The sequence below is a fragment of the Limnothrix sp. FACHB-1083 genome (assembly GCF_014696485.1).
Classification (GTDB): domain Bacteria; phylum Cyanobacteriota; class Cyanobacteriia; order CACIAM-69d; family CACIAM-69d; genus CACIAM-69d.
In genome coordinates this window covers 1-57,671 of sequence record NZ_JACJQD010000005.1, presented here as the reverse complement: position 1 = coordinate 57,671, position 57,671 = coordinate 1, and the positions used below count along the sequence as shown (strand labels likewise).

General features: G+C 55.7%; 47 protein-coding genes (1 of these 47 running past the window's edge). 26 read left to right on the top strand and 21 right to left on the bottom strand.

Annotated elements, in window-relative coordinates:
- The 3 genes from H6F46_RS08065 to H6F46_RS08055 form a co-directional block, all read right to left on the bottom strand.
- Nucleotides 1-864, bottom strand: partial view of a diflavin flavoprotein gene (locus H6F46_RS08065; RefSeq protein ID WP_099533097.1) — the 5' portion only. 855 nt of this gene lie to the left of the window's left edge; the window shows 864 of its 1,719 coding nt (coding positions 1-864); the start codon lies at nt 862-864; the stop codon falls past the left edge of the window.
- A gap of 251 nt (nt 865-1,115) precedes the next feature.
- Nucleotides 1,116-2,564: a M23 family metallopeptidase gene (locus H6F46_RS19700; protein ID WP_305068602.1), complete on the bottom strand. Its 1,449-nt coding sequence runs from the start codon at nt 2,562-2,564 to the stop codon at nt 1,116-1,118.
- A 185-nt stretch (nt 2,565-2,749) separates the two neighbouring features.
- Nucleotides 2,750-3,898: a biotin--[acetyl-CoA-carboxylase] ligase gene (locus tag H6F46_RS08055; protein WP_370567106.1), complete on the bottom strand. Its 1,149-nt coding sequence runs from the start codon at nt 3,896-3,898 to the stop codon at nt 2,750-2,752.
- A gap of 208 nt (nt 3,899-4,106) precedes the next feature.
- Here H6F46_RS08055 and H6F46_RS08050 point away from each other — a divergent pair, with 208 nt between their 5' ends.
- Nucleotides 4,107-4,904 carry a Uma2 family endonuclease gene (locus H6F46_RS08050; protein ID WP_242027850.1) on the top strand — a complete coding sequence of 266 codons (798 nt, stop codon included), beginning with the start codon at nt 4,107-4,109 and terminating at the stop codon, nt 4,902-4,904.
- Between the two features lie 152 nt (nt 4,905-5,056).
- A complete protein-coding gene (gene pgeF / locus H6F46_RS08045) occupies nt 5,057-5,845 on the top strand; it encodes a peptidoglycan editing factor PgeF (RefSeq protein WP_190354495.1) in 789 nt (262 codons plus the stop codon).
- Between the two features lie 14 nt (nt 5,846-5,859).
- On the opposite strand, the gene H6F46_RS08040 is transcribed toward pgeF, so the two are convergent.
- Both H6F46_RS08040 and H6F46_RS08035 read right to left on the bottom strand, forming a co-directional pair.
- Nucleotides 5,860-8,511: a glycosyltransferase 61 family protein gene (locus tag H6F46_RS08040; RefSeq protein ID WP_190354496.1), complete on the bottom strand. Its 2,652-nt coding sequence runs from the start codon at nt 8,509-8,511 to the stop codon at nt 5,860-5,862.
- A gap of 167 nt (nt 8,512-8,678) precedes the next feature.
- Nucleotides 8,679-9,593 carry a DMT family transporter gene (locus H6F46_RS08035; RefSeq protein ID WP_199291456.1) on the bottom strand — a complete coding sequence of 305 codons (915 nt, stop codon included), beginning with the start codon at nt 9,591-9,593 and terminating at the stop codon, nt 8,679-8,681.
- A gap of 178 nt (nt 9,594-9,771) precedes the next feature.
- Here H6F46_RS08035 and H6F46_RS08030 point away from each other — a divergent pair, with 178 nt between their 5' ends.
- Nucleotides 9,772-10,056, top strand: a complete 285-nt coding sequence (locus H6F46_RS08030) for a cupin domain-containing protein (protein WP_190354497.1) — start codon at nt 9,772-9,774, stop codon at nt 10,054-10,056.
- A 296-nt stretch (nt 10,057-10,352) separates the two neighbouring features.
- Here the strand turns inward: H6F46_RS08030 and H6F46_RS08025 are convergent, their stop codons facing one another.
- Nucleotides 10,353-11,222, bottom strand: a complete 870-nt coding sequence (locus H6F46_RS08025; RefSeq protein ID WP_190354498.1) for a DUF4114 domain-containing protein — start codon at nt 11,220-11,222, stop codon at nt 10,353-10,355.
- A gap of 371 nt (nt 11,223-11,593) precedes the next feature.
- Here H6F46_RS08025 and H6F46_RS08020 point away from each other — a divergent pair, with 371 nt between their 5' ends.
- From H6F46_RS08020 to H6F46_RS08010, 3 genes are all read left to right on the top strand, one after another.
- Entirely contained in the window at nt 11,594-12,043 is a 450-nt protein-coding gene (locus H6F46_RS08020; protein WP_099533527.1) for a YlqD family protein, read from the top strand.
- 420 nt (nt 12,044-12,463) lie between these two features.
- On the top strand, nt 12,464-13,879 hold the full coding sequence (locus H6F46_RS08015) for an ATP-binding protein (protein WP_190354499.1): 1,416 nt from the start codon (nt 12,464-12,466) through the stop codon (nt 13,877-13,879).
- 594 nt (nt 13,880-14,473) lie between these two features.
- Complete coding sequence (locus tag H6F46_RS08010) at nt 14,474-17,398, top strand: ATP-binding protein (protein WP_242027849.1); 2,925 nt, start codon at nt 14,474-14,476, stop codon at nt 17,396-17,398.
- A gap of 150 nt (nt 17,399-17,548) precedes the next feature.
- Here H6F46_RS08010 and H6F46_RS08005 read toward each other — a convergent pair whose 3' ends face one another.
- Complete coding sequence (locus H6F46_RS08005; RefSeq protein ID WP_190354500.1) at nt 17,549-18,148, bottom strand: DUF3177 family protein; 600 nt, start codon at nt 18,146-18,148, stop codon at nt 17,549-17,551.
- Nucleotides 18,149-18,189: 41 nt separating this feature from the next.
- Here H6F46_RS08005 and H6F46_RS08000 point away from each other — a divergent pair, with 41 nt between their 5' ends.
- The 4 genes from H6F46_RS08000 (at nt 18,190) to H6F46_RS07985 (ending at nt 21,026) form a co-directional block, all read left to right on the top strand.
- Complete coding sequence (locus H6F46_RS08000) at nt 18,190-18,333, top strand: hypothetical protein (RefSeq protein WP_190354501.1); 144 nt, start codon at nt 18,190-18,192, stop codon at nt 18,331-18,333.
- Between the two features lie 52 nt (nt 18,334-18,385).
- Nucleotides 18,386-18,988 carry a cytochrome b gene (locus H6F46_RS07995; protein ID WP_190354502.1) on the top strand — a complete coding sequence of 201 codons (603 nt, stop codon included), beginning with the start codon at nt 18,386-18,388 and terminating at the stop codon, nt 18,986-18,988.
- Between the two features lie 252 nt (nt 18,989-19,240).
- Nucleotides 19,241-20,443 carry a GNAT family N-acetyltransferase gene (locus H6F46_RS07990; protein WP_190354503.1) on the top strand — a complete coding sequence of 401 codons (1,203 nt, stop codon included), beginning with the start codon at nt 19,241-19,243 and terminating at the stop codon, nt 20,441-20,443.
- Between the two features lie 331 nt (nt 20,444-20,774).
- Nucleotides 20,775-21,026: a hypothetical protein gene (locus tag H6F46_RS07985; RefSeq protein ID WP_099533502.1), complete on the top strand. Its 252-nt coding sequence runs from the start codon at nt 20,775-20,777 to the stop codon at nt 21,024-21,026.
- A 40-nt stretch (nt 21,027-21,066) separates the two neighbouring features.
- Here H6F46_RS07985 and prmA read toward each other — a convergent pair whose 3' ends face one another.
- Nucleotides 21,067-21,960 (bottom strand): 50S ribosomal protein L11 methyltransferase, encoded by an 894-nt coding sequence (gene prmA / locus H6F46_RS07980; RefSeq protein WP_099533503.1) that lies wholly within the window; start codon nt 21,958-21,960, stop codon nt 21,067-21,069.
- A 181-nt stretch (nt 21,961-22,141) separates the two neighbouring features.
- Here prmA and H6F46_RS07975 point away from each other — a divergent pair, with 181 nt between their 5' ends.
- On the top strand, nt 22,142-22,303 hold the full coding sequence (locus H6F46_RS07975; RefSeq protein ID WP_190354504.1) for a hypothetical protein: 162 nt from the start codon (nt 22,142-22,144) through the stop codon (nt 22,301-22,303).
- 149 nt (nt 22,304-22,452) lie between these two features.
- Complete coding sequence (locus H6F46_RS07970) at nt 22,453-23,637, top strand: NAD(P)H-quinone oxidoreductase subunit H (RefSeq protein ID WP_099533504.1); 1,185 nt, start codon at nt 22,453-22,455, stop codon at nt 23,635-23,637.
- 119 nt (nt 23,638-23,756) lie between these two features.
- On the opposite strand, the gene H6F46_RS07965 is transcribed toward H6F46_RS07970, so the two are convergent.
- Both H6F46_RS07965 and H6F46_RS07960 read right to left on the bottom strand, forming a co-directional pair.
- On the bottom strand, nt 23,757-24,383 hold the full coding sequence (locus H6F46_RS07965) for a hypothetical protein (protein WP_190354505.1): 627 nt from the start codon (nt 24,381-24,383) through the stop codon (nt 23,757-23,759).
- A 116-nt stretch (nt 24,384-24,499) separates the two neighbouring features.
- Nucleotides 24,500-26,488, bottom strand: a complete 1,989-nt coding sequence (locus H6F46_RS07960) for a long-chain fatty acid--CoA ligase (protein WP_190354506.1) — start codon at nt 26,486-26,488, stop codon at nt 24,500-24,502.
- 263 nt (nt 26,489-26,751) lie between these two features.
- Between H6F46_RS07960 and H6F46_RS07955 the strand changes: the two genes are divergently transcribed.
- The 4 genes from H6F46_RS07955 (at nt 26,752) to hpsE (ending at nt 31,749) form a co-directional block, all read left to right on the top strand.
- Nucleotides 26,752-27,789: a methyltransferase domain-containing protein gene (locus H6F46_RS07955; protein ID WP_190354507.1), complete on the top strand. Its 1,038-nt coding sequence runs from the start codon at nt 26,752-26,754 to the stop codon at nt 27,787-27,789.
- A gap of 165 nt (nt 27,790-27,954) precedes the next feature.
- Nucleotides 27,955-28,854 carry a phytanoyl-CoA dioxygenase family protein gene (locus H6F46_RS07950; RefSeq protein ID WP_190354508.1) on the top strand — a complete coding sequence of 300 codons (900 nt, stop codon included), beginning with the start codon at nt 27,955-27,957 and terminating at the stop codon, nt 28,852-28,854.
- Nucleotides 28,855-28,947: 93 nt separating this feature from the next.
- Nucleotides 28,948-29,637, top strand: a complete 690-nt coding sequence (locus H6F46_RS07945) for a hypothetical protein (protein WP_143473030.1) — start codon at nt 28,948-28,950, stop codon at nt 29,635-29,637.
- Nucleotides 29,638-29,766: 129 nt separating this feature from the next.
- On the top strand, nt 29,767-31,749 hold the full coding sequence (gene hpsE, locus H6F46_RS07940; RefSeq protein WP_190354509.1) for a hormogonium polysaccharide biosynthesis glycosyltransferase HpsE: 1,983 nt from the start codon (nt 29,767-29,769) through the stop codon (nt 31,747-31,749).
- Between the two features lie 24 nt (nt 31,750-31,773).
- Here hpsE and H6F46_RS07935 read toward each other — a convergent pair whose 3' ends face one another.
- Nucleotides 31,774-32,907 carry a D-alanyl-D-alanine carboxypeptidase family protein gene (locus tag H6F46_RS07935; protein ID WP_242027848.1) on the bottom strand — a complete coding sequence of 378 codons (1,134 nt, stop codon included), beginning with the start codon at nt 32,905-32,907 and terminating at the stop codon, nt 31,774-31,776.
- A gap of 724 nt (nt 32,908-33,631) precedes the next feature.
- On the opposite strand from H6F46_RS07935, the gene H6F46_RS07930 reads away from it, so the two are divergent.
- On the top strand, nt 33,632-34,258 hold the full coding sequence (locus tag H6F46_RS07930) for a ribonuclease D (RefSeq protein WP_190354510.1): 627 nt from the start codon (nt 33,632-33,634) through the stop codon (nt 34,256-34,258).
- Nucleotides 34,259-34,300: 42 nt separating this feature from the next.
- Here H6F46_RS07930 and lpxB read toward each other — a convergent pair whose 3' ends face one another.
- The 7 genes from lpxB to H6F46_RS07895 form a co-directional block, all read right to left on the bottom strand.
- Nucleotides 34,301-35,479, bottom strand: a complete 1,179-nt coding sequence (gene lpxB, locus H6F46_RS07925) for a lipid-A-disaccharide synthase (protein ID WP_190354511.1) — start codon at nt 35,477-35,479, stop codon at nt 34,301-34,303.
- Nucleotides 35,472-36,296, bottom strand: a complete 825-nt coding sequence (gene lpxA, locus H6F46_RS07920; protein ID WP_190354547.1) for an acyl-ACP--UDP-N-acetylglucosamine O-acyltransferase — start codon at nt 36,294-36,296, stop codon at nt 35,472-35,474. The genes lpxB and lpxA overlap by 8 nt, the downstream gene beginning before the upstream one ends.
- 79 nt (nt 36,297-36,375) lie before the next feature.
- Nucleotides 36,376-36,900: a 3-hydroxyacyl-ACP dehydratase FabZ gene (fabZ, locus tag H6F46_RS07915; protein ID WP_099533514.1), complete on the bottom strand. Its 525-nt coding sequence runs from the start codon at nt 36,898-36,900 to the stop codon at nt 36,376-36,378.
- A gap of 220 nt (nt 36,901-37,120) precedes the next feature.
- The gene (gene lpxC / locus H6F46_RS07910; RefSeq protein ID WP_190354548.1) at nt 37,121-38,068 is read right to left on the bottom strand and encodes a UDP-3-O-acyl-N-acetylglucosamine deacetylase; all 948 of its coding nucleotides are present in this window, start codon (nt 38,066-38,068) and stop codon (nt 37,121-37,123) included.
- 95 nt (nt 38,069-38,163) lie between these two features.
- On the bottom strand, nt 38,164-40,380 hold the full coding sequence (locus H6F46_RS07905) for a BamA/TamA family outer membrane protein (RefSeq protein WP_199291455.1): 2,217 nt from the start codon (nt 40,378-40,380) through the stop codon (nt 38,164-38,166).
- 277 nt (nt 40,381-40,657) lie between these two features.
- Nucleotides 40,658-41,380 carry a phosphoribosylaminoimidazolesuccinocarboxamide synthase gene (purC, locus tag H6F46_RS07900; RefSeq protein ID WP_099533515.1) on the bottom strand — a complete coding sequence of 241 codons (723 nt, stop codon included), beginning with the start codon at nt 41,378-41,380 and terminating at the stop codon, nt 40,658-40,660.
- A 181-nt stretch (nt 41,381-41,561) separates the two neighbouring features.
- A complete protein-coding gene (locus H6F46_RS07895; protein WP_099533516.1) occupies nt 41,562-42,014 on the bottom strand; it encodes a DUF4870 domain-containing protein in 453 nt (150 codons plus the stop codon).
- A gap of 515 nt (nt 42,015-42,529) precedes the next feature.
- Between H6F46_RS07895 and hemB the strand changes: the two genes are divergently transcribed.
- The 9 genes from hemB (at nt 42,530) to H6F46_RS07850 (ending at nt 53,268) form a co-directional block, all read left to right on the top strand.
- Nucleotides 42,530-43,513: a porphobilinogen synthase gene (hemB, locus tag H6F46_RS07890; RefSeq protein WP_190354512.1), complete on the top strand. Its 984-nt coding sequence runs from the start codon at nt 42,530-42,532 to the stop codon at nt 43,511-43,513.
- A gap of 319 nt (nt 43,514-43,832) precedes the next feature.
- Complete coding sequence (locus H6F46_RS07885; protein WP_190354513.1) at nt 43,833-46,076, top strand: choice-of-anchor Q domain-containing protein; 2,244 nt, start codon at nt 43,833-43,835, stop codon at nt 46,074-46,076.
- 86 nt (nt 46,077-46,162) lie between these two features.
- Nucleotides 46,163-46,921 carry a Uma2 family endonuclease gene (locus tag H6F46_RS07880; RefSeq protein ID WP_099533519.1) on the top strand — a complete coding sequence of 253 codons (759 nt, stop codon included), beginning with the start codon at nt 46,163-46,165 and terminating at the stop codon, nt 46,919-46,921.
- Between the two features lie 25 nt (nt 46,922-46,946).
- Nucleotides 46,947-48,182 carry a lipopolysaccharide assembly protein LapB gene (locus H6F46_RS07875; RefSeq protein WP_190354514.1) on the top strand — a complete coding sequence of 412 codons (1,236 nt, stop codon included), beginning with the start codon at nt 46,947-46,949 and terminating at the stop codon, nt 48,180-48,182.
- Between the two features lie 53 nt (nt 48,183-48,235).
- Nucleotides 48,236-48,619: a RidA family protein gene (locus H6F46_RS07870; RefSeq protein WP_190354515.1), complete on the top strand. Its 384-nt coding sequence runs from the start codon at nt 48,236-48,238 to the stop codon at nt 48,617-48,619.
- A 150-nt stretch (nt 48,620-48,769) separates the two neighbouring features.
- Nucleotides 48,770-49,777, top strand: coding sequence for a 2-hydroxyacid dehydrogenase (locus H6F46_RS07865; protein WP_190354516.1), 1,008 nt, complete (start codon nt 48,770-48,772; stop codon nt 49,775-49,777).
- Nucleotides 49,778-50,085: 308 nt separating this feature from the next.
- Entirely contained in the window at nt 50,086-50,988 is a 903-nt protein-coding gene (gene crtR, locus H6F46_RS07860) for a beta-carotene hydroxylase (protein ID WP_099533522.1), read from the top strand.
- Nucleotides 50,989-51,868: 880 nt separating this feature from the next.
- Nucleotides 51,869-52,066: an NblA/ycf18 family protein gene (locus H6F46_RS07855; protein ID WP_099533531.1), complete on the top strand. Its 198-nt coding sequence runs from the start codon at nt 51,869-51,871 to the stop codon at nt 52,064-52,066.
- A 515-nt stretch (nt 52,067-52,581) separates the two neighbouring features.
- A complete protein-coding gene (locus H6F46_RS07850; RefSeq protein WP_190354517.1) occupies nt 52,582-53,268 on the top strand; it encodes a lecithin retinol acyltransferase family protein in 687 nt (228 codons plus the stop codon).
- Nucleotides 53,269-53,322: 54 nt separating this feature from the next.
- On the opposite strand, the gene H6F46_RS07845 is transcribed toward H6F46_RS07850, so the two are convergent.
- From H6F46_RS07845 to glyQ, 3 genes are all read right to left on the bottom strand, one after another.
- Nucleotides 53,323-55,680 carry a ComEC/Rec2 family competence protein gene (locus tag H6F46_RS07845; protein ID WP_190354518.1) on the bottom strand — a complete coding sequence of 786 codons (2,358 nt, stop codon included), beginning with the start codon at nt 55,678-55,680 and terminating at the stop codon, nt 53,323-53,325.
- Nucleotides 55,681-55,869: 189 nt separating this feature from the next.
- Nucleotides 55,870-56,370, bottom strand: coding sequence for a DUF4079 domain-containing protein (locus H6F46_RS07840; RefSeq protein WP_099531918.1), 501 nt, complete (start codon nt 56,368-56,370; stop codon nt 55,870-55,872).
- A gap of 125 nt (nt 56,371-56,495) precedes the next feature.
- Nucleotides 56,496-57,389 carry a glycine--tRNA ligase subunit alpha gene (gene glyQ, locus H6F46_RS07835; RefSeq protein ID WP_190354519.1) on the bottom strand — a complete coding sequence of 298 codons (894 nt, stop codon included), beginning with the start codon at nt 57,387-57,389 and terminating at the stop codon, nt 56,496-56,498.
- Nucleotides 57,390-57,671 lie beyond the last annotated feature (282 nt).

The following is a 57,671-nucleotide window of genomic DNA, read 5'->3' as shown; positions in this document are numbered from 1 at the left end:
CCCCTTGGCGATCGACTGGGACAGCCGATCGCTGTAGCCATAGTCGGACACATAGAACACGGCGGCAGTGGTTTCCGCTTCGGCCTTGGTTTGGCTCCAGTGGCGATAGCGACCGGTGAGTTCAACCACGTTGTGGCGCAACAGGGGGCCGTGGCCGGTGGCGATCGTGTGGTAGCCGGGGAGGGCATCCATCCGCTTCATGGCTCCCAAGACCGATCGAGCATTGGGGGCCATCAGGCACTCGTAATAGAACCGAAAATCCGGCTCGATCGCCCCTAAATCCGCATCAAACAGGTCATCGCTGCAATAGTGCATCCCAAAGGCATCGCAGGTGTAGAGGGTCTGCGTCCCGTGGTCATAGGTAAAGATCGTGTCTGGCCAATGGAGATTGGGCGCATTCAAAAACTCCAGCACATGCCCTTGGCCCAAATCCAGGCTCTCGCCGCTTTTCACCAGCAGTTTGCTGAAGGGCTGGTGAATCAGATTTTCCAGAAACTGAATCGCCACCTTGGAAGCCACCACGGTGATATTAGGATTCAGGGCCAGCAGATCCGCCACCAAGCCGCTGTGATCCGGTTCCGTGTGGCTCACCACCAGGTAATCAATCTGGGCCGGGTCGATCGCGCCCTTCAGGGTATCCAGATAAAGTTGGCGAAATTTGGCGTGGGAGGTGTCCACCAGGGCCACTTTGTCCCCGCGAATCAGGAAGGAGTTATAGGTTGTGCCGTTTTGCAGGCCAAATTCAATATCAAAGCGATCGCGATCCCAGTCCAGCGATCGAATCGTCAGGGTTTGGGCGGCAATCTCGGCGGTTTGAATCGTCAACCGCTTCTCGGTTTGCGGACGTTCTGTGGCGACAACCATGCTCGCACCTCCTGGGCTTGACCGATCTGGATGGGGGATTTGTTAAGTTGTTTTACCTATCTTGACACAAGGGATACAGAAATACTGGGCGATCGGGCGGGGCGATCGTTTGCAGTCGTGATGCTGAAAATTGAAATGGCTTATCAGTAAACCTGAAGCGCTTCAAGTTTACTGATAGGTCACAGTGCTATGCGAGTTGTCTGGGTGGAGCTGGGCTGCTTGATCTGCCACTCGATCGCTCGATCGCCAGGCTATTGCACTTGAGCAGCGGCCTTGGTTTCGTCGATCACGGCGTATTGGACTTTATAGGAAGACTTCACCGCCTCGATCGTGGCGGCCATCAACGCTTCAAAGGGATCCTTGGGTTTGTCAGTAGCGGCGATCGGGCTGCTTGCGCCTGCCAGGAACTTTGCCGGATCCGTCACCACCCAACCTTGGGCCGTGAGCTGACGAACTTCAAAGTGCAAGTGCGGCCCCGTGGACATGCCCGTGCTGCCCACACGCCCAATCACTTCCCCTTGCTTAACCGTAGCTCCCGGTTTCACAAAAATTTCCGATAGGTGACCGTAAAGGGTCTTTTGCGTGTCGCCATGATCCAACACCACCGTTAGCCCATAGCCCCCCAAAAAGCCCCCGATCGAGACCTTGCCATCCAGCACTGCCACCACGGGTGTGCCCAAGGGAGCCGAAAGGTCAGTGCCTGCATGAAAGCGGCTGTAGCCCAAGATCGGATGCACCCGCCAACCAAAGGAGGAGGAAATTGGAGCCAGGCTGGTGAGCGGAAACAGCATTTTTAGGTTGCCATTGCCCAACAGGCCCTTGGGGCGACTGCTGCGGAAATAGTAGCTGTTGGCATCGAAGTTCACGCCGTTTAAGCCCACGGTTAGGGGGCCAATTTTGACGGAGATGGGCGATTGGGCCGGCAGGGCACTGCCCACGGAACCAAGGCGCATGGGGCTGCTCATTTGTAGGTGGGAACCCCGATCGCCCGTGGGAATGGCCACAATTCCGGGGTGGCCAGCTTGGCCGGGTTGCCCAGGCGATCGGGTCACGGTGCAACCGGCGCTGAGGCGGCCGCCCACACTGGCGCAACCGGTGGAGCGTTCTGTGAACTGAATTTCGCTGGGCGGGGCCTGGCGTTGGGTGGCTCCCAAGTTGAAATCATTGGACTGGTCGATCGGGCCGCGGCTGGTGGAGCGCTCTTCCGGGGAGGGGGCCAGGCGAGGAACGTTGGGCAGTTCCCGTTGGGGAGTCCGCTCCACGGCCGGTGCGGGCCGCTCAATTCGGGTTGGGCGATCGGGATTCGCGGCGGGCTTCGGTTCCGGCGGTGCAGCGGGTGCTTCCGGGGCCAAGTCTGCGGAACCGCCGCTGGGGGCCGCGTCGATCGCCCGGATTGGGGTTGCCAGTCCGCCGAGCAAGCTGGTCATTGCGCCAACCCACCCGAGACCTTGCAAAATGCGACGGCGACGGCGTTGGAGACGGGTGGGGAAGTTGGGGCGGTGGTTCATGGCGCGGTTGGGAGCGCAATGCATGGCGTAATGGGACGGGGACAGCAAAAACAGCGTGAAAGACCTGGTTCCAGAAGGAGCGCAGTGGGCTTCGGGCGGACGAGCCGCTGGGGAAGCGTCACCGAGCCTTAGACGGCGCGATCGCCCAAAATGTTCAGAAAATGTTGAGCCACGGTCTGAAATTACAGCCAAAAACGGCTGGCGCACCCTTTGACCGGGGCTTTGGAGCCAGGACAGTTGCCAAAGCCTGAGGACGTTACTGCTCTCTTCAGGAATGGCAATGACGGGTCAGGGGGTTCCGGCTCAGTCCTCAGTCATGATAGCAAGGGAAAAAGCAAAAGCGCTTAACACAACCTCGCGGAAATCGAAAAGACTATTCAAGGATTCTTTAAAAAATCCGTAACCTTTCCACCATCTGGGCCAGGGGGTTCAGGCGCTTGGGGCGATCGGGCATAGCCTAATCGCACCGCGCCGGGGGGGAGATGCAGTTCCGCAGCCAGTTGATCGGAAAACTTGACCCGGAGTTCTCCGCGCGGGGTAATGCCCACGGCGATTCCGGTGCGATCGCCCACTTGCACCGATCGCCCGCAGGTTTCCAGCAGTTCCAAATAATCTGCCAAAAAACTTTCGATGCCGCCCGTTTGGAGTTGTCGATCGCCCCGGTCTAAACCCGCGATCGCCAGGGCCGCCAACTCCGCCAGCGATCGAATCGGTGGCCCACCCTCCGCAGGGAAATCAGTCAGCGGCAACAGGGGCGGGGTGTTCAGTTGACTCGCCTGATTCGCCAATGCACTGGCCCCATGCAGCGAATTAGAGCCATCAGAGATCTTAGAGTCATCAGAGATCTTGGACGAGTTCGATGATCGATCGACCCAATGACCTGAAGGATCTAAGTGACTTGAAGGATCTAAAAGACCTGGGCGATCTACTAATTGACGATCTACTGATTGATCTGATGATTGATCATGCGATCGTTCTGGAGACCCTAATTCTGGAAACTCCAATTCTGAAAACAACTCTGTGGCATTGATCCCCGTCTCGGGAACCGGATTAGCCCAATTCAATCCCAACCCCGTAACCGCGCGGGCAATCTTGCCACCCACCAATCGGGTTTCCGTCAGCAGCCCACCCCACTTGCGCCCCCGAACTACCAAATCATTGGGCCACTTCAGCGCCACCGGCACACCCCGATCGCGCAGGGTTTGCCCCAGGCCCCAAGCGGCCGCCAAGGTCAGTTGGGCCCCATCCTCCGGCAGCAACTGGGGTGCAAAATAGCGCGAGAGATATAACCCGCCCAAGGGCGACGACCATTGACGGCCCCACTGCCCCCGCCCTGCCGACTGTTGCAGCGCAATCACGATCGTTCCTGGCTGGGCCCCCGCTTGGGCCAGCTCCCAGGCCACCTGATTGGTGGAGCCGGTCTCCGCTAGCACCTGCAACCTGGGCAACCGAACACCGAGCCGCGCCGTTTCGCGCAACACGGCGGCGCTGAATTCTGCGGGGTCGATCGGGGTGGGTTTCAACACCAATGGTTTTCTAATTGCTTGCTGATTTTTGAGGTCATGCTTGCGGCGATCGCCCCTTACCCTACCGCGATCGGGTCACCCAGCGGATCGCCCCCATTTCATTTCTCCAGCCCAGCCAGCCAAGGGGTTTAAACCCCTTGCCCCCAGCCAGCCAGCACCAGCCATTTTTGGGATCTCTAGAATTGGGATCTCTAGAATAGGGATTGAATTGACCCGCGATCGTCCGATCGCCCCGCCGATGTCGAGCTTGTCCACTGCCCAGGAGTCCACCCCTGACAGCGCGATCGCACCAGCGGCCTCCTCGGCCCAACTAACTGAGATCGTTTATCCCTCCGCCGACGGCAAGCGCATCGCCGAAACCTATCTCCATTTCAACGCGCTCATCACCATTTTGAAGGCACTGGAATGGTACTTGCGGGGTCAGCAAGCCACCGTGTTAGCAAATCAGTTTCTCTACTACAGCCAAGGCTATCCCCGGCTGCGAGTGGCTCCCGATGTGATGGTGATTTTTAATGTGGCTCCCGGTGGCCGAGACAACTACAAAATCTGGGAAGAGGGGGAAATTCCCAGCGTTATTTTTGAAGTCACCTCCCCCGGCACTCGCCAGGAAGACCAACACCATAAACATTGGCTCTATCAACAAATGGGGGTACAGGAATACTGGCTGTTTGACCCCAAAAATGAGTGGATTGAGGGCCAATTACGCGGCTATCAATTGGGGCCGAGTCGCACACCGGACGGTGACCCCTGCGAGGCATATTTACCCATCACAGACAACCAAAGTGCTGTGTTGGGATTGCGCTTAGAAGTTTGTGGGCCGCTCTTGCGATTTTTTAACGAGGCAACAGGGCAATGGCTACCGATGCCAGACGAGATCGGTGATGTGTTAGCTGAGCGCGATCGAGCGGCGACAGAACGCGATCAAGAACGCCAAGCCAAAGAAGCCGCCCTGGCAGAGTTAGCAGAATTACGGGAGCGCCTGCGACAACTGGAGACCGACGAATAAAGACGCATAAAAATGCATCAATTTTGTACGCATAGCGCCAATTTCGATCGCCTGAACCATCTCCCGACCCTTGAAACTTTCCAGCATTCAAGTTAGGAGAAATTGCACATTCCACCTATCATGCCAACTCAGAACCCTTGGGAGGCTCGATCGTGACTGGCTGGCATTGGCGCAACTGGCAAGGACTGCCCTATCTCACCTGCTCCCTGCTGGAGCCAATTCCCCACGGTTTTTTTACCCGGCACTTTGCCCCCCGCCCGCCGGCCGAGTTGGCCCCGGTGCTGGATGAAGCGGCCCAAACTTTCCGAGTCAAGCAGGTGCATGGCGATCGGGTGGTGGCTCCGGCGGAAATTGCAGAAATCACAGCAGGGGCCGTGCTCCAAGAGGCGACGGCCACCGCCAGCGAACAATCCACCTATCCCCAAGCCGATGGCCTGTTGAGCGATCGCCCGGGGCAGGTGATGTGGGTTTGCAGTGCCGATTGCACCCCGGCCTTGATTGCGGATTTAAAAACCGGTCAGGTGGCGGCGGTGCATTCCGGTTGGCGAGGAACGGCGGCGGCCATTGTGCCCAAGGCGATCGAGCGGATGCGCCAACAGGGCAGTCAACTGGCGGATTTGCGGGTGGCGCTGGGCCCGGCCATTTCCGGTTCGGTTTATCAAGTGACGGAAGCGGTGGCTGAAGAGGTGGTGGCCTCGCTGGCTGTGCCCCTGAAGGAGGCCCAAGGTTGGGAACAGCCGCCCGTGTTGCCGGATCCGGAGCCGGGAAAGGCGCGGTTGGATGTGCGCCAAACGATCGTCCAGCAGGTGTTGAATTTGGGCCTCGATCGGGAGCAGGTCACCATTGCGCCCCACTGCACCTATTGCGAGGGCGATCGGTTTTTTTCCTATCGCCGCGATGGCACGAAGACGGTGCAATGGTCAGGAATTGTTAGCACTTGATTGATGCAAGAGGTCTAATCAATTCCGGCCAACTTCAGCAGGGCCTTCAGGCGATCGAGGTTGATCGTAATGTTCTGTTGCACGGCCGTGGCCTGTTCCGCGCCGGGCGCTAGATCCGCCGTTAGGTGATAGTGCTCCAAGCCGCCCAAGTTGCTCAGGAGCCAGTAGGTGTTTTGGCGGTGACTGGGCTGGAAAATTTCAATTACCTTCGTGCCCGGCTCTGCAAACACCAGGTTCGTTAGCCCGGCCCCATGCACCGCCACAATCACCTTGGCCGCTGCAAAGGCCGCTGCCTGATCGACCAGCGGCAGGCGGGCCGGGTCGATCGCCCGAAAGCCGAACTGTTCCAAGGTTGCAGTCACCTCCCGATCGTTCAGCACTTGGCGGTAGGCGGCGCTGCGGCGGGTGATGTAGAGGCGATCGGGAAAGCGGGAAATGCGGGCCGGCTCCAAAAAGGTATCGCGCAAAAACTGATGGGCCCAGAGCGATCCCCGATAGATTCGCAACTCGGGAATCGCTGGAACCAACAGCCGATCGGCCGTTAAGTGGGGAATTCGCCCTTGAACCGGATCCACGGAACCAAACCATTCCGTATGGCAGCAGGCCACCACTTTTTCGAGGGGAATTTGCAACCGCTCAAAACTTTGGTGCTGAAAGGGCAATTCATATAGATTGACCACAAAGCGATCAATCGAGTCCCACGCAAAGCCCGATCGCCGCAACACCTCCAACCGAGGCAACAGATCAAACATCCAGTGAAAATAGGTGACCTTGCCCCAGCGCGTGGCCAAAAAAGCCACTGTTCCGGCGAAGTGTTGGGGCGGCGGCAGGTGGGGCGAACTGGCAACGATGGCGCTGTAACCCGTTGAACAGTCACGAATCACTTGATTTTGGGCATTGAACACCACGCTGCACAGGTTATCGCCCCAGGCTCGCCCTTGGGGAATCGCAACGGTGTAGGCGGCCGGCGCATCCAAGGTACGGTCGATCGCCTGTAATTCCGGCAGGGGATCGCCCAAGCCTTGGGAATCGCGGAGGGGATGGGTTTCCGGTTCAAAGGCGGGAAAACAGTCTGTCCCCGGCAGCTCGGCCGCCACGCCCTGCCAATTGGTGGCCAGGAGGCTGGTGGCTTCCGCCAGACCATCAGGCAGTTGGCAAAACAGGCTCGGGGAAGTGGGCGATGGATCGGCCGGCGGCAATCCGGCGGCCGCCAGTACGGCTTGAATGCCGTCGTAGGCGGGCCAAAATTCCGGCTGATAGCGTAGGGCGGCCATGAAATGGTCGATCGCCCGTTGCCATTGCCCCTGTGATTGGGCCCGACGAGCCAGGGCCGCTTGGCGCTCCGCTTGGAACCAAACGCTATCGGGGGCGAGCAGACTGGCTTGATCCCAAAACCAGCAAGCCAGCCGCCACCAACCCAATTGTTGCAACAGGGTTCCCCCTTGTCGAAAGGGAATATCCAAACGTCGGCCGGCGAGCAAAATGGCTCGACCGTAGGCGGCCAGCGCGGCGATCGGGTGGTTGGCCGCTTCCAGGGTTTGGCCATAGTTGTCATACACCCGGGGATCGGTGGGGTTATCTTGCATGGCTCGCCGCCACAGGGCCAGGCGATCGGGCAATGATGACCGGGGCTGGGATTCGGCATAGGCATAGTAGACCCCACCCTGATTGGCTCCGGCGGTTAAGGCTCGTTGCCAAGCCAGGCTGGCCAGGTGGTCTTGTCCCGATCGCGCGCAGAGATCCGCCAAGGCGCACCAATCACTGGGTGGGGCCTGCGGATCCAAAGTCAAGGCCCGATCGAGGGCGGCCATGGCCGCTGGCCAATCCCCCGCCTGACTGGCCAGTTGCGACCAGCGGCGATAATCGGCGGCCGTTTCAGGAAAGTCCAAGTCCGGCGCACTCTGCAACATTTGCCAAGCCCGTTGCCATTCTGGGCGATCGGCACATTCACTGACCTGGGGAAACCAACTCCAGGGATCCTTGGCTCCCACTTGCCAGGCCCGCCGCAAACAGCGGTTACCCGTGGGGCGATCGCCCCGTTCCCGGTGGGCTTGGGCCAACCGATGCCAAGTCACGGCCCGATCGCCCCCCAGGGCCAGGGCCGTTTCTCCGGCCTTGATCGCCCCGTCAAAGTCGCGATCGCTCAGGAGCACAAAGCAGAGTGCCTCGTGCCAATCGGGTCGATCGCTCGGTTCCCAGGCGATCGCCGTCCACCAAGCGCCCTTGGCCCGCGTCCAATCCTGACGACTGGCCCAAAAGCGGGCCGCCCGCTCCTCTAAATAGGTGGACTGATACTGATTTTGTTTGGCCTCGTCGTAGGCGCGCATGGCTTCCGACCACTCGCCCATCGCCCAATACAAGTCCCCCAAAGCGGCCCAGGCTCGCCCGGCCACCCGGGGCCGCACGGCCACCAACCGTTGCACCGGTCGCCAGGCCGCCCGCCGATAGCCCGCTTGACCGTAAGTGTCCAACAGTTGCCGCACCAATTTGAAGGAGCCAGGCCGCTGGATCACCGCCGTTTCCAGCGCGGCCAAAACCGCTTCCGGTTCGCCCGCTGCGGCCCAAGCCTGGGCCCAACGCCACCAGCGCCCCACAGGGATTCGCTCTTGGGCCCAGCGCGATCGGGCAAAGGTGCAAAATGCGGCCACAGACCAAAACTTCAGCACGATGAATCCTCAAATCCTTGCGGACAGTGCCTTTACCCCTAAGTGATTGCCCCCGTTGGTTTCCCTTTGGGCAACCCCTGAACTATCCCTTTCATCACTCACTCCATGGCCTTGGTGATCGGTACAGTTCGGCAGAGTTCAGCGCAGTTCAGCCAAATAGCTCAGGGTCACCCCTGGGCCGATCGCCCCCCAAGCACCACCAGCACCACCCCCAGCAACACAATCACGCCCCCCAACAGCACGCCAATTCCCGGTTGTTCCCCAAACACCACCCATCCCAAACTACTGGCCCCCACCGGCTCAAACAAAATAGCCAGGGTGACCCACAAGGGCGGCATTTGGGTCACCAGCCAATTAAAACTGGTGTGGCCAATCAGTTGCGGAACCAACGCCGACAGAGCGATCACCAGCACCGTCGTGGGGGTGATGGTTTGCCAACCGCCGCCCCACAGGGCCACCAATGGACTCAGCAACAGGGCCGCACTGCCATAGGCCAGAGCCGCGTAGGAACCAATGGTCAGTCCCCGTTCTTGGGCAACCCGCCCAAGGAGCAGATAGCCCGCTGCGGCCCAGGCTCCTGCCAAGGCTAACCCATTCCCCAACAGAGGATTGCTGCCGATCGTCGCGGCATCTTGGCTGAGGGCAATCACGGCGCTGCCCACCAAGGCGATCGCCAGGCCAGCCCAGGTAATCCAACCCGCAAATTTCTGCGTGATAACACTGGTAATGAGGGCCACCCAAACCGGCGTGGTGGTCACCAACACGGTGGAAGCGGCGATCGAGGTATAACCCAAAGAACTGAGCCAACAGACGAAGTGCAGCGCCAAGCAAGCCCCCGCCCCCACGGCCCAGGGCCAGGCCGATCGGGGCGATCGCCCGGTTTGGGGCCAAGCCGGAGCCACCGCCAGCGCCGCCAACGTCACCCGTCCCGCCGCCAACCACAGGCCAAATCCCCAGTCCGATCGCCCCGCCGACTGCATCGCCCAGCGAGCAAAAATCGCCCCCGTTGAAATGGCCGCCATTCCCGCCAACAGCACTCCCCACCGGAGCGATCGGGCCCGGTGTCCAGCATCGGAATTCACAGCGGCGTGAGTTGAGGGTTTCAAGTGCCGACCTTTTGAGTGCTGATTGTTTGAGTTTGCTCTTTGGGATGCGGATCTTTAGGGATGCCAATCTTTACAAATCCCGACCCTTGGCCAAGTGCAATCCATCCCGTCCTACAATCGCCATCAATTCTCTAGTGTTTTTCCATGTTTTGCCATGAGCACAACCACTACTATTCAGCTTGAATCGCACCCCACTCCCGATCGACTCGCGGCCTTGGACGTATACAACTGGCCCATTTGGACAAAACAAGTTTCAGAATTTCCATGGACCTATGATGAAGCGGAAACTTGCTACATCCTTGAAGGTGAAGTGACCGTCACCCCCGAGGGCGGCGAACCCGTCACCATTCGCAAAGGCGATTTGGTCACCTTCTCTGCCGGTTTGGCTTGCACATGGAACATCACCCAAACCATTCGCAAGCACTACAAATTTGGCTAGGGAATTTGGCTAGGAAATTTGGCTAGGAAATTTGGCTAGGAAATTTGGCTAGGAAATTTGGCTAGGAAATTTGGCTCAAGATTGGCCCAGACCAGAATCTGATTCAACGCCTCTGATCAGAAGCACCTGATCAATAACATTAGAAAAACCCCGGATTCCCATCATTGAGAATCCCGGGGTCTTTTGATCAACTTCGACTCAGTTCAATTTCTGCAAAATCCTGACTGTTCAGACTTCAGAACCCGGAGAGTTCAGCAACCCTAGCCCAACTCCTGCTATCCGCAGATGTTGAAGCCCTAGGATGCGGTATCAGACTTGCGCGAGCGACGCTTAGCCGACCCGGCCAGACCCAGACCCACCAGGCCCAGACCCATCATGATCGTCGGTTCCGGCGTGGCTACCCCTGCAATTTCACGGTTGTTCTTGCGGCCGAAGTCGATCACGAACACCGTGTCGTTGAAGTCTTGGTCACCACCGCCCCACAGATCTTCAAAAGCCAGCACCAGCAAATCTTCGTAGAAGTAGGACATGGCATGTTGCTTGCCATCGGGATTGTCCTTCGCATTGGCCCGGAACTGACCCGGAACCGTCTTGCCAGTGCGCACATCCTTGCCGGAAATGCCGCCGTTAATCCAGTTGGAAACCAGGCTGAAATCAAAGATCGTGCCAGCCTTGAACTTGCCCAGGTTCACCCAATCGCCCACGTTCAGGGGGCTGTCCTGAACCGATCGCCCTGCGACAGCAGCGTTCGGATTTTGGCAAAAGCCGCTGAAGTTCACCAAGGTCTTGCTTTGGCTGGGGCTGCAAGAGGTGTCCCCAAAAATCTTCGTCTGCGCTGTAACCGTTGTTCCGGTGGTGGCAAAGTCTAGACGGTTGCGATAGCCGCCAGCCGTTTCACCGAGGAAGTAAACCTTCACATCGTGGTCATGCTTCAGTTGCAGCAGCGATTCATCCAAGGTGCGGAAGTTAATTTCGTTGGGGTCTAACTTCCGAGCTTCCTTGCCGACAAAGGGAGCCATGGAGGGCAACACTTCTTGGAAGTAATCCGGCGCTGTGCTACGGGGATTGATGTCAAATGCCTGGGCCGATCCGGCTGCAACACTCAGGGTTGCTACGGAGGCGGTGACGGTTGCTTTGAGCAGGAAGGAAGGAATGTGGTTACGCATGAGTAGAGAAGACTTCAGAGAGTGGAACGGTTGCGAAGTTAGAGAGCGGTTTCGCCTGAATCGTTGCAAGTATAAAAAGTTACTTTGGCTTGCAATTGAAGCTTTGATCTGATGGCTAGAAACCGGAGACACACCCAAAAGGTTTAATACTTTCTCCCCTGATCGTAGGGGCAGTTCCTGAGTTTTTTGATGAATTTTTGGTCAAGCCAATGGCCGATTAACGGGCCAATATGAAGTGAAGGGGGCAAAGGGTTGATTGCCATGGCTCACAGTCCCGCGATACGATCGCGCCCGGGCCATGGTCTCTGGCCGATGCAAAAACACTGAGACCGATGATCAACACCCAGGACACCTCAAGCGTGCAAACTCCCATGGATACGACTTCAGCGGGCCTGTGGCTCAAGCGCCCTGTGATTGTGAAGGCCGTTGTTACGCCGCGCTGGAAGGAAGACGCGCAGGTTGAATTGCAGCGGCAAATTGACCAGCTCGATCGCCAGTTACAGCAACTGGAAACCCAAGGTCAGCGGGCGATCGCGGAAATTCAGCGTCAGAGCATTCAACCGCCCGGCCCGGAAGTGACTCGCCAAATTGAAAATATTCAGGCCCAGGTGAACGAACAGAAATCCCAAATGCTGGAGCAAAAAAACCAAGTTTTGCAACAGCTCAATCGGGTTCACTCCTTGGAGCTGGATAAGGAAGTGATTCAAACGCAAATGGAAAGCCTGTTTCAGGTGCAACAGGGTGATAATTTGATTGACAAGATGCAGGTTGAAATTCTGCTACGGGATGGCATTGTTGAAGAAATTCGTGGTGAGCTGTAACTAGGTTGCGTTTTTTGGGGGTGTGAAGTTTACACCCCACGATTTGCTCATTATTTGCTCATTATTTATGAGATGAAGTCAATCTAAATTCTTAAAATCAAACCGATCAATTCAATCAAGTTATCTGTGGGGTGGGCATTGTCCACCTAATAGTGGCTTCATAGTATCTGTGATATAACGTACCGATCGCTCTAGGTAAAGACTGTGATTTAAAAATAAATTGAATCAATCAGTTTAGTCAAAAAATTGAGTCAATTAATTTAATTAAGAAACTAATCAAGAAGTTGATCAAGAAGTTAATCAAAAATTACCCAGAAAATTAACTAACGAGCCAGCTCAAGTCAATTCAGAGGCTAAATCAAGCCGATCGAATGAATTACGATTGGGGAGAATGCAACTACTCATCATTCGAGGACGATCGTGTTTCAGACAACGCGGCGACGGCTGGCCCTTTGGTACGCGACCGTAACAGCAGTGTTGGTGCTGGTGGCGGCGATCGCCTTTTATGGTTACGCGAGGGCCACGCTGGTCGATCGGGTAGATGACACGATCGAACATGCGATCGAACTGGTGGCTCGATCGTTGGTGATTGAATCGGTGCAGGTGCGCGACCTGGCCGCCATCGATCCACAGCAGATGATTACTCGGGCCCGGGTGAACCTGGAAGCCAGCTTTCGGGACAACACGGGCACGGTTTGGAATGATGTGGAAGATGATCGAATTGATTTGGAGTGGTTTAGCCCCACGGGCCAGCAGCTTTGGACCAGCTTCGCGGAACCCTTGACCATTCCCCTGCATCCCACTCGCAAAAGTGAAACGGTGAAAGTGTTGCGCGACGGGCCCGGGAAGTCAGCCGAGGGGCGGGGGCCGGTGGAACCGCCGTTGGTGTTGCGGCAACGCACTCAAGCCATTGCGCTGGGTGGGCAACCCTTGGGCTATTTGCGAGTCAGTCACCCTTGGTTTGAGGTCACCAAGCCGGCCCAGCAGTTGGCGATCGACCTGAGCTTGGGGGTGGTGGCGTTGATTGGGGCCGTGGGGGCGATCGGGTGGTGGCTGTCGGGGTTGGCCATGGAACCGGTGCGCGAGTCTTACCAACGCTTGCGGCAATTCACGGCCGATGCGTCCCATGAACTGCGCAACCCGATCGCCACCATTCAAACCAATGTGCAGGTGGCGTTGGCGGAAACCAACCCCCAAATGGAGCGATCGCAGTTGGAAGCGATCGAACGGTTAACTCGCCGCCTGGGGAAATTGGTGGACGATCTGTTGTTTTTGGCCCGCCAAGATAGCGGCATTGTGCAACCCCAGTGGGGAATGGTGGATCTGTCGGAATTGCTGCTGGAGGCGATCGAGGAGCAAATGGCCCTGGCCACCCGCCAAGCATTGGAATTGATTCCCGAACTCAGCGAAATTCCCGATCAGCGGGCCTGGATGGTGCGGGGCGATCGGGATCAATTGGCGCGGCTGCTCACCAACTTGATTGGCAACGCGATTCAATACACGCCGTCGGGTGGGCGGGTTTGGGTGCGGCTCGATCGGGACTTGCGCAAACCCACCTTAAAACTCGAAGTCCAAGACACCGGCATTGGCATTGCACCGGAAGCTTTGCCCCATCTGTTCGATCGGTTCTACCGTGCCGATGTGGCCCGATCGCGCCATCGCACCGGTCAATCTGCCGGGTCGGGGTTGGGGCTGGCCATTGTCCAGGCGATCGTGCAAGTCCACCAGGGGCAAATCCGCCTTGATAGTCAGCTCGATCGGGGAACAACCGTCACCATCACCCTGCCCAGCTTGGTTGAACCCCCGCTGGAGGTCGGTAGCTATCAGAACAGTTAGGCAATTACGCACCATAGGGACGCGCCATTGGCATATTTGGCCTATCCCTAACTGACCTGAATTCGCAATTTTAATGAAGAGAAATTTATAAATCTTCAGCAAACTGTCTCAAGGAATACTAAAACCAAGGGACAACTCAGTTGAGCATGTTTAATCGCTGTGAATATGACCAACGTTGAGACAATCGAGCAACACTTTAGAAGCAGCCGAAGAACGATTGATATCATTGATATGATTAATAAATAATCAATAATTCTGCTGCCAAGAATCAGCCCGATCGTCAGTCCTTAGAGCGCGGTAGGGTAGAACCATGGGCTAGTTATGATGCAGCAGTCTCTTCGACCATTCATTCGATCGCTCACTCGGGCGTTGATGCCGAACGTTGATGTCGAACGCTGATGCGATCGCCCATCTAATTTGGTGTAACCCGGCTTTAGCCATAAATCCATGAAATTCATGGTTATTCATAATTGCTGCCCATTGCCGCGATCGCCCGTTTTCGGCAACCAACGCAATCGATTGGTTTCCCGCTCAAGGAAATTCAAATCGTCTCCGTATATGAATTGCTCCATTCTGTCATCTTTTTGACCTGCTATGACGACCCCGTATATGCCCCGCAAAAAGGTTGTGCAGAAGCGTCGAGAGTATAACGCTTGGGTCGCCACCGAGACGATCGAGGACTATTCCCTTCGCTATGCACCCCAGTCTTTTCGGAAGTGGTCGGAGTTTTTAGTTGCCAATACGGCCTTAGGAGGAATTTCCTTCCTGGCCCTGGAAGCGATCGGTGGATCTTTAGTGATTAGCTATGGATTCAGCAATTCTTTTTGGGCAATTTTGGTGGTAGGGCTGCTGATTGGCCTAGCTGGAATTCCCATTTCCTATTACGCCGCCAAATACAATGTCGATATTGATTTGCTCACCAGGGGCGCAGGCTTTGGTTACATTGGCTCAACCATTACCTCGCTGATTTACGCCTCTTTCACTTTCATTTTCTTTGCGCTGGAAGCGGCAATCCTGGCCCAAGCCTTAGAGCTTTATTGGCATCTTCCCCTGTGGTTGGGCTATATCCTTTGCTCTTTGGTGGTGCTGCCGATTGTGTTTTATGGCATCACGGCGATCGAGCGGTTGCAGTTTTGGACGCAACCAATTTGGCTGATTTTGATGGGGTTGCCCTTTGTGTTTGTGGGCCTCAAGGAGCCGGCCGCCCTCGATCGCTGGCTGCACTTTGCCGGAAACTCCCCCAGCGGAGCCGCCTTTGATCCCTTGCTGTTTGGCGCGGCGGCCACCGTTTCTTTTTCGCTCATTGCCCAGTTGGGCGAACAGGTAGACTATCTCCGCTTTTTGCCGGAATGTGGCCCCAACAATCGGATTCGCTGGTGGTTAGCGGTGTTGGCGGCGGGGCCCGGTTGGATTGTGCTGGGAGCAGCCAAGCAGTTGGGCGGGGCCTTTTTGGCCACTTTGGCGATCGAGCATGGGGCTTCCTTTGCTAAGGCCAAGGAGCCAATTCAAATGTATCTGGCCGGATTCGCCACCGTTTTTGACGATCCCCAAGTGGTGCTGACGGTGGGGGTGTTTTTCGTGATCATCTCCCAAATCAAAATCAACGTCACGAACGCCTACGCGGGATCCCTGGCCTGGTCAAATTTCTTTTCGCGGCTCACCCACTCCCACCCCGGGCGAGTGGTGTGGTTGGTGTTCAATGTGTCGATCGCCCTGCTGTTGATGGAGTTGGGGGTTTTTGAAACCCTAGAGGCCGTGTTGGGCCTCTATTCCAACGTGGCGATCGCTTGGATTGGGGCGATCGTGGCGGATTTGGTGATTAACAAACCCCTCAAGCTCAGCCCGTCCTACGTTGAGTTTAAACGCGCCTATCTTTACAACTTCAACCCCGTGGGATTTGGCTCGATGGTGGTGGCTTCGGTCATTGCCATGGTGGCTTTTGTGGGGCTTTTTGGGGAAACACTGCGGGCCTATGCGCCGTTTTTGGCCCTGGGGATTGCTTTCGGCCTGTCGCCGTTGATCGCCTGGGCAACCCAAGGCCGCTACTACATCGCGCGTCCCAATGAAGTGCGCTTGAATTTTCCGGCCGCCACCCTGGTCAGTTGCTGCGTTTGTGACAACGAGTATGAGCCATCGGATTTGGCCTTTTGTCCCGTTTACGATGGCCACATCTGCTCCCTCTGTTGCAGTCTGGATGCCCATTGTCATGATTCCTGCAAGCCCTCCGTGGGTGAGCAGGTGCGCTTGGCCGCAATTGTGGCCCAGGCCATTTTTGGCGATCGCCTGTCTTTGCGGTTGGGCAAGCGGATGGTGCGTTTTTTGGGGCTGTTTGCGGCCATGGCAGCCCTGCTGGGGGCAATTTTTGCGCTGGTTTATACTCTCGGGCCGATCGCGGAGTTGCCCCTCGCGCAACCCGATGCTGAATCAATGCCGCTGCTGGAAACCTTTGGGGTTTTGTACGCGATGTTGCTGGTTTTGTCGGGGATCGCGGTCTGGTGGTGGGTGCTGACCGATGAGAGCCGCGAACTGGCTGAGGAGGAGTTAGACAACCAAAACCTGCAACTTCAGCAGGAAGTGCGCGATCGCGAGGCCGCCGAAGCCGCCCTGCAAGACTTGGCCAAGGATTTGGAGCAGCGGGTGAAACAACGCACCGCCCAACTATCGGAAGCCCTGACGGTGCTGAAAAAAGCCCAAACACAACTGGTTCAAACGGAAAAAATGTCCAGTTTGGGGCAAATGGTGGCGGGGGTGGCCCACGAAATTAATAATCCGGTGAATTTCATTCACGGCAACCTCGAACATGCCTGCAACTATGTGCAAGATGTGTTGGCGTTGTTGGTTGCCTATCAATTGGCCTTTCCCAAGGCCACGCCGGAAATTTTGGAGCTGGCGGACGAAATTGATGTGACGTTTGTGCAGGAAGATTTGCCCAAACTGTTGAAATCAATGCGGGTGGGAACCGATCGCATTCGAGAAATTGTTCTGTCCTTGCGCACCTTTTCGCGGCTGGACGAAGCGGAGGTGAAAAGCGTAGACATTCACGCAGGTTTGGATAGCACGCTGATGATTTTGAGCAACCGACTGAAGGCCACGGATCAACGCCCAGCGATTCAGATTCAAAAACACTACGGCGAGTTATCCCCCATTGAGTGTTACGCGGGGCAAATGAACCAGGTGTTTATGAATTTGCTGACCAATGCGATCGACGCGATCGATGAGGACAAACGGGGCGATCGGGAACCGCCGCAAATTGCCATCACCACCACCTTGGCCGATCCCGAAACGGTGCAGATTGTGATTACGGACAATGGGCCCGGAATTGCCCCTGAGGTGCAACGAAATTTGTTTGATGCTTTTTTCACCACCAAAGATGTGGGCAAGGGAACCGGTTTGGGTCTGTCCATTGCCCAACAGATTGTGGTGGAAAGGCATGGCGGCCGGTTAACTTGTCGATCGGAGTTGAATCATTCAACTAGCTTTTTGATTGAAATTCCCATGCGGCAATTTGTGGAAGATTAGGCGATCGCCTCGCAGATCCCAATCCCAATCTCAATCCCAATCCAAGTCCCGATCGCCCCGGGCCAGAACGGTTAGTCCCTTGCCCTCAAGATTTGGCAACGGAAACATCAAGATCCTAGGGTTTCAATTACAGGGCTTCAATCACCAACCCTAAATCCCCGTTGCCGATCGCCCCTGTTTGCCCAACCGGAACACCACAAAATAGGCCAAATAAATGACATAAATCGCCAAGCCTAAAACCCCCAACACGCCCAGAAAACTGGGATTGGTGTTGTTGTGGAAATATTCCCGATAGAGCCAAGTGGGTTCCAACCAAACACGACAAGCCGCATCCTTCACCAGCACTTCGCTGGGTTTCAGGGCACAGGGCAAGGTCAACACCTGCGCCACCGTCCCGATCGCGCAGTAAATGGTCATGGCCCAGCGCCAAGCCTTAAACGCAAACTTCAGCCGCCCTTGGGGTTGGTCGTCAATTTCTTCATTTAAATCGACCCAGAACCACAGCCCCAGCGGAATCAACACCCGCGCCCCCAGCGCCGCCACAAAGCTCACGGGCAAAGAGCCAATCATCAAATACACCGTGATGGCCAGCAGGCTCGAAACCCGCCAATAGATCACCATCAGCTTTTGCAGCGCGTCGGCCTTGGCCACAAGCGCCCACAGCAACAGCCCTAGCGGTATCAAAACGGTAAACAAAACCGCCACGCGGTAGTCCGTCCAAACCAAGGATTCCAACCAGTTTTCAGCCATAGGAAGGGGCGATCGAGCCGACAGATTTTGAAGTTTTGGGTGTGCATTGTGTCGCACACTTTGGCGCACTCTATGCTACCGCGCTGTTTCCCCTTATGGGCCGCGCCGTGGATGGCGATCGCTCCGACGATGCCCAACCGGTTTGGCTGAATCCCCCCAAGTGGCTGCGAGTACCCACAATTTAATATGTACTCGTTATGATTATGGCTAATTAATGATGACCAACTCCCAAACGTCATGGCTGATTCTGCCCAGGTTGCTCCACCCAAACGCCGCCTCAACAATGCCTTCCAAAATTTGATGTCCTTGCATTGGTGGATGGCGCTGGCCTATCTCATTTTGTTTGTGGGAGGAACCTTCATGGCGCAACTGCCGCGCGAGGTTTCCTTTCGCCCCGGTTTCTATGATTTCCACAAGTCGATCGGGATTTTAACCATTGGTTTGTTGTTGGGACGGGTGCTGTTGTTGTTCCGAGTTTGGTGGCGAAAATATTCCCGTCGGCTGCCTAAACTGTCCACCCATTGGTGGCGCGTGTTTCTATTGCACAGCAGCCTCTATATCTTCATGATTGTGGTTCCAGTCACGGGCATTTTTCTGTCTAATTCCGTGAGGCCTAATAATGTCAAGTTTTTTGGCATTGTTGTGCCGGAGCTGTTTCCCCAAAATGCTGAAATGGTGGATTTGGGGCGTGGCTTACACTTTTGGTTTTCCTATAGCTTTTTGGTGTTTGTGATTGCCCATGCGATCGATCAATGGAAAGTTGTTCGTGCCCTGTGGCGGCGTTGGACAGGTTTTTGGAAGAAGTCATCATCCAACAATTCCAAAACGGCTCTCAAGTAATCTCAAGTCATTTCAAGCAATCGCCAGTCATCTTCAGTGACCTCTAATCATTTGAGGAAAGCCGATCGCCTCCGGTGAGAAAGCCCCGAAAGATGGATGCCGCTCCGCCTTCCGGGGTTTTGTCATTTGTCTCACTTGCCTTGAAAGCCTAGGGCGATCGCGCTAGGGTATCGAAAGCGCTGCCGTTGACCTATCAGCACCGATTGCGCATCATTTTGAACAGATCAGCCCCCCTCGATCGCCCTGTGAACCATGGCCCAAACCGCAACCACCGAACAAATTGCCTACGAACTTTCTTGGGTTAGTCGGATGGCGGATCTGAGTCCGCAGGAGTGGGATGCATTAGCCAAACCCCTAAAAACCCCCTTTTTGGAATGGGCTTGGTTGAATAATTTGGAAACATCGGGCAGCGCAATTCCGCAGGAAGGTTGGTTGCCATCCCACTTGGTTGTGCGCCGATCGGGAAAGTTGGTGGCCGCAGCTCCCCTCTATCTCAAGGGACACAGTTATGGCGAATTTGTGTTTGACCAGCAGTGGGCAGATTTATCCTATCGCCTAGGGGTTGATTACTATCCTAAGCTGTTAGGAATGACCCCTTTTACGCCAGCGGAAGGCTATCGATTTTTAATCGACTCTGCTGAAGATGAACGGGCAATCACTGAAATGATGCTGGGGGCGATCGATCATTTTTGTAGCCGACATCATGTGTCTGGCTGTCATTTTCTGTTCGTGGATCCCCAATGGCAACAACTCATGGAATCCTTGGGCGATTTCATTACCTGGAAACATCACAGCTACATTTGGACAAGTAATAACTATCAAACATTTGAAGATTATCTAGCGAGCTTCAACGCCAATCAGCGCCGCAATATTAAGCGCGAGCGAAAGTCCATGGTGAATAGTGGCTTGGAGTTCAAAACCTGGCAGGGTTCACAAATTCCCCACGGCTATTTTTCCAAGGTTTATGATTTTTACAGCAGCACTTGCGAGAAGTTTTGGGGCGGCAGCCAATATTTAACGCGCAAGTTTTTTGTGGATTTGGCCGATCAATTAGCCGATCGCGTGGTGTTGTTTACGGCCCATGCCCACGGTGACGATCGCCACCCGATCGCCCTCTCCTTTTGCATCACCAAGGGCGATCGACTCTACGGTCGCTATTGGGGTTGCACGCGAGAAATTGACCATCTGCACTTCAATGCCTGTTATTACGAGCCGATCGACTGGGCGATCGCTCACGGAATTCAACTTTTTGACCCCGGCGCAGGGGGGCAACACAAACGGCGGCGCGGATTCCCGGCAACCCCCAACCACAGCCTGCACCGGCTTTATCACCCCCGGCTCGATCGGATTTTGCGAACCTATATTGATGAAATTAACCAATACGAACAACAACAAATTGATACCATTAACGCTGAGTTGCCGTTCAGCCAAGCTCAGCCAGAACTAAAACTCTAAATCAAGATTTCAGCAAATTTTTGAATCAAGACTTGAATCAAGACTTGAATCAAGGCTTTAAGCAAGTCTTTAAGCCGTTTTGCAGCAGAACCTTCACGCAGTTGTTAAACTGGCCTTCTACCTGAAGCGATCGTCCCGTTGCAGGGCATATTCAACAGTAAGGCTGTAGCAGCGGTGTTGCAGGGATCGGGCTGTGGGGTCAGGCTGAGCGATCCTGCGATTCAACGCTGAGCGCCGCAACCCATGAACATCGCAGCACAATCACCCCGATCGGCTGGTGTTGTTGAGTGAATTCAATTTCTGGCTACGATCCGCTGGAGTGCCCGTTTTTATGAAGCGTCTGATTCAAATCGCGAGCATGGTTTTGTTGGGGTCGATCGCGGTGGCCACCGTTGAAGATGTGGCCTCCGCCAGATCTGGAAACCTGGCCGGGCGCTGGTTCAACCAAATGGCCAGCCATTGGCAAGCGGGCAAACAACAATTGAGCCAAGTGGGCCAGGGCGATCGCCTCAGTTGCAACTTGGTTTCCGTGGGTCCCAAGCGCCAAATTACCCGACTTTGCGCAGCCCAAAGCCACCTGTAATCTGCGATCAAATCTGCGATCAAATCCGCGATCAAATTCTTTACGATCGCCGCACATTAATACAGCACCATTCCTGACGCTTCCACAACGTGGCCACAATCCAACCACTTTGTTCCAACGTGTCAGAAATGGCCTTGGCTTGATCTAACAAAATGCCACTCAACACTCCCCAAGTCTTTTGATGGCTAATTTGTTCTAATTGCGGAATCAAATCCACAATTACCTCCGCCAAAATGTTGCAGAAAAAGCCATCCACTTTGCGATCGCCCAACATCTCTTGCAACTTCTCAAAAGATCCCTGCTCCAGATGAACCCGATCGGGCTGAATATGGTTCAGCGAAATATTTTCTTGGGTTGCCCGCAAACATAGGGGATCAATATCCACCGCGTAGGCAGTTTTGGCCCCCACCAACAACGCCCCGATCGCCAAAATTCCCGATCCACAACCAATGTCTGCAACGATCTGCTCCGTGGGCTGGCCGTCAAAGCGCATCTCCATCGATTCCATGCAGAGTTGCGTTGTGGGATGGGCCCCCGTGCCAAAGGCAACCCCCGGATCCAAACGCACCACTACCCGCTTACCCGCTTCCGGCACATCCAACCAAGCCGGACAAATCAAGAACTGATCGCCCACTTCTTGCGGCTGCCAATGTTCTTTCCAACTGCTCGACCAGTCCTCTTCATCAATCAAATTCCATTTGACCGTTGGTTCAGGCAAATTGGCCAAAATGGCATCTTGGCGCAACCAAAGCGCCAGGGCAGAAAGATCTAAGAGTTGCGCCTGCTCTTGGGGCAAATAGGCGGAAATCAAACAATTCTTGCCTTTATATTGGCTAGAGGTGCCTCGGCAACCAAAATCTTGAGTTCGCCAATAAACGGTGTCTTCGAGTAATGGGTGGCAGCGAATGTTGATTTCCCACCAACTATTAGCCATGGATCAAGTCCTGAAGGGGCGCTTTTGAATTTCTGTCGCTTCATTGTCCCATGGCCCTTGCGATTCCTCAGGCATCAGGCATCAAACATTAACCAGAATTCATTAACCAGAATTGAGCAGAATCAAGATCCAGCAGGATTAATCAGCATGAACCAGAATTAAGCAGGATTGATTAAGACCAATGACCGATGAGGAGTCCAAAGAGGAGTTCAAAGAGGAGTCCAGCGGGGTGATGATGGGCAACTCACCCATAACTGCCATCGTAATTGCCATCGTAATTGCCATGACCGGCAACCGCGATTATGGGCGATCAAACAAAAAACAATCGATCGCTCCCCACTGATCCGCCAGTCCGCCGCAATTTCGGTTGATAATGGCAAGCGGTGTTCCATCGCCATCCACCGGTCGTGCGCCCAGCCACCGACTTGTTTAACGCGGCGATCGCCCACACGCGATGCCCAGTGCAACCACCAACGGAGACCGATCGATCCTATGACCCGGATTGAAACCAAAACCGAACCGATGGTCGTGAACATGGGCCCCCATCACCCGTCCATGCACGGCGTGTTGCGGCTCATCGTCACCCTCGACGGCGAAAACGTCATCGACTGCGAACCCGTCATTGGCTATCTCCATCGCGGCATGGAGAAAATCGCCGAAAACCGCACCAACATCATGTTCGTGCCCTACGTCAGTCGGTGGGACTACGCCGCCGGGATGTTCAACGAAGCAATCACGGTTAACGCTCCCGAAAAGCTCGCCGGCATTGAAGTGCCCCGCCGCGCCAGCTACATCCGCATGATCATGCTGGAGCTGAACCGAATCGCCAACCACCTGCTGTGGCTTGGCCCCTTCCTGGCCGATGTGGGTGCGCAAACCCCCTTCTTCTACATCTTCCGCGAACGGGAGATGATCTATGACCTGTGGGAAGCCGCCACTGGCGCACGCCTGATTAACAACAACTATTTCCGCATGGGCGGCGTGGCCGCTGACTTGCCCTACGGTTGGATCGACAAGTGCCGCGACTTCTGCAACTACTTCGCGCCCAAAATCGACGAATACGAAAAACTGATCACCAATAACCCGATTTTCCGCCGCCGCGTGGAAGGCATTGGCACGATCAGCCGCGAAGAAGCAATCAACTGGGGTCTCTCGGGCCCCATGCTGCGTGGTTCGGGCGTGAAGTGGGACTTGCGGAAAGTTGACCACTACGAGTGTTACGACGAACTGGACTGGGATGTGCAGTGGGAAACCGGCGGCGACTGCTTCGCTCGCTACCTGGTGCGGGTGCGGGAAATGCGCGAGTCGAACAAGATGCTCTTGCAAGCGCTGGATCAGATCCCGGGCGGCCCCTACGAAAACCTGGAAGCCCAACGGATGCTGGGCGGGCCAAAGTCCGAATGGAACGGCTTTGATTATCAATTCATTGGCAAGAAGCTGGCTCCCACGTTCAAAATTCCCAAGGGCGAACATTATGTGCGCCTCGAAAGCGGCAAGGGCGAACTGGGTGTGTTCATCGTGGGTGATGACAATGTGTTCCCCTGGCGCTTCAAGATCAAGGCTCCGGACTTCACCAATTTGCAAATCCTGCCGCACTTGCTGAAGGGCGTGAAGGTGGCGGACATCATGGCGATTCTGGGCAGCATCGACGTGATTATGGGATCGGTCGATCGCTAAATTTGCCAACCAATTTGCATTCCAATTGAATTCCAATTAAATTCTGAGCGAGGTCGTCCTTTGAGATGATCTCGCTTTTTTAATGGCCTTTTTCAATGGCTTTAATAGCTTGATTGGTGCTACCACAGGCCGGGGATTGGCTCAGAAGAACCTCGACCCAGAACGGTGAGCGATCGAATTTCAAATTCGTATTGGGTGCGATCGGCTCCGGGGCCAGTGCTGCGCCGCAACGTCCCCACGGTACTGTAAGACCGATCGAGGCTCCAGGCTTGATCCTCAAGTCGGGCACTTTCCCAACGAATGGTGCGATCGACCTGACCGCCCGGGCGCAAGGTCAGTTGTTCAACGCCCGTACACCGCAAATTGCTAAGGGCTAGCCATTGAGACCCCGCTCGCAATCCGGCGGGCCCTTGGCAGCGATTGCAATCTCGCTGGTCACCGGGCTGGGCGCTGCTGGGAAAAGGACAGGCCATGCGGGTACAGCCGATCGCCCCTTGTGGATTCGGGCTGGGTTGCAAACGGCCCTGCACTTCAATGAGTCGATCGACCCACCGTTGCGGATTGGCTAACAGATCCGCGATCGGGACAAGCTCCACTCGCCGTTCCTTGACCTGAATCGGTTGTTTGGTTGAATCCGGCAGCACAGCCCGATCGCCCGCCAGGGCCACGCCGCCGGTACAGAGCAGCACGGAGAGCAAGGCGGCCCGCCCAAGGAAATGTTTGAACAAGGCTGGATCCTGGAACATCAATCTGGTTTCTAAGCAATCTGGTTTCTAAGCAATCTGGTTTCTGAATCCTGTTTCAAGGGCGATCTCAACCCAAGGAATCGGCCCTTGGCCGAGGCTGCGATCGCCCTAGGGGGCTAGCCGTCAAACATGGTGGCAATCAGGTCTGCAAACCGCTCAAACACCACATTTCGCCGCACTTTCATGGTTTGGGTCAACAGACCATTTTCGATCGACAGGGGTTCCGCCAAAAAACGAAAGGTGCTGATCCGTTCCTCGGCTTTGTAGCCGGGGCGATTTTTCACTTCCCGTGCCAACTCATCTCGAATCAAGGCCTGTACCCGATCGCTTTGGAGATCTACCGAATCAAGCCCCTGTTCTGCGGCCCAAGCGGCGATCGCCTCCTGGTTGGGCACAATCAAAGCCCCGAGCGTCTTTTGGTCTTGACCCACCAACACAACTTGGCTGATGTAGGGACTGCGAATGCAGGCATCCTCGATCGGCTGGGGTTCAATATTTTCCCCATTGGTCAGGACGATCGTGTCCTTAGCCCGCCCGGTGATGGTGATGTCCCCGATCGGCGACAGCCAACCCAAATCTCCCGTATCAAACCAGCCTTCCGAGTCGATCGCCTTCGCCGTTGCCTCCGGTTTGCCAAAGTAACCCGCCATAATCTGTGGGCCCCGGGCCACAATTAGGCCTTTGTCGCCCACCGGGAGCGGCTGGCGGGTTTCAAGATCAACCGCTCGCAGCTCCGTGGCCGGCAGCGGCAGCCCAGAAGTTCCCCGCAAATTTCGCCAGTTGCGCCGCACCGTCAGCACCGGGGAAGTCTCCGTCAGGCCATAGCCCACCAGCACATTCACCCCCACAATTTCAAAGAACATTTCCAGGTGGGTTGCCAAGGAACCGCCGCCACTGATGGCATATTGCAGCTCGCCCCCGGTGGCCTGCCGAATTTTTTGATACACCAGTCGATCGCCCAAGCGGTGCAGCGGCCAATGGGCGATCGCCCGTGCCCCCGCCAACAATTTTTCCAAACCCGCCGCCGGTTTCGATCGCAACTCCAGCCCTTGCCAGCGGCGCTTGGCCCGCACGTAGCGCTCACTGAACCCCAAAAAGGTTTGGGCAATTTTTTGGGTACTGGCCGGTTGGGATTGGAATTGCTTTTGCACCCCTTCATAAATTGACTCCCAAAGACGCGGCACCGCCATCATGTATTGAGGCCGATGGGTTTTCAGATCGGCCTTGAGCTGGCGAATGTTGGTGTAAACCAAAACGCAACCTTGACAGAGCAAGTAATAGTCCCCGATGCGGCCAAAGGAGTGCCAGGTGGGCAGCAGGGTCAACACCCGATCGCCCGCTTGAGGAGCCACCACCGTCCGGAATGCACTGAGCTGATAGAGATAGTTCCCATGGGACAACATCACCCCTTTCGGTTGCCCCGTGGTTCCGGAGGTATAGATCAGCGTGGCTAGGGTTTTTGGATCCTGTTGGGGCGGTTGCCAGGGGTGAGTTTTCAGGCGATCGCGTCCCCGCTCCAGCAACGCCAAAAAATTCAAAAGCAAGATATCATCCCTGATCGCGCCTGATCGCACCGGCTCCTCATCCGACAACAACACGATCGCCACCAAAGGCAAATCTCCCAGGCGATCGGCTAACCGATTCAACGTCTTTTGATTCTCAACAATCAAGAGCCGCGCCTCACTGTCCGCCAGGATGTAGCGCAACTCCTCCGTTTCCGCCAAAGAACTCCGCACCGCATTGGCAAACCCTGCCGCCATCGTGCCCTGATCCGCCACAAACCACCGAGCACTATTGTCCGCAAACAGCGCAACCCGAGGCGGCACAACCAATCCCGCCTCCTCCCGCGCACTGGCATCCTCAGGACTCAGCAGCGTTTGCAGTCCCGCCGCAAACGTTTGCAGATATTCCAGCAGTTCCGCAAAATTTAGCTCCAGCGCTGGTGACGAGTGGCGATCGCGCAGGGCCGGCAACGTGCCAAAGCGTTGGGCCGCCCGCACCCACACCTGAGTCAAATTTTGTGCGCCCGAATAGTCCACGGCACGGCCCATCTGGGCCCGATCCTGGGGAAATAGCTCCGATTCGGCAAAGGCAGAAGCAATCATGGCAAAGGGGTGCTAAAACAGGCGATCAACAAAGCAACACAACCCTATCGGGTCATTTGCCGCTTCAGCAACTCTCCCCGGGCGATCAGGTCAATAAGAAAGAGCGTGAGTCCCATTATTCCTGATGCCTTGTTGCCCAGGTATTGTCTTTAAGATCATAAGGATCATACTTACTGAGCCAGCTCCCAGCAATCATGCTTATTGAAGATGGTGATATGATAGCGCCTAGTTTTTGACTAATCTTCAGAGTCGAGCAGTACCCTATGGCAGTCTATGAAACCGAGAATTGCATTATTGGAATCGACATCTCCTGGTCAGAGGGATTGTGGTATTGGGTCAGAGGGTGGGTTGTAGGAAAGGACAGTGCAGTTCATGAAATAAACCTAACTATGCCTCAGGCTGAGATTCATGAATTTTCCTGGCATAGTCGCAAGGACATCGCAAGCTCGTTGAAGCAGTATTCTCCACCTGAAAATTGTGGCTTCACTGCCTGTTTTAAGAAAAACCAGCCAGAGCGGTTCCAGCTTCAGTTAAAGAGTGATCGTGGCAACTATATTTGGCAAGTCCCTTACAGCCTAGACAAACCCAACCATAGAGACGAACTCCAGCCTCAAGAAGGAGAGCAAAATCTCTTTGACCAGTTTGTAAAAATTGTCAATGACAACCATTTAGATGTTCTAGAAATTGGTTCTCGGATTGTTTCACCAGGATCTCAAAGTCAGCGAATTCATTTTCAACAAGCAAAATCATATACAGGCTTTGATTACTACAAAGATGAAAATACAGACGTTGTTGGAGATGCTCACCGACTCGCAAGCTATTTTGGTGATCGAAAATTTGATGCCATTTTCTCAGGATCAGTTTTCGAACACTTGGCAATGCCTTGGCGGGTTGCGTTAGAGATTAACCGCCTACTGAAACCCGGTGGTATTACTTTCCATGCAACTCACCCAGCATGGCCTATCCATGAGATGCCATGGGATTTCTGGCGATTCTCTAGTGAAGGAATGAAAGCCCTTTTCTCTGAGGCAGTTGGCTTTAGAGTCCTCTCATGCTCTATGACTTCACCAGTACGAATGTATATGGAGAATCCACTAGAGTGCCTAGACCTCCCTCTGCACAGGGGTTATGCTGGTGTTGCAATTTTGGCACAAAAAATTCGAGATTTTGATGAAAATGTTTTTTGCTGGAATGCACCACTGACGGACGTAGTTGGCGAAAGTAGCCACTACCCTGAACCTCAGAAAAATCAGTCCACTAACCAGTCACAAGCCACAAGCCACAAGCCTGTAATCTTCTAGCTTGATCGAGCTGCATAACTCATTTTTGCTAATGAATGTTATGACTGTTCTAAAACTCACCGTAATCAGACTGAATGAAGAAATCTTCACGATTTCGAACTATGCACGCTTTAAGTGATATACACTGAGCGTGTCGACTGCTGACCTACACTTAAGACTTCTTTCATGAAATATAGTCTCAGCCAGTTCACAGATGTTGTACCCGACTCAGAGCGCCCTCCGCTCGATCGCGTCGTTGCCCCTCCTAATTTGACTCCTGACCAAGAATATTGGCGCAAATATGGCTACCTCATCATTGAAAATCTCATTCCTCACGATCTGATTGATCGATATTGTGAGCGCTTCACTCAAGAAATTCTAGGAGTCAACAAAATCGGCTACTTCAGTCCTACTCCTTACTTGGAAGTAGATGAGATCAAAGATCTTTGCTTGTATCCACCTCTATTACATAAGCTTCAGGAATTAATTGGCTATGAGATGGCCATGCACCTGAACTTGACCAACTGGAAGTCAACTGAGCGAAATTGGCATCAAGATGACTATTTAAATCCTGTAGGAGTCAATGCTCACTATGCAGGAGTTTGGTTTGCGCTCGATTACATCCATCCAGATGCCGGGCCTTTTGAGTTTGTGCCCGGTTCTCATCGCTGGGAAGTTTGTCGTAGAGAAAGAATTCTAGCAGCGCTGCCGCCTGATCTACGGGATGATCCAGCTTGGCCTTCCCATTCTGAAAAAATTCTCACTCCTCTTTACGAGGAAGAAATACCCCGCAAGGGCATTAAACCTGTGACTTGGTGTGGGAAAAAAGGAGATGTTCTGATCTGGCATGGATGGCTGTTACATCGCGGAAGCTATCCAAAAGACTCGGAAATTCTTCGCCCAACTATTATTACGCATTACTCTAGCATCCAGCATCGGCCAGACATGCCCTACACTGCCGAGCACAAGTATCATGACCAGCCAGGGAAATATTTCGTGTTTGAGCGCCCTTCTGAAGCAGAGTTAACAGCAGAGCGAACAAAATCTAGAGAAATGGAGAGAATGTTCGGAAAGTCATCATGTTGACAGCGTTTTGAATTACTACTCAATTTGGGTTTCTGTGCTCGACTGTATCCAGACCATTTCAACATTAGTAAATCCTTTTGCTGCGTCTTAATCATGATGACTCAAGTGGGGTTAACCTCAAGAAAATTAAGTCCGTTTAGAGTGGATCTAGGCTGCGGCAGTTGCAAACGGGAAGGAACGATTGGGGTTGATATCACTCGACAACCAGGTGTTGATTATGTTCTTAACTTAACCGTTGACAGCATTCCTCTTCCTGACAGTAGCGTTAACTACGTCTATTCATCACATTTTCTTCAAAATATTCAAGATGATGACTGGACTAGACATCTCTTTCCTGAAATTAGTCGCATCTGCATTTCAGGTGCACAATTAGAGATCTGGACTCCATACAACTGGTCTAATTCCGCATCCTTAATTGGGCATCGACAATATATCAACGAGGATCACTACCTACACCTCTGCGTTGCTCATTACTCATTTTGGGAAGCGACGCTCAAGGCGCGTTGGTTGTTGCGGGAAATTTGCTATGTGATTCCAACCGATGTGTTGGTTGATTTGCATCGTCATGGCGTGTCTTTAGATTTTGCGCTGCGCTATTTCAAAGGCATTGTTCAGGAAATCGGGGTTTTTATCGAAGTGCAGCACGACTATGATGGGCCGCCGGTTGAGCCAAAGCGGACTTTTGCCATCACCCGCGATTCTGAGCACTACCCTGTGAAACCCGATCGGGGCCCGGCGGAGTGGTCGGATGTGGAAGCGGCCATTCATGCTTTTCGGGGTTAGGCGCTGGATTGACCCCTAGGCATGGTGGTGCGGCCGATTGCCAATTGCAGGTTAATGGGCCATTTTCCGGATGTTCGAGTTCAGTCCATGGCCAAATGTATTGAATTGAGAACTTCCTAATCCAATTCTGTGCTGACTGTTGCGATTCCGACCTATAACGGGGCCGATCGCCTGCCGATCGTTCTGGAGGCGTTGTTGGCCCAGGTGGAAACCCAGGCGATCGACTGGGAAATTTGGGTGATTGACAACAATAGCGACGATCGCACCCGGGAGGTGGTGGCTGCCTTCCAAGCTCGATCGCCTCGAATTCATTGGGATCAAGAGCCACAACAGGGCGCGGCCTTTGCCCGGCAGCGGGCGATCGCGCGATCGGGTGCGGCTTGGGTGGCTTTTTTGGATGATGACACCGTGCCGGATCCCGATTGGGTGGCTCGGGTGTGGCAGTTTGCCCAGGGTGATTGGGTCGATCGAAACCTGGTGGGGGCTTTTGGGGGGCGCATCCTGCCGGTTTTGGAGGGGCCGGAGCCGGTGGGATTTGCACGGATTCGATCGCTCTTTGCCATTGTCGATCGGGGCGATCGGCCGTTTGTGTATGAGCCAGGGCGCGGCCTGTTGCCGCCTTCGGCGGGGTTGGTGGTGCGTCGGGCCGCTTGGCTGGCGGCCGTGCCACCTCGGTTAATTTTGGGCGGGCGAACGGGAGACACCTGGCTCACTTCCGAAGATCTGGAAGCGCTGGTCTATCTCCAACGAGCGGGCTACTCTGTGGCCTATTGCCCCGCCTTGCGCCTCAGTCACCGGCTGCCGGTAACTCGCTTCACGGCCGATTATCTCCGCTCCTTTGCTCAGGGAATTGGCTGGAGTCGCTATGTGGTGCGGCTGTTGCGGGTGGATCGATCGCGCCGATTCCTGATCCTGTGGTTCTATGGTTTGTCGGATTTGCGTCGGTTGTTGAGCTGGTGGCTGCAACATCCGGGGGGTTGGCGATCGCAAGATCCGGTGTTGGTTTGCGAGCGATCGCTCCTGATCAGCACCCTAACCAGTCCTTGGGTGATGGGTCGCTGGTTTCGCGATCGAGAGCAACGGGGCGATCGCCAAGTCATTGCCCGTGCGGCCCAACGGGCGGCCGGCTCGTCGCAGCCCTTGACTCCCCAAATTGCGATCGCGATTCCGATTTACAACGGAGCCGATCGACTGCCTGCCCTGTTTGATCGGCTCCAAGCTCTGGAGATTCCGCCCGGTTTGCGGTGGGAAATTTGGGCGATCGACAACAACAGCAGTGACGGTACGATCGCCCAACTGCGCCAAATTCAACAAACTTGGAACCGCTGCCCTTTACATATCAGCCAAGAACCACGCCAGGGAGCCGCCTTTGCCCGACAACGGGCCGTGCGGTTGACGGTGGCCCCTTGGGTGGCCTTTTTGGATGATGACAACTGGCCGGAACCGGACTGGCTACGGGAGGCGATCGCCTTTGCGGAGGCTCATCCTCAGGTCGGGGCCTTTGGGGGCAAGGTCTTGGGAGCCTACGCGATCGACCCGCCGCCGGCCCTGCGTGACTTGGAAGGCTATTTAGCCATTCGTAGCTATCCTGAGTTTGCTGATCGCCCCGGCCCCTTCCTGGCTCAGCAGTTGCGTCTCCCGCCCGCTGCGGCGTTGATTGTCAATCGAGCTGCTTGGTTAGCCACTGTGCCCCCGGAACCCCAATTAAGCGGGAAATTAGCCGGCCGCTTCGTGCAGGGGGATGATTATGAACCCTTGCTGTATCTGGCGCGGGCGGGCTGGGAAATTTGGTTTGCACCCCGCCTAAAAACCCATCACCAAATTCCCGCTTGGCGACTCGATCTCGCCTATCTCATTCGCCTGGCGCGGGCCTGTGGGTTGGCTACGTTTGCCCTCAAACGGATCATTACCCCCCCGATCGCCTGGCCCGGGTTGGCGCTGCGAATTATGGTTGCCAATGGCTACAAATCGCTGAAGTTGCGATCCTTGCGCCAAGATGCCGATCCCTCGATCGCGCTGACTGCCACGGTGCGCCAAGCTTTTTTCTGGGGTTGCGCCCTCAGTCCCTTGGCGCAATTCCGCTTGCCTGGGGGGCGGAAGCCCAAGATCTAGGTGCGATCGACTGGGAGCGATCGACTAGGAGCGATCGATCAGAGAGCGAGGAGAGGGCTGCGAGTCATTAGGCTGCGAGTTATTAGAATCCTGAGAATCCTGGCTTTCGCGATCTTGCTGATCCACCGCATCAGGACGCGACTTGATCGGGGAGTCCATCTCATCAGACTCAGAGGATGAACTGGGGCGATCGGTTGGAGTTGGCGTAGATTCAGGAACCTCAGTCCCAGCGGGGTCACTCCCCGATCGTTCAACCCCTTGCTGACGAGCCTTATAGAAGGTTTCCAGACTGTTGCGATCGCCCACAAAGCGCCAATGCCAAGGTTCATAGGACACCCCTTGACGATTGCCCTCCGGAAACGACAACTCAAAATTAAACCGAGCCGCATGATCCGCCAGCCAGCGAAAAGCTCTCGTTCGTTCAAAGTTCTGATTCAAATTGGTTGAAGGCGCATTGGCATCCCCAATATCCACCGCATAGCCCGTGTGGTGTTCGCTATAGCCGGGGGGCGCACTCACCTCAGCCCGCTTGGTAGCCGCTTGGTTGCGGGCAGCCTTGATGTTAAAAAACACGGACTGTTGTTGTTCCACGGAGCGAAACGCCGACAGCACCACCAAATTCACCCCATCCGCCCGAGCCGCAGCGGCCATGGAGCGATAGGCCCGAGCTGCCGATCGCCGCAATCGCATCTGGCCATCGTTACTAATGGGGCTAAGTTCCGATTGGGGTGCTTCTTCGTAGGGCAAATGGCCCAACAGGGAGTTGGGATCCGGCGTAGGGCTGGCGGGAGCCGTGGGGCTGGGGGTGCTACCGATCATTTGGTCTAAGCGTGCTTGCCAGGCATTGGGCAACTGCCGCACTGACCAAAGGTAGGCAAAACCGCCCGCCGCGATCGCCCCAAGACCCAACAATCCCCCCAAAATACCCAGCCAGGGCCGCCCCTGGGGCCGCGCCGGCCCATTCACCGCCTGTTGATTCGCATCGCGTACCGCTTCCGGCACTTCGGCACTGCCCATCACCGTCAGCAAGCCAGCTTCCAACTCTGAAGCGCGATCGGGGCGCGAGCGTTTTGACACTTGGGGGCCAACTCCCGCCGCCGAGGAAGGCTTGGCAGTTTGGTTCGATTCAGCCTTCTCAGCCCTATCCGAAGCATCCATACTGAACCACTGGGGCGCGTGCTAGACGATTGCAGCAAAAACTACGCCCCCATTCTAGGGATATTCATCCGCGCCATGGGCCCAAGACCAAAAAATCAGCCCTTATTTAACCGTCAGCCGGAAGTTGAACCGCAACCATAAGGGACTGATTGTTCAGGATCCCAGCGCGAGCACCGGAGTTTCGGAATTCGGATCAGGCTATTTCTGGGTGTTTGCTCTGTGTGCTAGCTTGAGGCGCTTAGAGGATGTTTGAAAAGTATCTTTTGGCCTGTGCCAAACACCAATAGTTGTGGGGGCAAGGGGCTTAAGCCCCTTGTCTACGTCGATCGCTGGAGCGGACAGAGTAGCAATTTTGGCTTTTCAGAGATCCTCTTATGGGTGGATGAGCAGGCTATTTCTTTAGATTGAGTTAATTCTGCTAATTGAATAATGTTAATTTGCGAATTGCCCATTGGGTTAATGCTAATTTGGGGATTGCTAATTTTGTGAATTTCGAATTGGCGAGTACCAAGCTGGCTAGTATGAATTGAGTGCCCTCACGGGGTGATCATGGCCCACCTAATCACTGATTCATGGCATCTGTGATGAGACGTAGCCATGGTTTCAGGGAAAGGCTGCAATTGGGTGAATACTCAAGGAATTGGGTTAGTGCCAATTCAATTCAATTCAATTCAATTAACGCCAATTCGATTAACATTCATTTAATCCGTGATTTCTGAGGAAAATGCTAGAAAATTTCCAGGTTTTTGAACAAGATTTATCAGCGGAAGCCCTGGCTGACTATCGCCAAGCCTCTGCCCTGGCGATCGATACGGAAACCATGGGCCTTAAACCCTGGCGCGATCGCCTCTGTTTGGTACAGATTTGTAATCCGGCGGGGCAAGTGGCCGTGGTGCGAATTGCCCGAGGGCAGACTGGTGCACCAAACCTGAAGCAGCTTTTGGAGAATGAGGCGATCGAGAAGGTTTTCCACTTTGCCCGTTTTGATGTGGCCATGTTGCAATACCACCTGGAGATTGCCACGAACCCCATTTTTTGCACCAAAATTGCTAGTAAATTAGCCCGCACCTACAGCCCCAAACATGGCCTCAAAGACCTGATTAATGAACTGGAAGGGGTGGAGTTGGATAAACGCCAGCAGAGTTCCGATTGGGGAAATGCGGTGAATTTATCGGTGGCGCAATTGGAATATGCTTCCAATGATGTGCGCTATTTGCTCAGTGCTCGACAGAAACTAATGGCAATGTTGCAGCGTGAAGAACGTTGGGAGTTGGCCCAACAATGCTTTGTGGCTCTTCAAACGATCGTGCAACTCGATTTGCTGCAATACGAGAATATTTTCGAGCATTAAAGGCTGCGGTTGTTGCCCCTCATTTCTGCAAGCTAGGAGCGCTTAAATCAGGTTCAAGATTTCCTGGGCTGCCCGATCGGTTGCGCCGTCGCCCCCGAGCCGATCGCGCATGGCTTGGTAGTCCTGCTGAAGCTGGGCGGCCCGATCGGGTTGCAGCAGGGCGATCGCCTCTTGGGCAATTCGATCGGGGCTGGCCTGTTCCTGCATCAATTCCGGGACGATCGCCTGTTCGGCCACCAAATTGGGCGGCGACATGAATGTAATTGAAAACTTCAGCAGATGACGGGCGATCCAAGCGGTGATTGGACTCACTTTGTAAATCACCACCTGTGGCACTTTCAACAGCGCCAACTCCAAATTCACCGTGCCAGATTTGGTCAAGGCTAAGTCGGCGGCGGCCATGGCCAGCAAGCTATCACCGACAATTTCCGCCTGGAGACCAAATTCAGCGATCGCCTGTTCAATGGCGGGTCGGTAAGCGGGCAGAGAAACCGGAATCAAAAACCGAGCCTTGGGGTGATGATCCTGCACTTGGCGAGCGGCCGCAAAAAGGCTGGGCATCAAGAGTTTTAGCTCTTGGCGACGGGAAGCCGGCAGCAACACCACCGCCAATTCATCGGCGCTCAGTCCCCAATGTTGGCGGGCGGTAGCCCGATCGGGGGCTTGGGCCAAGCGATCGATCAACGGATGCCCAATCCACTTCACGGCGGCTCCGTAGCGCTGATAGTAGGTGGCTTCCTGGGGAAAAATCGCCAGAATCACATCCGTCAGCCCCACCACCTGCGTGGTGTTGCGATCGCCCAAAGACCACACCCACTCTTGGGGCGCAATGTAGTAAGCGGTGGGCACTTGGGGCAATTGGCGCTTAAAGAAATGGCCCATGGTCAAATTGGGGCCAATGTAGTCAATAAAAACGGCCACATCGGGCGGTTGCTGGCGGAGGGTGGCCTTGGTTTGCCATTGGAGCTTCAGGGTCGGAATGACGAAGGGCAGAGCTTCCCAAAGGCCGATCGAACCGATCGCACTCGTATCAAAAATCAGCCGGGCTCCCGCTGCCGCCATGCGCGGCCCCCCGAGCGCCGTAATTTCCAAAACCTGGCCCCGAGCCGCTGCCGCCCGCTGTAAGGCCTGGATCAACAGGGCCCCCTGCAAGTCCCCGGACACTTCCCCCGTGCTCAGAAAAATCCGCAAAGGGCGATCGGGCGTTCCCAATTTAGTCATGGCTGTTGCGGTGGGGTTTGCGGCCGGTCATCGGGCCCCGCCGTCCCGCCTTAGACTGCTGCAAAAACCGAATCAAGTGTTGCAACGCTTCGCAGGAGGGCAGCAGCATTAGCTCCTCAAGGGCTTGCTCCAGCGTGGCCTCAGAACGATACAAAATCCGAAAGGCTTTGTTCAGGGTTTGGGTGGTCAGGCCGTTGTCTAGCTCGTCATAGCCGGCCCGCTTCAGCCCCACACGGTTCAAGGTGCGCACCCGGCCGGGGCTGCCCTCCACCAACATAAACGGCGGCACGTCCCGATCGATCCGGCTCATGCCGCCGACCATGGCCAACCGGCCAATCTTGACAAATTGATGAACCCCCAACACGCCGCCAATGGTGGCCCGCGACTCGATCGTCACATGGCCCGCCAAGGCCACCCCATTGGCAATCACCACCCCATCTTCAATGAGGCAGTTGTGGGCCACGTGGCTGTAGGCCATCAACAGGTTTCCGTCCCCCACTTGGGTCACTTCCCCTTCGTGGGTGGCGCGGTTGATGGTCACGTATTCGCGAATTTTGTTGTCGTTGCCAATGATCGTTTGGCTGAGGGCCCCTTGATATTTGCGATCTTGAGGCTCTGTGCCGATCGCGGCTCCTGCAAAAATTTGGTTTCGTTCCCCCAAGGTGGTGTAACCGTCAAGGATCACATGGGGGCCAATCTGAGTTTCGGCCCCGATCGAAACGGCGGGGCCAATGACGGCATAGGGGCCGACTGTCACCGTGGGATGGAGTTCTGCGTCGGGATGAACGATCGCCGTCGGATGAATCGCTGCTTTCATGGGATCGGTGCGATCGCGCTGCCCTGACACACTAATACGTTTAGCCAATGCTGAAAAGTCTAGTTCGTCAACTAGTCCGCTAGTCCACCAGGGAGAACATCAACTCGCCTTCACAGGCCAGTTGCCCTTCCACTTCCGCCCGGCCGTGCATTTTGCCGAAGCGTTTTTGCTTCACCCAAAGCAGTTCGACGGTCATGATCAGTTGATCGCCGGGAACCACGGGCCGACGGAAGCGCACCTTGTCAATGCCCCCAAACATGAACAAACCTTGACCGGGGTTGTCTTGCATTTGGGTGAGCACCACGCCGCCCACCTGAGCCATGGCTTCCACGATCAGCACCCCTGGCATGATCGGGCGATTGGGAAAGTGGCCTTGGAAGTGGGGTTCATTGAAGGTGACATTTTTTAGCCCCACGGCCCGCTTACCGGGAACATAGTCGATGATTCGATCGACCAAGGCGAAGGGGTAGCGGTGGGGAAGCAGCCGGTGAATGTCTTCAACGGTGAAGGTGGTGGGCCCAACGGGGCGATCGGCCTGATCCGTTGTGGTTGTGTCCTGGGTCTGGGCGGTGACAACGGGTTCTGGAGCAGAAACAGTGGACATAGGACTTTGCAACCTAAACAACGGGCCAGTGGGCGATCGAGCGGGCAAAACCACGGATGGTCACGAACTCCTGTGAGGGATGGGCGTGCCTATCCGCTGCTGGGCAATTGGATGGGTGTTGACTGAGCAATGGCGGGACTCTGGGCGAGCGCTGATGGTCGAGGACTCATAGCTGATCGGGTTCCGATCAAGGTTCGATCGATGACTGATCAAGGTTCGATCAATCAATTGCCGACCGACTTTCGATCGAAGACCTATTGCCAATCATTGCCGCCAGTTTGGCCACCAGTTGCCCATGAAGACGATGGCTGGCTTTGTAGGCCAAGTAATGGGCGCGCGGAATGGTTCCGAGCAGGGCCAAGTCGCCAACTAAGTCTAAGATTTTATGACGCGCTGGCTCATTTTCATACCGCAAGGGCGGATTCAGCCAGCCCGCTTCGCCACAGACTAGGGCATTGTCCAGGCTGCCACCTCGGATCAGGTTGGCGGCCCGCAGTTGTTCAATTTGGTGGGCTAAGCCAAAGGTACGGGCGGGGGCAATGTCGTGGGCAAAGGAGCCGGGTTGGGGTTCCGGTTCGATCGGGCAGAAGGCTGCTCCGGGTGACCAACTGTGCCATTGGTTGCCGATCGCGGGTAGGGCAAAGTCAATCCCATAGCTAAATCGCAGTTCTGCGGCGGGCAAGGCGGCCACAAAAGCATCGCCCTCATGGATCCAAAGGGGTTCAGCAATGGTTGCCGGATCGGTTGCTGGCGTGCGGGTGCTCGGCAAGGCCCGCAGACCAGCTAGGGCGATCGCCCGACACCATTCAATGGCGGAACCGTCCAACAGGGGCACTTCGGGCCCATTAATTTCCACTTGGGCCGCCCCCACGCCACAGGCGACCAAGGCGGCCATCAGGTGCTCGATCGTGCGGACGGTGGCTTGCGGATCTTGGGGTGATCGAACCTCCGTGGACAGTTGCGTTTGAGAAACCAAATCCCAATGCGCGGGAATGACCGGGCGATCGGGCAAATCCGTGCGCACAAACCGAATACCCGGTTCCAAGCTGGGCTGCACCCACAGGGTTACGGGCAATCCGGAATGTAGCCCCACGCCCGATCGACTAAAGGCCTGGCCGAGGGTGCGTAGGGGGGCGATCGGGCGCTGGATCTCCGGCGCGATCGCCATAGCCTCCGAGGACGGCCCGACCATTGCGGGTTCTGGTTGGGGTTCCGCTTGCAGTTCTGGTTCTAATGCCGTTGGTAATTCCCTTTGCATTGCCCCTAGAACCGCTCACCGATACCAAAGTGCAGTCGATTGCCGCCCTCGCTGTTCCAGCCATAATCCAGACGGATTGGGCCAAAGGGCGTGCGGGCCCGCAGCCCAACCCCATAGCCCACACCCCAACCGGGCTTTTCACGCACCACGGCCGGTTGCCCGGGCACATCTTCCCCAGAACCAAGGTCGGTGGCAAAGTCCAGGAACAGCACGCCGCCCACGGGAATTTGTTCCGTTACCTTCAACAGGGGGAAGCGATATTCCACCGAAGATTGGAAGAAGTAGCGACCGCTGCCCACCTCGCCTTCATCAAACCCGCGCACGGAGTTGGTGCCGCCCAGGGGGAAAGCTTCATAGGGAGGCAAGTCTCCAAACACGCCGCCCGCTTGCAGGTTCACGGCGATCGTTTCGGGGCCGTTGGTGAACTTGGTGAATTCCACCGGGAAATAGCGGCTGTAGTTGGCCCGCAGTCGGGTGAAGAAAATACCGGTAATGGGAATGGCTTGATCCAGACCCACCCGGAAGAAGGAGCCTTGGGTGGGGGTGACTCGATCGTTTCGGCGATCGTTGGTCAAGGCCAGTTGCAGGGTGAAGATGTCGTCCTTGCCGTCCTCGTTGAAGGCCAGTTGGTTGCCATCTTCGTCTTCGGGGCTGAGGTCGCCATCGCGATCGACAATGCGCACATGCTGGAACTCTGCCCCCAAGGAGCCGCTCCAGGTGCTGGACAGGGGCCGGCTAAAGACCACGCGCCCCCCGGTGCGATCGACCCGAGGCAGATCGCCATTGTCCAACTCCACTTCTCGCTCACCCCCATCAAAAATCAGCGAGATCGATCGCCGCTTGTAGAGGTTGACCGTGTAGGACGTTCGGTTGGGGTCACCCGCAATCCAAGGATCCGTGAAGCTGAGGTCAAAGCCCAAACCCCGCTCCGACAGTTGCACTTCTGCGCCCAACTTTTGGTTATTGCCCCCCAGGTTTTGTTCCTGGAAACTGACGGAGCCAAAAATGCCGCTGGTGGAGCTAAAGCCCACTTCCGTTCCCAAAACGGCGGTGTTTTTTTCCTGAAGATTCACCGACACATCCACCTTGCGCGGATCCGTGCCGGGATTGAGGGTTAACTGCACATCTTCAAAAATGCCCAGCCCAAAGACGCGCCGCAAATCCTTCTGAATCTGATCGCGGTTAAACACTGCGCCCGGTTTGGTGTCCATTTCGCGGAACACAATGAAATCGCGGGTGCGGCCGGTGACCGTTGTGCCGTCTTCGTTTGTGGGCTTGCCGTCGTCGTTCAGGAAGGTGATGTTGATGTCTTCAATTTGCCCTTCCGCCACTTCCAGGGTCACGTTGCCGTCTTGACCCACGCGCGGCGATCCCACCACTTGGGCTAGCACATAGCCATTGGACTGATACCACTGGGTGAGCTGTTTGATCGACTCTTGCAGCTTGTTCAGGTTCAGGGTGGAGCCATACAGGGGGCTGAAGATCCGATCGATTTCCGTGGCTGGCAGCACCGTGGAGCCTTCGATTCGCACCGCCTGTAAAACCGGGTTGGGGGTGACCTCAAAGGTGACCCGTACCCCCAAGGGGGTGTCGTCCGGCACGGCACGCACGTTGGCGAATAGCCCCGTGGCAAAAATGCGGTTGATGTCCTCTTGCAGTTGGCTGCGGGTGGCCGTTTGACCTGGCCGGGTGCGAATGACTTTGTAAACCTCTTCTTGCAAGGTGGCTTCTGCGCCGGCCACAACCACTTCCGCAACCAGAACTCTGGCTTCGGTTGGGGTTTGCTCAGGGGCGGCGGGTTCTTCGGTGGCTGGGCTGGGGGCGGGTTCCCCTTGGGCGATCACCCCGGTTGAGGGCTGGGGGCTGGGCTGTGCGGGCCCGGCGGCGATCGGGCCGTTGACCGGGTTGGTCGTCGGGGTTGGTGCTGTCGGGCCGGCGGCCACCGCGATCAGGGCGGGGGGCACAGGATTGGCCGTGACCGCTGGGGAAACCGGCGACAACTCCGGAGTCGCGGCCATGGATTCCGTGGCTAGCTCCGCCGTTGACTGGGTGGCCGATGCCGAGTCCGTGGTTGGCTTCGTTGCCGATTCCGCCGTTGATGCTGCTGCCGATTCCGTCGCCGTGGGTGGTTCTGTCGCCCGGGCTGCTGGACTGGTCACCGAGACGATCGTGGCACTTGCAGCCAGCACTGGCCACAGGATCATCAAACGCAAAACACGCATACACTCCTCACCTTAGGACGCAGCCAACTTTCGATGTGGCGGTGGAAACAACGGGTTAGCGTCCAATTTAGCCATTGAGATGGGTTTGAGGCTCGCTGCTGCGCCGTTGCTCCGAATTTAGGGGTCGGACATCGATCGAGGATTGCAATCGACCACGCGCCACCGGGAGCCATCTCACTCCATCTGAATTCGGTTCGCTAACCGACAACCCAACCAACAACCAAAACAGTGCAATCCTACCGCAGGAGCTTGTCGCTTGAGAGTGGCCAGGGGATCTCTAATTCGCCAAAACCTTTTCCAGGACTCGCTGATAAGCCCCTTCCACGTTTCCTAAATCTTGGCGGAAGCGATCCTTATCCAACACTCGGGCGATCGGGTCGGTTTCCTTGGCATCCCACAGGCGACAGGTATCCGGGCTAATCTCATCCCCCAGCACAATCCGCCCGCCGGAGTCGATGCCGAATTCGATCTTGAAGTCCACCAAGATAATGTCGCACTGCTGGAAAAAGTCGCGCAGGATTTCGTTAATCCGTTGGGTCAGCTCCGTAATTTCTCGTACCTGAGCTGGCGTGGCCAACTTCATGGCGTAGATTCGGCCCTCCGTCACCAACGGATCCCCAAATTCATCGTTCTTGTAGCAGAACTCAATCAACGGGGGTTCCAGCGGCGTACCCAGGGCAATGCCCGTTTGTTTGCAAAGACTACCGGCGGCAAAATTCCGCACAATCACTTCCAACGGCACGATGGTCAAGGCCCGCACATTCATCTCATTGGGAGCGGGGCAGTCCACAAAGTGGGTCGGCACGCCCGCCGCTTCCAGCTTGCGAAACAGGTGTTCCGACATGGTGCAATTAATGCGCCCTTTACCCGCGATCGTCCCTCGTTTTTGGGCATTGAATGCCGTGGCATCGTCCTTGTAACAGGCCAACAGAATGGTGGGATCCGCCGTGGCGTACAGGATTTTGGCTTTGCCTTCGTAAAGCTTTTGTAGAGCGGTCATGGATTCCTGAAGCGCAATAATTCCTGAAGCGCAATAAATTTCGACCCATCCAGCTTAGGGCCTGTCGTCCATGGCCAGCCGCTGAGCGATCGCGACGGCTCGATGGCAACCCGTTGGCCGGGTTGGATTGCTGCAATTCTGCACTGCTGTGTGGCTGTTGCGTGGCTAGAGTCCCGTTTGGTTAAATCCCCACCCGATCGCGATCGGGGTTTAGCCATTGCCACAGGAAATCGTAGTGATGGATATAGCCTGGTTCCTCAGCCACGCGGGCGGCCGCCAACAGGGGCGACACCAGCGCCTTAATCGTCAGGGCAATCAGAAACGGAATTCCGACCAGGGCGCTGCAAAGGGCGGCCGCTACCAAAACGTTGAGGTGAAAATTCACAGCCGATCGGGCGTTGGCCTGGGCCCGGGGGTCAGGAGCCGCCACCATAATTGCGATCGCCAAACCGCAGCAAACCAATTCCAATAACACTGCGCGATCGACCCCGATCGGGGCCAGGGTCACCATTCCCAAGCCGCAGCCCAGGAACACTGACCAGTGGGCCAACGTTGCCAGCCAATCCGACTGATCCGGTTGGGGCGGATTGGTGCGCCAAGGCTCGAACTGCCATTGCCCAAGTTGCCATCCCATAAACACCTCCTGACCGGTCAATGCGGGCGACGATGTGCGGCGGCCGTCTCAACCGAGTTTCAACGTTTCAACCCAAGGTCAACCGACTTGTGTTAGCAACCACCACACCACAACAACACGATCGAGCAACCAAAACATCGATACCTTAGTTCTATCGACTTTTGGGGACAGCATCCTGAGGACTTGGCGGCTTGTAATGTTTATTTGCACTCATTTGTGCCGATCGTGCCGCTTTGCTTCCCCGCTGCTTCAGGGGGCGATCGCAGGGCGCAAGTCACCCAAACCTATTCCTGAACCAATAATCCTGCGTAGATCCTGCGTAAATCCTGAGCAAATCCCGAACCAATTCCAGGCGAATTTCGAGCAAATTCTGAGCAAATCAGTGAAGCCTGAGCACATTTTTCCTGATCAAACTTTACGTATCTTTACGCTCTCATCTCCGTTGGCCCCTCAGGCTTTACGCTAAAAACGCCGATCGGCCTCCCTGTTTTTGAGACTCAATCCTTTAACACCCTATGTTCCCCACCCATCGCCCTCGTCGTTTGCGGACTAGCGAAACCCTGCGCCGCATGGTTGCGGAAACCGTCGTCACCACCAACGATTTGATCTACCCGTTGTTTGCAGTGCCGGGTGAAGGGGTGGCGAACGAAGTGAAGTCGATGCCGGGTGTTTATCAACTCTCGATCGACAAAATCGTTGAAGAAGCCAAACAGGTTTATGACCTAGGAATTCCTGCCATCATTTTGTTTGGAATTCCCGCTGAAAAAGACACCGATGCAACCGGTGCTTGGCATGATTGCGGCATTGTCCAAAAGGCAACCGAAGCCGTGAAAAAAGCCGTGCCCGATTTGGTGGTGGCGGTGGATACTTGCCTGTGCGAATACACCAGCCATGGGCACTGCGGCTATTTGGAAACGGGCGATCTCAGCGGACGAGTTCTGAATGATCCCACCTTGGAATTGCTGAAAAAAACCGCCATTGCCCAAGCCAATGCCGGAGCCGACATCATTGCACCTTCGGGGATGATGGATGGGTTTGTGAAATCCATTCGGGAAGCCTTGGATGCAGCCAAGTTCCAAGACATTCCAATCCTCTCCTACGCCGCCAAATATGCCTCGGCTTACTATGGGCCGTTCCGGGATGCGGCTGAATCAACCCCGCAATTTGGCGATCGCCGCACCTATCAAATGGATCCGGCCAATGGGCGGGAAGCCATCAAGGAAATTGTCCTGGACATTGCTGAAGGGGCGGATATGTTGATGGTGAAGCCGGCTCTGGCCTACATGGACATCATTTGGCGCGTGAAGGAAGCGAGCAATTTGCCTGTGGCGGCCTATAACGTTTCCGGTGAATATTCGATGGTGAAGGCGGCGGCCCTCAACGGTTGGATTGATGAGCAACGCGTGGTGATGGAAACCATGACCAGCTTTAAGCGATCGGGCGCAGATTTGATTCTGACTTACCACGCCAAGGATGTGGCTCGCTGGCTGAAGGGCTAAGCGGATTCCTGAGACGTATTTTCAGACACTCACCAAGCACCAGTTGCTATGGGGCAAGGGGCTTCAGCCCCTTGTCTTTTTTGATTTGGGATTGGTTGAGTTTGTTTTTGTTGATTTCTGATTTTGAGCAATGAGATGATTGAGGAGCCGGTTTTATAGAAATCGGTTTGGACTTTTTATTGGCTTCTTAAATTTGGCTTTTTAGATTTGGTTGTTTAGATCCAGGGTGCTCCTGAGGTAAGTGGCACAGGCGGCGGCACTCGAATTGAGGAAGCTGCGTCTGCTAAAACAGGCCTCAACAAGTCTCTCCTGGAAATCTATGACACTCGTTACCTCCCTGGCCGATAACGGCCCCGGTTCCCTGCGTGCGGCCTTGGCGGCGGCCCCCAATGGCGACACCATCACCTTTGCCCCTAACTTGGCCAACCAAACCATTCGCCTCACCAGTGGCCAACTGTTGGTCGATCGGGACATCATCATCGATGGAGCTAATGCGCCAGGGTTGGTGATTAGCGGCAACGAAAGCAGCCGGGTGTTTTATGTCAGCAAGCAGGGCGGTTCCGCCACGTTTCGCAACCTGACCGTGGCTGATGGGCGCACCCGAGGAGCCACCAACGTCAGCACTTCCGGCGCGGGGATTGGCACTGACATTCGCGTTAACCTGACGATCGATAACGTCACCTTCCGCAACAACGAGGCGGAAAACTTCTCCGGTGGTGCGGTGTCCCTGGAGTTTCAGGGGAAGGGCACGATCACCAACAGCCGCTTTGACAATAACCGAGCCAGCCAAAAAAATAGCGGCTCGATCGTGGAGTTTGGGGCCGGCGCGGTGCAAAGTTGGGCCGAAACGACGCTGGTGGTGCGCAACAGCGAATTCACCAACAACAAAGGAACCAACGGCGGGGCGATCGGCACGATCCAAACCGAATTGCTAGTGGAAAACAGCCGTTTTCTGGGCAACGATTCCAGCAAAGGCGGCGCGGCCTTTTGGGGCCAAGGCGGGGCCATCTACGCTGATGCTGCCAGCAAATTTGGCGATGGGGTGGGTGGTCAAATGATCATTCGGAGCAGCTACTTTTCGGCCAACCGAGCCGCTGCTCAAGGGGGGGCGCTTTCGCTCTATCCCTACCGACCGGACAAGGCGTTGATTGAGAATTCAATCATTGTTGACAACACCGTGGTGGCCGATCCGGGCGGGAATGGCTTGGGGGGCGGTGTGCGCTTGGCCGTGGGGGATGCGATCATTCGCAACAGCACGATCGCCAATAACAATGCTGAAACTCAAGGCGGCGGGGTTTGGATTGCGGAAGATGCTTCAGTGCAAATCATCAACACCACGATCGGGAATAACAAAGCGGTGAATCCCGATCCGCTGCGGGGAATTGGCGGCGGCATTTTCTTTGCCAATAATCAGGCGAACAAACTAATTAATGTCACCTTGGCTAACAACACCGCGAGTGGCTTTGGCGGCGGCATTTTCAAAAATGATGCGTCCTCGGTGGAAGTCACGAACAGTTTGTTCGTAAACAATCGGGCCGGCAACAGCTTTAGCGAATCGTTCCAAACCAACCGCACCCTGACCGATGGGGGCAATAACCTGCAATTTCCCGCCTCGTTGCCCGGGGGCAAAGATCCGCAAGTTACTGGCAGCGCGATCGTGACCGATCCAAAGCTGGGGCCCCTGCAAGACATTGGCGGCGGCCAATTGGGCTATTTGTTGCAAGCGGGCAGCCCGGCCATTAACGCCGGAAAAGCCGTGGCCGGTGTGACGACAGATCAGCGCAGTTTGCCGCGTGATGGGGCGATCGACATTGGCTCCACGGAATTTGGTGTGGGTGGCGGTGGTACAACTCCGCCCCCAGCCGGTCAGTTCACTTCCGGTAATGATGACCTGAACTTGACCGATAACGCTGATTCGGCCGATGCCCTGGCCGGGAACGATCGGGTGGTGGCCCTCAGCGGGAGTGACAATGTTTTCGGAAATGCGGGCGATGACAGCCTGTTTGGGAATGCAGGTGATGACACCCTGTTGGGCGGCGATGGTGCGGATTTCCTGTTTGGCGGGCGCGATCGCGATCGACTCTTCGGCAACCTAGGCAATGACCAGATCTTCGGCAACATCGGTGACGATGAGCTTTATGGCGGTCGTGATGCGGATAGCCTGTTTGGCGGCCAAAACAACGACAGCCTGTTTGGCAACATCGGTGCAGACTTGCTCTCGGGTGATTTGGGTGATGATTCCCTCTTTGGGGGGCAAGACAATGACACCCTGGTGGGCGGTGACGGGGCTGATTTGCTCTCGGGCGATTTGGGCAACGATCTCCTTACGGGGGGCGCAGGGGCTGATCGATTCATCATCGGTTCCGGCAAGGGCACGGAAACGATTACTGATTACCAAGACGGGACGGACAGGATTGTGCTGGCGGCTCCGTTGGCCTTTGGTGGCCTCAGTTTTGCCACGGTCAGCGGTGGGGCGGAAATTCGCTTTGGCAGTGAGGTGTTGGCCTTTGTGCAGGGGGTGAGTCCGGCGGTGTTTGACCCGGCGGACTTCGGAACCATCTAGCACCACCCAAGGGGCGATCGGTCAGGTCGGATTGGGCGATCGCCCCTTGTCATAATGAGAGCAATTGCGATCGTGAGGATCCGCCGATGATTGCCCAAACCCCCAGCGCACCGGGAATAATCCAACCGAAACCGATCGAGTATCCCGACAGCGACGGCCAGCCGATGGCAGACAACACCAAACAATTCCAATGGATTCAAACCATCCATAGCAACCTCGCCGCCCTCTTTGCCAACGATCCCCAAGTCTTTGTGGCGGGCGACTTACTTTGGTATCCCGTTGAAGGCGACAACAAAACCCGCCAAGCGCCCGATGTGATGGTGGTGTTTGGCGCACCCAAGGGCGATCGGGGTTCCTATATGCAATGGCGCGAAAACAACATCGCCCCGCAGGTGGTGTTTGAAATTTTGTCGCCGGGGAATCGCCTAACCGAAATGATGAAAAAGCAGATGTTCTATCACCGCCACGGCGTGGAGGAATATTACATCTATGACCCCGATCGCAACGACCTGAGCATCTTGATTCGGGGGGCAGGTGAGGCGCTGGAACCGGTGGATGAACCGGATAGTTGGGTCAGTCCTCGGTTGGGCATTCGGTTCCAACTGGGCGAAGAAACCCTCACGCTCCTGCGGCCAGACGGCCAGCCTTTTTCCACCCTGATCGAGGAGCGCCAACGGGCTGAACAAGCGGAGCAGCAAGCCGCACAAGCACGGGAGCAAGCTGAGCAGGCCCAACAACAGGCGGCAGAAGAGCGCCAACGGGCTGAACAGGCCCAGCAGCGTGCCGATCGCCTTGCGGCTCGACTGCGAGAATTGGGGCTGGATCCCGAAACGATCGACCCCTAAAGCACAGGAAAGGGAGTAAGCATCGATGTTGCGATCGATCAAAATTGGCCGGGTCAAAATCGGCTTGGTGGGATGGGGACTTTGGCTAGGGACGATCGCTCCTGGCCAGTCGATCGCCTGGGCCATGCCTTCGCCAATGTCCGAACCACCAGTTTTGCCGGTTTTGATTGATTGCCAAAACTTGCAACCGGCTCCCGATCGCAGCAAAACCCTTCCCCCCGACGCAGCGGAAAACCTGGGTGATTGGCAGCTTTGCACCCAGCATCCTGAAACCGCGATCGAGTGGTATCAAACGGCCCTGGCGGGTTACCGTGCCTTGGGAGAAAGTGCCGAGGCATCCGTAACGATCGCCCTGTTCAAGCTGGCTCGGGCCCACCTGATGGCTGAACAGCCCACCGCTGCTCTGGATTACTACCACCAAGCGATCGAGCGAGATCCGATCTATGGCTTCTTGGATTTATTCCTGGAACGGCAGGTTTCGCCCCTAGGAGAACCGGTCACGGACTCTGGATTGCGGGGCAATGGCTACAGTGGCCCCACCCGAGCGGAACCCTCGATCGCCGCCAGCGCCCAGTTTGAGCTGGCCTACGACTCCTATCGCCTTGGGCAAATCACCGCCGCCCTTCAGGCCTATCGCACCGCCTTGCAACTGCGGCCCAACTTTGCCCAGGCCCACTTAGGGCTAGGCATGGCTCTGGAGCGACAAATGGACTACGAAGGCGCAATCCGAGCCTATCAAACTGCTCTCAAACTGGAGCCAGACTTGGTTTGGGGACATTACCGCCTAGGCGCGTTGCTCACTATTCGCTATCAACCAACGGCGGCCCGGGCCGCCCTGCGGCGGGTGGTGGATGCCCACACGGGTCTCGATTCCTTGGGAGAAGCGGTTAAAGCGGCAATCGTCGAAGACCTAATGGGGGATTTCTACCAATCCCGAGGAGACTTGGCCGAGGCCGATCGCGCCTATCAACGGGCCCTGGCCCTCGCTCCCCAGGGGCCGGGTTTTTACCTAAAGCTGGGGAAAAACTGCCTGATTTGGGGCCAACATCAACGGGCGATCGACTCCTTTCGTGCTGCCCTGGTCCAACTGCCGCCCGACCATCCCGATCAGGAACTGGCTGAAGTGGGCATTGCCGAAGCCCTGGTTTGGTCGGATCGTTGGGCCGAGGCCAGGGCCCAGCTAGACAGCGTTCTTCAGCGTTGGCCCAACTCTGCTGATGCCCAGAAATTAAGGGAGTATGTCAACAGTCGGCCCCGCTAGCGTCGGTTATCCTATCCCATGGTTCAAAAATCATTTCCTAGGGATGTTTCCAGATGGCTCGACAACTGATTAGCTCCGGCTCGCCGTTTGAAGCAGAAATCGGCTACAGCCGCGCCGTACGCCAAGATCCCTGGGTTTTCGTGTCGGGTACGACGGGCTTCAACTACGACACCATGACGATTTCCGACAGTGTGGCTGAGCAAACCGAGCAGTGCCTCAAAAACATCGAAGCCGCTCTCCAGCAAGCGGAATCCTCGTTGAAAGATGTGGTGCGCGTCACCTATATCCTGCCGGATGCGGCGGATTTTCCCCAATGTTGGCCGGTGTTGCAGCAATATTTCGGGGAGGTGCGCCCCGCTTGCACGATGATCACCGCTGGGTTGGCTGACCCGGCCATGAAGATTGAAATTCAAGTGACCGCCCTCAAGCAATCCTAGGCGATCGATCTCGGTGGCTGGCTGGGGCTGGAGTTGACCAGGGCCGATCGCAGGCCATTGACGCGATCGCCCCATCCCCAAAATTCCCGTGGCATCATGCCCACAGGCCCGATTCAAGGGTTTTGGGACGTTTAGAGTTTGGGGAAACCTATGAAAGTTGCCGTTTTCAGCACGGAACCCTACGATCGCCAATTTTTGGATGCCGCCAACGCCAACGCCGGTCATCCCCACGAACTGGTTTACTTTGATACTCGCCTCGAAGCCCACACCGCCGCCCTTGCCGCTGGATTTCCCGCCGCTTGCATTTTCGTGAACGATGACGGAGGGCCCGAAACCCTCAAACTTCTGGCCGACAACGGCACAAAACTGATCACCCTTCGCTGCACGGGCTACAACAACGTTGATCTGCGTGCCGCCCAAGACTGTGGCCTCACCGTTGCTCGCGTCGCGGTTTATTCTCCCTACTCCGTGGCCGAGCATGTGGTGGGTTTGATCCAAGCGCTCAACCGCAAGCTACACCGAGCCTATAACCGCGTGCGGGACGATAATTTTTCCCTCAATGGCCTGTTGGGCTTTGATCTTCACGGCCGGACGATCGGGATTGTGGGAACGGGGAAAATCGGTTTGATTTTGGCTCAAATCATGACCGGCTTTGGCTGCAAAGTGCTGGGCTATGATGTCTATCCCAACGCCCAATTTGAAGCGATCGGGACGGCCCGCTATGTCTCCTTGCCGGAGCTGTTTGCCCAGTCAGACATCATCTCCCTCCATTGCCCTCTGACCCACGACACGCACCATCTGATCAGCAAACAGGCGATCGATCAGATGAAGCCCGGCGTAATGCTAATTAACACCAGCCGCGGCCAATTGGTGGACACCAAAGCCGCGATCGAGGGCATCAAATCGGGTCAAATTGGCTATTTGGGCATCGATGTCTATGAACAAGAGGCCGAACTCTTTTTCCGTGACCTGTCCGACACCGTGATTCAGGACGATACCTTCCAGTTGCTGCAATCGTTCCCGAACGTGATCATCACCGCTCACCAAGCCTTCTTTACCCGCGAAGCCTTGGGGGACATTGCTCGCACCACTATTGAAAACCTCACCGCCTTCGAGCGACACCAACCGATCGCCAATGAGGTGCGTCTTCCTGATTAGGGATCACGGCTGATTGATCACGACTCGGGTTCTTTTCTGCCCTTCTCAGTCATTGTCTTCAGTGTTAATTGATCAGGGGCGTGCAGTTGTGCGCCCTCTGCGCCCTCATGGATTTGGCCCATGCTGAGCAATCGGATCCATCAGCATTACCCTGCACCGGTTGGCCGAAACTTGCCGGACTTTGCAGGTTTGAAAGACCAGGCTTTAGAGAAATACAACAATTGGTTAAAAAGGATTGCGGGTTGTTGCCGTATCATTCTTAGAAGTATTTTTAACAAACCATAACGTTTCTCAGCCAAGGAGCGACCATGACGATCGCGGTGGCCCCCGAGCAGCCCACGACCGCAGTGCAGCACGTTCCGCGAGAATATCTCGACCCACCCCAGGAACTGTTTAACCCCACGCTGCTAATGATGGTGGCCGCCACCGCAATTGTGGTGCTCTCCGTCTGTGGCTATTGGCTATGGCACTGGCCGGACTGGATTTGTTTTTGTGCCAATGTGCTGGCGATGCACCTGTCGGGAACCGTCATTCACGACGCATCCCACAACGCCGCCCACAAATACCCGATCGTCAATGCCATCCTGGGCCACAGCAGCGCCCTGATGTTGGGGTTTGCGTTTCCCGTGTTCACGCGGGTTCACCTGCAACATCACGCCAACGTCAACGACCCCAAAAACGACCCCGATCATTTTGTTTCCACCTGCGGGCCCCTGTGGTTAATTGCACCCCGGTTTTTCTATCACGAAATTTTCTTCTTCCAACGCAAGCTCTGGCGCAAGTATGAGTTGCTGGAATGGTTTCTGAGTCGAATGGTGCTGGTGGGCATTGTGTGGGCCGGCATCCATTGGGACTTCATTGGCTACGTGATGAATTTCTGGTTCTCGCCCGCGTTGGTGGTGGGTTTGGCCCTGGGATTGTTTTTTGACTATCTACCCCATCGGCCGTTTGAGGAGCGCAATCGCTGGAAGAATGCACGGGTCTATCCGAGTGCTCTGCTGAATTGGTTGATTTTGGGGCAAAACTATCACCTGATTCACCACCTTTGGCCCTCAATCCCCTGGTATCACTACAAAACGGTTTATGAACGGGTGAAGCCGTTGTTGGATCAGAAAGGATCGCCGCAGACGCTGGGCATTCTGGGAGACCAAAAAAATTTCTGGAATTTCATGTATGACGTGTTCTTGGGCATTCGTTTCCATCGCCACTGAGCCAGGTTGAGCCAGGTTGATGAGCAATATCGGGCGGTATTGAGCGATATTGAGCGATCGGGAAACAAGAGCCAGGCTCAGATCAGCATGATTTGTCAGGAAACCCGGGTATTCATCGCTGATTGATGACTAATTTGCTGATTTGATCCCGATAAATTTCTGATTAATTCCTGACGACTTCCCGATCGATTGCTCAATCTCAGTTCCGTATCAATCCCCTGTCTGGCGATCGTCAATGCCAGGCAGGGGTTGCTTTTTGACCCGATTGCTCCCGGGATCCGGCTCGGGGGCCGAGCTGCTGGGTGGATGGGTTGGTTCAACCCATTGGTTTCTGATTGGGTGCTGGCTCTGTGCTCTTTGTTGGCCACAAGCATTTTGCCTCGGAAAAATTCGCTACACCATTAGCACTTCCCCGATCGCCCCCTGTGATCGGGTTGTGGCCTTGGGTTGCGGATGCAGCATCCTGCTGCCTTGCCCTCTTCTCCCGAAGCCGTTTTCAGACCTGCGCGATCGATGATTGCAACCGGGAAAAATGGAACCAATCGCTCCAACATTACGCGGTCACAGGTTTTGGCTCCCCGCTAGGGCGATCGGGACAACGTGCCCAGCCATCCGGATGGCCGGTCGCTGTGATGGGAACTATGAGGAAATGCAATCAGTCTTTGGATGAAACTGTATGCATTTTGTCAAACACTCGTTACAAGATGTCATAATCTAAAGAGCAGATAGGTCATTCAACCTTGACGTTGCCCCACCCATGGGGATCAAGGCTGAAACCAACGACCATCTGCGGTGCGATCGAGCCGAATCCCTACGACGACACAACAACTCGGCGATCGCGCGGGACTTCGCAACCGCTACACCCAGTGAGGTGACTACCATGGATCATTCATTTGAATTGAGCCTCGAACAGCAGTTCAACATCCGCTCCTTCGAAAGTCAGGTAGCCCACATGAGCCTTGAGCAGGCCCAGCAATTCTTGGTTGAGCTGTATCGCCAAATGATCGTCAAAGAAACCATGTACAAGGAGTTTCTGAAGCATGAGTGGGGTCTCGGCGAGCGTTTTCAAGCGCCCTAGGCCAGCGCCCTAGCGGTTCCCATCCGCTGCAACCCGATCGACTCGGTGCGAGCTGCCTCCGTCTCCTGCTCTGTTCCTGCTGTGAACCGAACTGGGGGTGTTGGGGTAACGCTCTCCCACCCAAGGCTAAAGGGTTGTCCCCGTTCCGAGAATCGAATTGCTGAGCTTGGCTGCTGACTCTGTGCGCCGACCTGCCCACAGCCCTCTGGTTCAAACGCTTCCGAACACCACCCCACAATGTCATGTTGAATGGTTTGCCTCCTAAGAACACCGGGCCCGGCACCCGAAAGTTATTCCGAAAGTCCATAAAGAACGCTAGCTTGGAGGGGATACGATTTCGATCGGATCCCCTCTTGGCTTCAGGGGCTAAGGGGCGGTGGTAACTGTTCTCGATCGCTACGTTGATCATCGCTACGTTGGCCACTGTTGGTGATCACTCTCGATCGCTGTAGCGGTGGCGATCCGTTTAACTCGTAGTTGGTTGGTCTTAAGGTTTGGTACGAGGATTTTGACCCATGGCGTGGGGCGACCAAATTTACGTGATGCGATCTCTGGCCGGGTTGCAAAGTGCCTATGAGCATCACGGGATTGATTGTGGTGATGGAACCGTGATCCATTACTCCAAGCGCGGTGAAGTGCCCAAGGTGACGCGCACATCCTTGCTGGAATTTGCCAGCACGCAACCGGTCACCGTGAAGCGCTATGCCACTTGCTATTTGCCCGATGCGACGATCCAGCGCGCGGCCAGTCGGTTAGGGGAAACAAAATATAGCCTGCTGCTGAATAATTGCGAGCATTTTGCCACCTGGTGCAAAACGGGCCGGGCGGTGAGTCATCAAGTACAAGACTTTTTGCCTTTTCTGGAAAAAGCGGATCCCGATTGGGTTGATCAGGTGCTGCATCAGCCTACGGAGTCGGGGGATGAGCAGGCCCAGGTGCAGGCTATTCTCGATCGCGCCTTGGCGGATATCAAACCGGTTTGGAATAATTTGCAACCGCAATATAACCGGGCTGTGGATGAGCTGCGGGATTGGCATGAGGTGGCGTTGTTGGCCATGCAGCAAGGGAGGGAGCCGGTGGCGCGGCGGGCGATCGCCCGGAAGTTGGCGGCCAAAGAGCGGGCCCAAACCCTCAAGACAGATCTCGATCGGTTGGCGGAGATGACTGAAACATTGCTGCGGAACGCTAAAAAAATCTCATAATCCACTGCGCGACTCCGTTAAATTCTGGAGTGTTGAAGCCTTGATCGCTGAAGCCTAAAGCGGTTGGTCGCTGGGGATGCTGTCTAGGGCAGCCCGCCAACCTTGATTGGCAGTCCAGGTGATGGCTCCGTCTTCGCCGGTTTGGTAAAGTTGCGCCCGCTGCGATCGCATGAGGGGGGTAACGGTGGGTGCTAGTTCACGGGTGGAGGCGATCGCCCAGCGGGGTTGCAAAGCGGCCACCAGTTCCGGGGCGAGGTCTTGGCCTGGCCACCAAAGACCAGTGACCGATCGCACCTGTCCCGTTTGGGCGAGCAGTTTTTGTTGAGCGACGGAACAATTGCCCAGGAGAAACCAGCGCTCTTTCCCCAACTCTAAGGTTAAGGCAGGGGCGATCGGGTCAATGACCGTGAGGTTGGCGCGGCCCATGCGCAAGGTTTGACCGGCTGTCAGGTTGCTGTAGCGACCGTTGCGAACCCGAGCAGCACTGACCATGGCTCGATCGACATTAGAAGCGGCCGTTTGCAACGGTTGATCGTATAGGTTGGCGATCGGTTGTTGCTCCAAAATTCGCAGCCACCCTCGCCGTCGATCGGGGCGATCGCTCATCACCACCCCAACTTCAATGCGGTTAATGCCCTGTTGGCGCAAGAAGGGCAACACCGTGAACTGAGCTACGGGTAAGTCTCCGGCTCCCGCCAGCAACAAGCGCCCTCCATCCCGCACGGCCAACATCGGTTGGCTGCCCGCATCCAGAACGGTAGCCGTGAGTTCCCCGCTGCGAGCCAACCAACCGGGCCCGATCGCCACCACTAAAGCCCCGATTGCCACTAGGCTCCAACGATTGGCCCGCTGAAACCAGGGCCATTGCCAAACGGCCACCAGCAGGAGATATAAAACCAACAACTGCCCGATCGAGATCGCTCCCACGGCGATCGCGCTGCCTGGCCAACTGGCGATCCATTCTCCAAAGGTCAACAATCCCCGCACGGGATAAACCAAGCCGCTGGCCAACCAGTTTCCCAAGGGGGGCAACAGGCCAATTGCCACCGCTGCAATCAACCCCGCCACCGTTAGCACTGATACCCAAAGACTGGTCAAGGCTGAGGCGATCGGCCCATAGACAGAAATCTGATAAAAAGCCCACAGTTGCACTGGAATCGTCCAGATTGTCGCCGCCAGGGCTGAGGCGATCGGTTCCGACGCAAACTCCGGCAGCCAGCTCAACCGCTGGGCGATCGCCGTCGCCGACACCACCAGTCCCAAAGTGGCCAGCACACTAAACTGAAATCCCAAGTCCCAAATCCAGAGCGGGTTCCAGCACAACATCACCACCACCACCGCCAGCAACGCGCCTAAGGAATTCACTTGGCGCTGTTGAGCCATCCCCCATAGAACCGCTGCCCCCATCAACCCCGCCCGCAGCACGGAGGGACTGGCCCCCGCCAGCCAAACATAACCCCCGAGCAAGATTCCACCCCCGATCGCCACCGCCAAGGGCAAGGGGCGCACCCGAATCAACCCTAAAAAGACCCCCAAAATCACCACAATCTGAAACCCAGATGCAGCCAACACATGGGACAGGCCAGCTCGCACAAAAGTGGTTTGTAGATCTGCGGGCAAGTCCACGGCCAGCCGACCCAAAATCAAGGCTCCCAGAAACGCGCCTTCCGGAAATCCCATTACCCTGACTAAAGATTGCACCAGGCGCTTGCGCACCATTTGTGGATTGAAGGCACTGAGGCTCCACCAAGAATCTGGTTGCACCGCCCCATCAATGGTCTGAACCGTTTGCCCAGAGATCCCTGCAAAACTACCTTCCCGCTGCAAATACCAAGCAAAGTCAAACCCGCCGGGGTTGGTGGGCCGTTGCGGTCGATATAACCGTCCCGTCACTTCCACCATCTGACCCGGTTTCAGCCCCGTTGCTTGGAGCAGAGGAACCGTTGCATAGACTCGGCCCGTAACGCTCTGGGCCAGATTTTGGGGGGGTGGGTTGATGGCGGGGCCGGTGGCCGTTGGAATTTGCAGCAATTGCGTGGATTGCAACCAAAATCTGGCTTTGCCGGATTGGGTGATTTGATAAGCCGAGTCCACTTGACCCCGAACGGTGGCCAGCTCGATCGCCTGGCCGGCCTGTTCCAAACGGGCGATCGCGCGGCTAATGTCATCCGTGCCCGGCTGTGGCAGTCGCCATTGCAAATATAGCGTGGCCATCAATCCCACACAACCCGCCACCACCCAAAACAAGGGCTTCAAGCTCGGGTCAAGCCAGGGCAACCGCCGGGCGATCGCACTCGATCGCACCCCCGCCATCACCAGCCCCAAGCCCAGCAGCCACAACCCGCCACCCGGCAGTCCCCAGACCAGCAATCCCGCCACAAATGCCAACCCCAAAATTGCCGGCCCCGTCATCGTTGCTTCAGCTCCTCGTTGTGAAATCCTCGTTTTGAAACCAGGAAGCGATTAAAAAGGGCGATCGAGTAGACTCCTGCCACCCGATCGCCCCAATTTATTACTCGGTCAAGTGCCAGTCTGTAACGCGCCAGCACCCTGCGCCCGCGCTCAGACTAGCCATCGAACCCACTCCCGATCGCCAATGGCTTACAGCGACAGGCCCAACCGCAATCCGAAAATTGCATGGAGCACCATGACTCCAAACGCCAACGACCCCAAATACGCATGGGCCGTCCGCAATGCCGGTTGGCCGCCCCCAAACTTCGACATGGAAATTGCACCATTAGCACCCAACAACCCCAGCACCAGCGTCCCCGTCCAGAAGTGGGGGCTTTCCAGAATCGGCTTCTGTTGCATGATCAGCGACAACAAACCGCCCGAGTAACCCATCGCCATAAACGTCGTCATCCAAAGAGCCAAGCGCTTATGGCTCGTCAGCATTGTGACCTTTGCATCACTCGGCTCTGTCAGGCGGCCCTTCCAGCCCATCACGACCGCCGCAGTTCCCATCGCAAACATCACAATCCCCATCATCAGTGGGTGGCCCCAATGGGTGACTGGTTCCGGCAAATTCATTCCCCGAAACTGAGCCGCGATCGGCTCCAGAATCTCCGTCAGCCGGTCTGCAACCGTCGAAAGCAAATCCATTCTCCTCGTCCTCTCTCAAAAGCGGCTCATCGAGACCTAATAGCCAGGCCCATCAGTCCTTTCGAGTATAAAGACTTTCGCGATCGCCCCCTTTCCCCAACCCTTGCTCTCTGCCCTCGAAACCTTTAAACCTTCGTCAACACCCCAGCCGTCGATCGACACAGCGGAAACCCCATCTCCTCTCGCCGCTCCACATAAAGCTTCGCTACCTGCCGCGCCATCCCGCGAATGCGGCCGATATAGCGCGTTCGCTCCATCACCGCAATCACCCCCCGTGCGTCCAACATATTGAACGTGTGCGAGCACTTCAGCACAAAATCCAACGCCGGAATCGCTAAACGCCGCTCAATCAGTTGCAGCGCTTCCTTCTCATACAACCCAAACAGCGCAAACAGCATCTCTGGATCCGACGCTTCGAAATTGTAATGGCACTGCTCAATTTCTCCCTGCATGTGGACATCGCCATAGAGCAGCCGGTCATTCCAACGAATATCCGCGATCGCACTCACCCCTTGGAGATACATCACCAACCGCTCCAAGCCATAGGTAATCTCGATCGACACCGGATCGCAATCCAAGCCACCGCACTGCTGGAAATACGTAAACTGCGTCACCTCCATTCCATCCAGCCAAACCTCCCAGCCCACACCCCAAGCGCCAACCGACGCATCCTCCCAGTTATCCTCCACAAACCGCACATCGTGATCCTCCGGGCGAATTCCCAACGCCCGCAGCGAATCTAGATAGATCTCTTGGATATTGTCCGGCGACGGCTTAATCAGCACCTGGTACTGGTAGTAGTGCTGGTAGCGGTTTGGATTCTCCCCATACCGCCCATCCGTCGGCCGGCGGCAAGGCTCCACATAGGCAACCGACCAAGGTTCCGGCCCCAGCGCCCGTAAAAATGTATGGGGATTTTTCGTACCCGCCCCCTTCTCCGTATCGTAGGGCTGACCAATCAAACAACCCTGACCTGCCCAAAACCCATGCAGCGTTGCGATCGCATCCTGAAAAAACACTGCCGAATCCTCCTTATCCACTCAGTCATCCATAAAACAGCGCGCCCCGATCGTACCGATTCTGGGGCGCGCCTCGTATCTAAATAAAAAATCCAAGAAAATTTATTCGTTCAAAGCATTGCTGGGAGGTAGTTTGGGGAATTTGGGGTATGTGGGCGAAAATTTTTTTTCAAAAAGTGTTGACAAGTTCGAGAAAGGTTGTTAATTTAATAAAGCGCTGAGGGGGAAGCGAAAGCGAAGCGAACCGGAAACGGCGGCTGAAGCGAAGCGACCGAAGCGCGG

Excerpts from the sequence above, each read along its gene's own strand:
- H6F46_RS08010 (WP_242027849.1), top strand. The coding sequence starts at position 14,474 with ATGACGACCCCGTATATGCCCCGCAAAAAGGTTGTGCAGAAGCGTCGA.
- H6F46_RS07930 (WP_190354510.1), top strand. The coding sequence starts at position 33,632 with ATGCTAGAAAATTTCCAGGTTTTTGAACAAGATTTATCAGCGGAAGCC.
- H6F46_RS07875 (WP_190354514.1), top strand. The coding sequence starts at position 46,947 with ATGTTGCGATCGATCAAAATTGGCCGGGTCAAAATCGGCTTGGTGGGA.
- H6F46_RS07955 (WP_190354507.1), top strand. The coding sequence starts at position 26,752 with ATGGCAGTCTATGAAACCGAGAATTGCATTATTGGAATCGACATCTCC.
- H6F46_RS07960 (WP_190354506.1), bottom strand. The coding sequence starts at position 26,488 with ATGATTGCTTCTGCCTTTGCCGAATCGGAGCTATTTCCCCAGGATCGG.
- H6F46_RS07840 (WP_099531918.1), bottom strand. The coding sequence starts at position 56,370 with ATGGATTTGCTTTCGACGGTTGCAGACCGGCTGACGGAGATTCTGGAG.
- H6F46_RS08020 (WP_099533527.1), top strand. The coding sequence starts at position 11,594 with ATGGATACGACTTCAGCGGGCCTGTGGCTCAAGCGCCCTGTGATTGTG.
- H6F46_RS08030 (WP_190354497.1), top strand. The coding sequence starts at position 9,772 with ATGAGCACAACCACTACTATTCAGCTTGAATCGCACCCCACTCCCGAT.
- H6F46_RS07945 (WP_143473030.1), top strand. The coding sequence starts at position 28,948 with ATGATGACTCAAGTGGGGTTAACCTCAAGAAAATTAAGTCCGTTTAGA.
- lpxB (WP_190354511.1), bottom strand. The coding sequence starts at position 35,479 with ATGACTAAATTGGGAACGCCCGATCGCCCTTTGCGGATTTTTCTGAGC.
- H6F46_RS07950 (WP_190354508.1), top strand. The coding sequence starts at position 27,955 with ATGAAATATAGTCTCAGCCAGTTCACAGATGTTGTACCCGACTCAGAG.
- H6F46_RS07855 (WP_099533531.1), top strand. The coding sequence starts at position 51,869 with ATGGATCATTCATTTGAATTGAGCCTCGAACAGCAGTTCAACATCCGC.
- H6F46_RS07850 (WP_190354517.1), top strand. The coding sequence starts at position 52,582 with ATGGCGTGGGGCGACCAAATTTACGTGATGCGATCTCTGGCCGGGTTG.
- H6F46_RS07965 (WP_190354505.1), bottom strand. The coding sequence starts at position 24,383 with ATGTTCCAGGATCCAGCCTTGTTCAAACATTTCCTTGGGCGGGCCGCC.
- crtR (WP_099533522.1), top strand. The coding sequence starts at position 50,086 with ATGACGATCGCGGTGGCCCCCGAGCAGCCCACGACCGCAGTGCAGCAC.
- lpxC (WP_190354548.1), bottom strand. The coding sequence starts at position 38,068 with ATGGCGATCGCGCCGGAGATCCAGCGCCCGATCGCCCCCCTACGCACC.
- H6F46_RS08025 (WP_190354498.1), bottom strand. The coding sequence starts at position 11,222 with ATGCGTAACCACATTCCTTCCTTCCTGCTCAAAGCAACCGTCACCGCC.
- H6F46_RS07885 (WP_190354513.1), top strand. The coding sequence starts at position 43,833 with ATGACACTCGTTACCTCCCTGGCCGATAACGGCCCCGGTTCCCTGCGT.
- H6F46_RS07895 (WP_099533516.1), bottom strand. The coding sequence starts at position 42,014 with ATGGGATGGCAACTTGGGCAATGGCAGTTCGAGCCTTGGCGCACCAAT.
- purC (WP_099533515.1), bottom strand. The coding sequence starts at position 41,380 with ATGACCGCTCTACAAAAGCTTTACGAAGGCAAAGCCAAAATCCTGTAC.
- H6F46_RS07990 (WP_190354503.1), top strand. The coding sequence starts at position 19,241 with ATGGCCCAAACCGCAACCACCGAACAAATTGCCTACGAACTTTCTTGG.
- H6F46_RS08005 (WP_190354500.1), bottom strand. The coding sequence starts at position 18,148 with ATGGCTGAAAACTGGTTGGAATCCTTGGTTTGGACGGACTACCGCGTG.
- H6F46_RS07905 (WP_199291455.1), bottom strand. The coding sequence starts at position 40,380 with ATGCGTGTTTTGCGTTTGATGATCCTGTGGCCAGTGCTGGCTGCAAGT.
- lpxA (WP_190354547.1), bottom strand. The coding sequence starts at position 36,296 with ATGAAAGCAGCGATTCATCCGACGGCGATCGTTCATCCCGACGCAGAA.
- H6F46_RS07970 (WP_099533504.1), top strand. The coding sequence starts at position 22,453 with ATGACCCGGATTGAAACCAAAACCGAACCGATGGTCGTGAACATGGGC.
- fabZ (WP_099533514.1), bottom strand. The coding sequence starts at position 36,900 with ATGTCCACTGTTTCTGCTCCAGAACCCGTTGTCACCGCCCAGACCCAG.
- H6F46_RS07935 (WP_242027848.1), bottom strand. The coding sequence starts at position 32,907 with ATGGATGCTTCGGATAGGGCTGAGAAGGCTGAATCGAACCAAACTGCC.
- hemB (WP_190354512.1), top strand. The coding sequence starts at position 42,530 with ATGTTCCCCACCCATCGCCCTCGTCGTTTGCGGACTAGCGAAACCCTG.
- prmA (WP_099533503.1), bottom strand. The coding sequence starts at position 21,960 with ATGGCTAATAGTTGGTGGGAAATCAACATTCGCTGCCACCCATTACTC.
- H6F46_RS07985 (WP_099533502.1), top strand. The coding sequence starts at position 20,775 with ATGAAGCGTCTGATTCAAATCGCGAGCATGGTTTTGTTGGGGTCGATC.
- H6F46_RS07865 (WP_190354516.1), top strand. The coding sequence starts at position 48,770 with ATGAAAGTTGCCGTTTTCAGCACGGAACCCTACGATCGCCAATTTTTG.
- H6F46_RS07975 (WP_190354504.1), top strand. The coding sequence starts at position 22,142 with ATGACCGATGAGGAGTCCAAAGAGGAGTTCAAAGAGGAGTCCAGCGGG.
- H6F46_RS07870 (WP_190354515.1), top strand. The coding sequence starts at position 48,236 with ATGGCTCGACAACTGATTAGCTCCGGCTCGCCGTTTGAAGCAGAAATC.
- H6F46_RS07880 (WP_099533519.1), top strand. The coding sequence starts at position 46,163 with ATGATTGCCCAAACCCCCAGCGCACCGGGAATAATCCAACCGAAACCG.
- H6F46_RS07845 (WP_190354518.1), bottom strand. The coding sequence starts at position 55,680 with ATGACGGGGCCGGCAATTTTGGGGTTGGCATTTGTGGCGGGATTGCTG.
- H6F46_RS07995 (WP_190354502.1), top strand. The coding sequence starts at position 18,386 with ATGGCTGATTCTGCCCAGGTTGCTCCACCCAAACGCCGCCTCAACAAT.